We start from the raw sequence: 56,968 nt of genomic DNA, 5'->3' as shown, positions 1-56,968 counted from the left end.
GAAGCCGCATGAGCGGTGCTACCACCACCAATACGGAAGTCGTTATTCCCGAATTCAAGCAGATCATGGGTCACCCCGCTCCGCTGTGGATGTTGTTCATGACCGAGTTCTGGGAGCGTTTCGCGTTCTACGGCATACGTTGGGCCCTGGTGCTCTACGTCGTCGCCCAGTTCTACAACGGCGATGCCACCGGTGAGGCCCCTGCCAACCTGATTTACGGCTCCTACCTGGCGCTGGTCTATGCCGCCGCGCTGTTCGGCGGCTACGTGGCCGACCGCGTGCTCGGCTACCAGCGCTCGATCCTGATCGGCGCCACCTTCATGTCGGCCGGCTTGTTCATGATCGCCTTCCCCGACCAGACGGTGTTCCAGTTCGGCCTGGCCACCATCATCGTCGGCAACGGCATGTTCAAGCCGAACATCTCGACCATGGTCGGCAAGCTGTATGGCGCCGCCGACACCCGCCGCGATTCCGGCTTCACCATCTTCTACATGGGTATCAACTCCGGCGCGCTGGTCGCACCGGTGCTGACCGAGTGGCTGGCTGCGACCATCTTCGGCACCAACGGCATGCCTGCTTACAAAGTGGTGTTCATGTCCGCCGGCGTCGGCATGCTGATCTCCCTGGTGTGGTTCTTCATTGGCCGCCGCAATCTGAAAGGCATCGGCGCGCCAGACGCATCGAACGCCGATCCGAAGCGCATGATCTACGTGGTACTTGGCTCGCTGTGCGTGATCCCGATGGTGTACTTCCTGCTGGCCGCCGGCGCGAACAAGCTGCAAATGGTGCTGTCCGCGCTGTTCGTCCTGCTGTCGGTGATGCTGCTGATCGAAGGTATCAAGAACGGCAAGGTCGCCCGCGACAAGGTCATCGCCATGCTGCTGATCTTCTTCTTCAATATCATGTTCTGGATGTTCTTCGAACAGGCAGGCAGCTCGTTCACCTTCCTGGCCGATAAGATCGTCGACCGCCAGATGTTCAACTGGACCTTCCCTGTGGCCTGGTTCCAGATCTTTAACTCGCTGGCCATCATCGGCTTCGCGCCGATCATCGCCTTCATCTGGGTCGCCATGCGCAGTAAGAATCCATCGATTCCGCGTAAATTCGGCCTGGGCCTGCTGTTCAATGGCGCCGCCTTCGCGCTGCTGATGTTCGCGCTGTCGATGCTGGTCAATGCCGACAACAAGATCCCGTTCTGGCCTCTGGTCATGGTCTACACGCTGCAATCGGTCGGTGAGCTCTGCCTGTCGCCGATCGGCCTGTCGATGGTGACCAAGCTGGCGCCTACCCGCCTGGTTGGCCTGGGCATGGGTGGCTGGTTCCTGTCCACCGGCATCGGCAACAACCTGTCGGGCATCTTCGCTTCGGCGGTCAGCGGCGAAACCGGCATGTCGGTGTCGTCCGCGCTGGTCGGCTACAGCTACGGCTTCTACGCCCTGGCCGCCGCCGGCGTGCTGCTGTTCCTGATCGCACCGTTGATCCAGAAGCTGATGCACGGCGTGAAGTAAGCGCTTTCCGCAGCAATCAAAAAACCACCTGCCAGAGCGCGCTCTGTGCAGGTGGTTTTTTTATGCCGCTTGCTTGTACTGGAACGGGTGCGCCGCCAGCCAGGCTTGCAGCTGGTCGCCGGTGTCCGGCGGCAGGTGCAGGCCAAGCTTGGAGCGCCGCCACAGGATGTCCTGCGCGGTGCGTGCCCATTCGTAGCGGCGCAGGTACTCCACCTCCGCCGCGTACAGGCCCGGCGCGATCTCTTCGCCCATCGCGGCCACGCCCTCCTTCTGGCCCAGCAGCGTGTGGATGCGGGTGCCGTAGGCGCGGGCGTAGCGCGCCACCAGCAGCGGCGGCAGCCAGCTGTAGCGGCCTTGCACGTTGCGCACCCAGGTGTCGAATTCCAACACCGAACGGTTCTGCGGCTCGGCGCCAAACAGGTCGCCGCCCGGCAGGCAGGCGTTGTGGGTCCAGGCACCGTGGCGGTTGTCCAGCGACTTGGCGATCAGGTCGACCGCCTCCTCCGCCAGTTTGCGGAAGGTGGTGATCTTTCCGCCGAAGACGCTCAGCATCGGCGGGCCGTCGCTGTCGACCTCCAGCCGGTAGTCGCGCGTGACGGCCTTGGCGTCGGCGCCGTCTTCCACCAGCGGCCGCACGCCCGAATAGGTCCACACCACGTCGGCCGGAGCTATGGGCTGGACGAAGTACTGGCTGGCCAGCTCGCACAGGTAGCTGATCTCGTCCTCGCTGATGGCGACCTGGTTGGCGTCGCCGCGGTAATCGAGGTCCGTGGTGCCGATCAACGTGAAGTCGCGCTCATACGGAATCGCGAACACGATGCGGCCGTCCGGGTGCTGGAAGATATAGGCATTGTCATGCTCGAAGATGCGCTTGACGATGATATGGCTGCCTTTGATCAGGCGCAGGTTGCCGCCGCCCTCTTTCGGCAGCGTCGCATGCAGCAGGCTGGCGGTCCAGGGCCCCGCCGCGTTGACCACGTAGCGCGCGTTGACACGGACATCGCCGCAACCGCTCTTGTGCAAATCCGCCGCCCAGCCGTCCGCCTGGCGCGTCAAGCCATTGCACACGGTCTGGGTCAGGATGGTGGCGCCCTTTTCGCAGGCGTCGATGGCGTTCAGCACCACCAACCTGGCGTCGTCCACCCAGCCGTCGGAATAGATAAAGCCGCGCTGGAACTCGGGCTTGAGCGGCTTGCCCGCAGCATGCGTGCGCAGGTTGATGCCGGCCGACGCCGGCAGCAGCTCGCGCTTGGCCAGCAGGTCGTACAGCATCAAGCCGGCCCGTATCATCAGCGCCGGGCGCTGGCCGGGCGCGTGCGGCATCACGAAGCGCAGCGGCCACATGATGTGCGGCGCGGCGCGCAGCAGCACCTCGCGCTCGATCAGCGCCTTGCGCACCAGGTTGAACTCGTAATACTCCAGATAGCGCAGGCCGCCGTGGATCAGCTTGGTGGAAGCCGACGAGGTGTGCGAGGCCAGGTCGTCCTTTTCGCACAGCACCACAGACAAGCCCCGCCCCGCCGCGTCGCGCGCGATGCCGGCGCCGTTGATGCCGCCTCCTACGATCAGGATGTCGCAATCAAGAGTGTGCTGCGGTTCCGCCATGTCTTCCCCGGTTGTAAAGCGAAAATTATTCAGATAACTGTTACGTTACGACAAAATCACCAATAGTCATAGGGGTGAGCGACCATATTTGCATAAAAAGCCACTTTTCGTTTAAGTGTGCCCAAATTTTGTTGGTCTATAATCGCGCCTACTGCTGCTACCGTGAGACTACGCCTTGACTGCTTCCCCCATCAACCTGTCCAAATGGCTGACCCGCCGCAACGCCATCCGCGGCTTTATTGTGGCCGGCGTCGCCGCGCTGATCGCCGGCGGCCTGCTGCTGGCCTACATGCTGCTGTATGTGGCGCCCAACCTGCCGTCGCTGGAGGTCATCACCGATTACCGGCCCAAGATCCCGCTGCGCATCTACACCGCCGACAACGCCCTGATCGGCGAATTCGGCGAGGAGCACCGCGACTTCGTGCCGATCAAGGACATCCCGGAGATGATGAAGAAGTCCGTGCTGGCGATCGAGGACAAGCGCTTCTACGAGCATAACGGCATCGACTGGCGCCGCGCGCTGGGCGCCGCGCGCGCCAACCTGGGCGGCGCCATGCGCCAGGGCGGTTCCACCATCACGATGCAGGTGGCGCGTAACTTCTTCCTCACCCGCGAAAAATTCTACGGCCGCAAACTCAATGAGGTCATGCTGGCGTTTAAGATCGAGGCGGCGCTCAGCAAGGAGCAGATCCTCGAACTGTATATGAACCAGATCTACCTCGGCCAGCGCTCGTTCGGCTTCGGCGCGGCCTCGCAGGTCTACTTCGGCAAGCCGCTGAAGAACCTGGACATCGCCGAGATGGCGATGCTGGCAGGCCTGCCGCAGAACCCGGCCCGCCACAACCCGGCGGTCAACCCCAAGCGCGCCAAGCAACGCCAGCGCGTGGTGCTCAAGTCGATGCGGGACCTGGACTACATCACCGAAGACCAGTACCAGAAGGCGCTGCACGAAACGCTGCACGTCAGCCATCGCGGCCAGGAGTTCGACACCCACGCCGAGTACGTGGCCGAACTGGCGCGCCAGGTGGTGTACGCCCAGTTCAAGGAGGACTCGTACACCAAGGGCATCAGCGTCTACACCACCATCCTCAAGGCCGACCAGAACGCGGCCTACGAATCGGTGCGCCGCAATGTGCTGAACTACGACCAGCGCCACGGCTACCGCGGCCCGGAAGCCTTCGTCACGCTGCCGGCAGGCGAGGATGAGCGCGACGACGTCATCGAAGAGACGCTGCAGCGCCGCCCGGGCAGCGACCGCCTGATCCCGGCCGTGGTGCTGGAAGTCGGCGCCAAGTCGGTCAAGGTGCAGAACCCGTTCGGCGAAGAGATCACCATCAGCGGCGACGGCCTGCGCCTGGCCGCCAGCGCCATGACCGACAAGGCCAAGGACACGGTGCGCCTGCGCCCCGGCGCGGTGATCCGCATCATGCAGGAGAAGAACGGCTGGAGCATCACGCAGGTGCCGCAGGTGTCGGCGGCGTTCGTGTCCATCGACTCGGTCAGCGGCGGCTATCACGCCATGGTCGGCGGCTTTGACTACAACCTGCAGAAGTTCAACCACGTCACGCAGGCCTGGCGCCAGCCGGGTTCCTCGATCAAGCCGTTCGTGTATTCGGCGGCGCTGGAAAAAGGCTTCTCGCCGGCGACCCTGATCAACGACGTGCCGCTGGACCTGACCGGCGCCGAAACCGGCAACGAAGCGTGGAGTCCTAAGAACGACGACAATAAATTCGACGGCCCGATCACCATGCGCACCGCGCTGGCCGAATCGAAGAACGTGGCCTCGGTGCGCATCCTGCGCTCGATTACGGTGCCTTACGCGCACAACTACCTCGGCAAGTTCGGCTTCGACCTGGCCAAGCATCCGAAGAATCTGACCATGGCGCTGGGCACCGGCTCGGTCACGCCGGCGCAACTGGTGGGCGCGTACTCGGTGTTCGCCAACGGCGGTTACACGGTCGAGCCCTATCTGATCGCCAAGATCGTCGACGGCAGCGGCAAGGTCATTTCCGAAGCCACGCCGCGCACCACGTTGCCGGACGACGCCCGCGTCATCGATCCGCGCAACGCCTTCGTCACCGACAGCATGCTGCGCCAGGTCACGCGCACCGGCACCGGCGCCGCCGTGGCCCGCCTGGGCCGCCCTGACCTGGCCGGCAAGACCGGCACCTCCAGCGACGCGGTCGACGGCTGGTTCGCCGGCTACGGCGGCGGCATCGTGGCGGTATCGTGGATGGGTTACGACGACTCGAAATCGTTGGGCGGCAAGGAGTTCGGCTCCAGCGTGGCGCTGCCGATCTGGATCGACTACATGAAGGTGGCGTTGCAAAACCGCCCTGCGCTGGATCGCCAGGTACCGGCCGGATTGACGCAGGTCGATGGCGAGTGGCTGTACGACGAGTTCACCGGCGACGCCGCGCGCCACACGCTGGACATGGACGACGTGGCGCCGGGCGCGGAGAACGTGGCGCCGCAGCCTGCCGGTACCACGCCTCCGCCACCGAACAACTAAATTTAAACACCATGCCCCTACGCCATTGGAAGAAATTAAGCGACTCAGCGCGATCCCTGTTCAGCTCAAACGCTGCGCCGGGACAGGCCGACGCCGAGTTGAATCTGCAGGTTGCCCAAAACTTGTTTGGCCAGGCAGTAAGGCTAGGACAAGGAGGAAAGATCGATGACGAAATATCCATCTACGACGACCTGATACGCCGCTTCGGCGACAGTGCGGAGCATCGCCTGCTTGACGTGGTGGCCCGCAGCTTGTGTAACAAGGAGGCCTTGCTGGGCAACCTGGGGCGGTTCGACCAGCAATTGGCAATGTTCGACGACATAGCGCGGCGCTTTGCGCGCTTTCCGCTAGCGTCGCCCTTCGGTGAAATGGCGGCAAAAAACCTGCTGAGGAAATGCCAGACGCTCAGGCACCTGGGCCGCTTCAACGACGAAGTCGCCGTCCTGGTCGAATTTGATCAGCTTTATGGCCGGGAACCCTACCCTGCGGTACGCCACCTGGTGGCGGCCTGCCTGCTGGACAAGGCCGTCGCCTTTGGGCGCCTGGTCCAATTTGAAGACGAATTGGCCAGTTATGATGAATTCGCCGCGCGCTACGGCCAGGATCCTTCGCTGGAGATCCGCAAACTGTTGTGCAATGTGCTCAACAACAAAAGCCTGCGCCTGGAGGCCTTGGCGCGGCCGGAGGCCCAGATCGCCCATTGCGACCAGATAGTCCAGCGCCACTGGAATGACGCCTCCACAATGGAAAATGAACTGGTGGCATTCTGCCTGCTCAGAAAGGCGTACAGCCAGCAGGCACTGCAGCAAATCGATGCCGCCATCGCCACCTTGGGCGAAATCGCGCAGCGTTTCAGCGCAAGTGAAACGGCGACCTTACGCGAGCTGGTCGCAAAAGCGCTGCACCAGCAGGGCCTGTTGCTTGTCAATGCGGGGAAATTCGATGAAGCGGTAGTCGCTTCGGAAGACATTGCGCGCTATGCCGGCCCACAGGCCGCCATCGGATTGCGGGTAACAATAGCGAGCGGCCTGATCGGCAAAGGCAGCAAGCTGACGGCCGTGGGCCAGACTGCCGAAGGACTCGCCGTCTATGATGAAATAATCAGGCGATTCGGCGACGACCCGGCGCCGGCAGTGCGTAAAAAATTAGCACGGACACTGTTCAATCGCGGATTATTGTTTTCTCACCTGGAGCATGCCACAGAGGCGATCGCTTCCAACGATGATCTGTACCGTCGCTTTGTTGACGATCCCTCGCCCGCACTGCGCGAAATCGTCGCCATGGATCTATTGAACAAAACCGCCAATCTGCTCAAGCTGGGACAAGCGGAGCAGGCCCTTACCGTCTTTGCAGAAATAGACCAGCGCTACGGACAGGATGAAGACCCCAAGCTGCGCGTGCATGTCGCCTCCAGCGTGTTCAAAAAAGGTCAGCTATGGGGTTACCTGGCCCGGGAGGACCAAGCCATGCAGGCATATGCCGATCTTGAACAGCGCTACGCGCACGACAACGTAGAGCAAATACGGTACATGGTCGCCGACAGCAGCGTTACGCGCGCCAAGCTACTGGCGGCCCGCGGGATGGACACGGAAGTCCAGGCGATTTACCAGACGATCATTCAGCGCTACGCGCACGACCCGGCGCCCGCCATGCGGCAATTGGTGGCATGGGTCAAGGCACAGCCGCCGGCGCCGGCCAGCGGCGCCTGAATCAGGAAGCCAGGTAGCCGCGCATCATGCGCACGGCGCTATCTGCAAACTGGTCCGGGCTGACATCGGCAGCCCGGTACTTCCAGCGTTTCACATACCAGTCCTGGAACATCGCCATGATGTGGGCGGCCTGCAGCTCCGGGCTGCCGGCCGGACGGTGCGGCAGCTGCGCGATCACGCCGGCGAACAAGGCCTGCACGTGCAGCTCCGACTCCTTGGCCGTGGTGCGCTGCGCCGATTGCAGCACGCGCGAATCCATGAACACAAAATAAAACCACGGCTGCAAAATCTCGGACACGTAGATCGAGGCGCGCATCAGCGCTTCCAGCTGGTCGAGCGGCTCGGTGATGTCGTCGAACAGGCGCGGCATCTCCTGGGTAGCGTAACGCACCACGTCCTCGATCATCTCCGCCAGCTGGTCCTTGTTGCTGATGTAGCCGTACAGGCCGCCCATCGACAGGCCGGTCTCCTGGCACAGGTCGCGCAGGTTCATGGCGCGGAAGCCGACCTCGTTGGCCAGCTTGAAGGTGGCGCGGAAGATACGCTCCAGGTTTTCCAGCGCCGGCTTGCGGCGCTTGACGGTGATGCGTTCCGCGTTGTGGTCGAGCAGATATGCCCAGATATTGACGCCGTCCAGCGGCGTCATCCCCTGAAATTGTTGGAAGTCGAATCGCGACGGCAAAGTAGTCTCTTTATTTGAGTTTTGGTCTCGATTATAGCGCAGGAAAACAACTGGGATCAGAGCCCCATCAGATTGGCTCCCAGGGCCTAGCGTGCGGACTGCAAGGCCGGCGGCACGATGCTACATTTTGCTGACCGGGGAAATACCCGGACTTCAAAAATACACTCGGAGACTTCAATGAAAAAACGCGTCTGGAAGTACCTCGCACTCTGCCTGATCGCCCTGACCTCCCTGCCCGCGCCGTCCTGGGCGAGCGGCTACACGCAAACCAAATATCCGATCGTACTGGTGCACGGCCTGTTCGGCTTCGACAACATCGGCCCGGTCGACTACTTTTACGGCATCGCGTCGGGGTTGCGCAGCGGCGGCGCCAACGTGTATGTGACGTCGGTGTCGGCCGCCAACAGCACCGAGGTGCGCGGCGAGCAGTTGCTGGTGCAGGTCAAGCAGATCCTGGCCGCGACCGGCGCTTCCAAGGTCAACTTGATCGGCCATAGCCACGGCGGCCCCACCGCGCGCTATGTGGCGTCGGTGCGGCCGGACCTGGTGGCGTCGGTCAGCAGCGTCGGTGGCGTCAACAAGGGTTCCAGGGTGGCCGATGTGCTGATCGGCGCGGTGCCGGACGTGACCTACAGCCTGGCCAACGCGGTATCCGGTTTTATCAGCTTCCTGTCCGGCAGCCCGACCTTGCCGCAGAACGCGCGCGCGGCGGCCACCTCGCTGAGCACCGCCGGCACGCTGGCCTTCAACAGCAGCCATCCCGAAGGCGTGCCGACGTCGGCCTGCGGCGAGGGCGACTACCAGGTGCGCGGCGTGTACTACTTCTCGTGGAGCGGCGCCCAGCCCTACACCAATCTGCTGGACGTCAGCGATCCGGTGCTGGCCCTGACGGCGATCGCCTTCAACGGCGCCAAGAACGATGGCCTGGTCAGCAGCTGCTCCAGCCACCTGGGCCGCGTGATCCGCGACGACTACGCGATGAACCATCTGGACGAAGTCAATCAGCTGGTGGGCATCACCAACCTGTTCGAGACCAGCCCGGTGACCATCTTCCGCCAGCAGGCAAATCGCCTGCAGGGACTGGGGCTGTAAGGAGCGCATGATGAGCACAAACGCAAAACTGCTGCGCTTCGGCGCGCTGGCCGCCGTGGTCGGCGTCGGGCTGTATCTGGCGCTGCCGCGCAGCGAGGCGCCGCGGGCCCGTGCCGCCGATCCCGACTATTTTGCGTTTGTGCCGTCGATGATCGGCACGCGCCCCGACGGCGATGTGCGCCAGACCACAGCGGACAAGCTGACCGTCAACGCGGAGCTGGCCTACCTGTTCGACTACTACCTGGCGGGACTGGGCGAGAAACCGCTGGAGGCGATCCGCATGGAGATCGGCCGCGAGCTGGATCGCCGCCTGAGCACCGCGCCGGCGGCGCAGGCCAAGCGCCTATTGGACGCCTACCTGGCCTACAAGCGCGCGCTGGTCGACGAGGAACGCGCCTTGCCGGCCACGCTGGATGTGGCGCAGGGTGCGCGTCAGCGGCTGGAGGCCATGCAGCGCTTGCGCCGCTCGTACTTCACCGAAGCCGAGGCCGAGGGACTGTTCAGCGCCAGCGACGCTTACGATCTGGATGCAGTGGCGCGGCTGGAGATCAACGCCGACAAGCGCTTGACCGATGCGCAGCGCAAGGACCGCATCGCCGCGTTGGATGCGCGCATGCCGCAACAGGCGCGCGACGAGCGCGACGCGCCGACCAAAGTGCTGAGGCTGGAGGAAGCTGTGGCGAAGGCGCGCGCACAAGGCATGGGCGACAACGAGATCTACCGCCTGCGTTCCGCCGCGTTGTCGCCGGAAGCGGCGGCCCGTCTGGCCGATGTCGACATCGAGGAAGCCGACTGGCGTCACCGCATCGCCGTCTATCTGGCGCAGCGCCAGCAGCTGCCTGCGAGCGCGGACCCGGCCTCGCTGCAGAAACTGCGTGATTCCATTTTCTCCGCCGACGAGCAGAAGCGCCTGGGCGCCTATGAGCAGACTAGTGCACGTAGCGAGCAATAAAATATACGCCAGCTACCAACAGCGATGCAAAGCCATAGATTTTCCACGCCAGACTTTGAAGAATCTTATGCAGTTCGATCTCCTGCTGAGCGAATGAAGCGTTGAATTCGTCGCGCTGCTTGCTCAACGCCGCGTTGAATTCGTCGCGCTGCTTGTTCAACGCCGCGTTGAATTCGTCACGCTGCTTGCTCAACGCCGCGTTGAATTCGTCGCGCAGCTTGCTCAACGCCACACTGAGCTCTTCGCGCTGTTTGATCAACGCCACACTGAGCTCCTCACGTTGCTTGATCAACGCCACACTGAATTCTTCGTGCAGCTGTCCCAATGCAGCGTTGAAATCGACGCGCTGATTCGACAGCGCTGTCCCGACCTCATCGCGCAACTTGCCGATTGCGGCGTAGACCTCAAGCTTGTGGTCGTTAAATGCGGCAGTGACACGATCAAAGCCCGCGTGCATTTCGGCTCTTAAAGCTTGCAAGTCATCACGCGTGGCAAAATTGTTTTGCATAACAGCCACTTCCGTCTCCAGCGCCGCGAGGCGCACCTCAATTTTTTCATCATAGGCACGATACGGCGTGTTTTCAACTTGAGTTCCTTCAATGTTAGCTGGCATGGCAGCCTCTCGAATATCTTGAAAACCCCCACGCTAGCGCCTGCACGCCATCCGCGTTTTGCGATGCATCATAAATAAAAAAAGCGGCCCGAAGGCCGCCTGACTTTGCTGCTGCGCCAGATAGTGGCTTACTTTATTGTTAGAACTCTTCCCAGTCGTCGCCCGCCACGGTGGCCGCCTGACGCGCCGGGGCCTTGGCTGCCGCGGCCTTCAACGCCGGACGCGCGACCGGCGCCGCGACGGCAACCCGCGCCGGCACTGCGGCCACGCGGATCTGCCGCCGCGCCATCGCCTGCGGACGCGGCGCCGCTGCCTGGTCCAGCCTGAACACGCTGACCACTTCCGCCAATGCCGCCGCCTGCTCCTGCAACGAGGCCGCCGCCGCTGCCGCTTCTTCCACCAGCGCCGCGTTCTGCTGCGTCACCGTGTCCATCTGGCCCACCGCCATGTTGATCTGATCGATGCCCACGCTCTGCTCCTGCGTCGCTAGCGTGATCTCGCCCATGATGTCGGTCACACGCTGCACGCTGGAGACGATTTCGCTCATCGTCGAACCGGCCTCCGCCACCAGCTTGCTGCCGGCGCCGACCTTGTCGACCGAATCGCCGATCAATTCCTTGATCTCCTTGGCGGCCGTGGCGGAACGCTGCGCCAGGTTGCGCACTTCCGACGCCACCACCGCAAAGCCGCGTCCCTGCTCGCCCGCCCGCGCCGCCTCCACCGCCGCGTTCAGCGCCAGGATGTTGGTCTGGAACGCGATCCCGTCGATCACGCTGATGATGTCGACAATCTTGGACGACGAGGCGTTGATCGACTCCATCGTGTCCACCACGCGCGCCACCACATCGCCGCCGCGCACCGCCACGCCGGACGCCGACGCCGCCAGCTGGTTGGCCTGGCGCGCGTTGTCCGCATTCTGCCGCACGGTCGACGTCAGCTCCTCCATCGACGACGCGGTCTCCTCCAGCGAACTGGCCTGCTCCTCGGTGCGCGAGGACAGATCCAGGTTGCCGCTGGCGATCTGCGTCGACGCCGCCGCTATCGTCTCGGTCCCGCCGCGCACCTGGCCGACGATGCGTATCAGGCTGGTGTTCATGTCCTTCAGCGCCTGCAGCAGCTGGCCGGTTTCCTCGGTGGTCCCGACCTCGATCCGGCTGGTCAAGTCGCCCGACGCCACCGTCTGCGCCACCCGCACCGCCTCATTGATCGGCGTGGTGATCGCCGCCGTGATGTAGGCCGCGCAGCCGATCGCCACCAGCGCCGCGATCACGCCCGACGCCACCATCGCCCATTCGGCGCGCGAGATCGCCGCCGCGCCCTCTTCCACACTGGTGGCCGCGATGTCTTCGTTGAGTTTTTCTATCTTCATCAGCGTCGCCTCGGCCGTCAGGAACAAGGGCCGCGACAGCTGGTACTGCGCATAGAAATCGACAAACAAATCCTTCTGCTTTTGCTCGTCCTTGTTGCCGGCCATGGCGCCGACGATGGCGCCGATCTTGTCGTCCACCGTTTTCCACGCCGCCCATTCGCCGGTGAACTGCTTCCACAGCACCGCTTCCTCGGCCGTTTGCGGCAGCGGCTCGTAGCGCTTCCAGCCGGTATCGATATTGGCCCAGGCTTTCTTGCGCAGCTCCTGCGCTTCGCTGAATTTATCCTGCGAGTGATAGTCGTTTTCGTAGACCGCCGTGTACAGCGTGGCCGCCGCCACCGCCGTCTGGCCCTCGCTCATCGTCAGCAAGCCCTGGACCGACGGCAGCCGCACCACACCGATTTCATTGACGGCGTCGCCCACCTTGACGATGCCGGCGTAGCCCGCCGCGCCCACCACCAACAGCGCCAGCATCATGATCGCCACCAGCACGGCGAGCTTCCACTTGATGAGTAAATTCTTGAACATCCAGTACCTCTTGAGCTCGTTAAATCGGCGAGAGAACGTTTAACAATTCCCCAAGGCACAATATGCTGCCCGGCCATGGCAGCGTCAACCAGATTCGTCCAGTGTGTGGTGCCATGCTCACAGATGTAGGTTAAGCTTGCGGTTTTTACACCACCTCAAGCAAACATGGAACCACTAGACATCGTCGACACCCAGAACGACACCCCCGCCAGCGGCCGCAAGCTCAATGCCGCCGTTGCCATCACCGTCGCACTGCTGGCCACCTTCATGGGCATCTGCAAGGTCAAGGACGACAACATCAACCAGAGCATGCAGCAGGCGCAGGCCAACCGGGTCGATCACTGGGCCTTCTACCAGGCCCGCAACGTGCGCGAGGAGGTCGCCAAGTCGACCGTGGTGCAACTGCGCCTTGCCGCGGCGGGCAAGCCGGCGGCCGAGCAGGCTGCCTACCAGGAAGCGATCAAACAGTACGAGAAGGTGGCCCAGGACCAGGACAGCAAGAAGGCCGAAGCCAAGGCCCAGGCCGAGCTGGACCAGAAAACCTACGACGCCGCCAATTTCAAGGACGATCAGTTCGACCTGTCGGACGCGCTGCTGGCCATCGCCATCTCGCTGCTGGCCGTCACCGCGCTGACCCAGTTGTGGGCGCTGTACTTCACGGCGTTGGTGCCGACCGCGTTTGGCGTGCTGATGGGGCTATCGGGCCTGGCCGGCTGGGGCCTGCACCCGGATGCGCTGATCGCGCTGTTGTCCTGACGCCGGCGGCCGGCGTTCAACCGCCGATCACGCGGTTGCGGCCGGTGCGCTTGGCTTCGTACATGGCGGCGTCGCCGGCGGAAATCAGGGCGATCAAGTCATAGCCGTGCTCGTCCGACGAGACCACGCCGACGCTGGCCGTGTAGCGCACCGACAGCGCATCGATCTCCACCAGTTCCAGCTCGATGCGCGCGCGCAGGCGCTCGGCCACCTTGACCGCGGCCGCAAGATCGGAGCCGTCCAGCACCAGCACGAACTCCTCGCCGCCGAAGCGCGCCAGCAAGTCGTAGGGCCGCAGTTCCAGCTTCAGGATCCCCGCCAGATGGCGCAGCACCTCGTCGCCGACCGGATGGCCGTAGGTATCGTTGATGGTCTTGAAGAAGTCGACGTCGATCATGATCACGGCCAGACTGCGGCGCCCGCGCTGCGCGCGCAGGGCCACCCGTTTGCCATGGATTTCCAGGCCGGCCCGGTTCAGCGCCCCGGTCAGCGCATCGAGCGTCGACAGGCGCCGCAGCCGTTCGGCGTAGCGCCACATCACCATCAGGATCAGGCCGAACGCGATGCAGACTTGGGCCAGCGGGATCACCAGCATGCTCGCCCCCATCACCAGTGAACTCGGCACGTCGGCCGGATCGCCATGGAACAGCATGTGCACGCCGCGCAGGAACAGCGCCAGACCCAGCACGGTAAATCCGATGACGCTGATGATCATGCCGCGCCAGCCGCCGTGGCGCGCGATGGTGACGGCGCACAGCCAGTTCAGCAACGCAAAATAGAAACCGCTGAAGCACAGCCGCGCCCGCAAGCTGGGCACGATCAGGCTGAAGTAGGATGAGACCAGCAGCGCCAGCACCGTGATGACGGCCACGCCGCGCCAGCTCAGCGTATCGGAACAATGCACGCGCAGGCCGCGCAGCACCAGCCCCAGGCCGAAGGCGATCACGCCGTAGCCGACCACCATATTCAGGATGACCGGCAGGCCATCGAGGTTGGTCATGGCCAGGCCGACCGACACCAGCAGATTGCCCAGCGCCCACCAGCGCAACTCGGGCGGGCTGCCGGTGTAGCAGGCGGAGGCGACCAGCAGCGCCGTCGTCAACAGCGTGACGCAGACCTGTACCAACAATAGAGTGTCGAGATTGAGCACGCCGGATTCCGCCTGGTGGATGCCTCAATGTATCCCAGCGCAAGGCCAGTGGCAATCGCACATGCAAAAAAGAAACAAAAAAAGCTGCCGAGGCAGCTTTTTTCGCGACGCCGGCCGCTATCAGGCCTTGCGGCGGCGTGCCACCACGCCCATCAGCGCCAGGCCGCCCAGCAGCATGGCATAGGTTTCCGGTTCCGGCACCGGGGTGGCGACGTAGCCCTTGAACGGTTCATAGCCGATCTCGACCGCGCTGACCAGCGCCCTGGCCACCACGCTGCCCTCCAGGTGACCGGCGCCGGACAGCACGCCGTTGTTGGCCAGCACCGAACCCCAGACAAAAGTGTTGATCTTGACGTCGGTGGCATTGTTCAGGTTGAACAGCACGTTGGCGCGCAGGTGCTCCAGCTGGCCGTCCTGGCCGCCGCCGAAGACCACGTCGCCCGTGCCGGTGACATTGATGAGCACGGTGGCGCCGTCTTTCACGTTGCTCAGCGTCAAGTTGGTCAGGTCACGGGTGTTGACGTTGAACACTTGCAGGCCGGTCGTATTGTTGCCCACCAGTTCGATGCCACCGTTGGCGAAGTTGACCGTGCCATTGGCGGCCTGGCTGTTCAGCGTGCTCGACAAGGCGGTCAGCTGGGTCTTGGCCGCGCCAAAGTCGGTGTAGGTCGAAATATCGGCCTTCTGCAGATTCAGGTAGGACGACGACGCGTTAATGCTGCCGTACACGCCGTAGCCATTGTAGTTCTTGGTGTATTCGGTAATCGGGCCGATGGAGGCGTTGGTGTCCACATTGGTCAGCGGCGCGGCGTAAATGTCGCCGCCATTGAGCCGGACGTAGCTGCCCACGACCAGGCTGGGCGCGGTCACGCCGAACGGCGTGCGGTAGCCTATCGATGCGCCCGAGGTGATGGCGTAGCCGCCGACGGCCATGCGGCCTTCGATATCGGTGAAGTTGGTGGCGTTGCCGTAGAAATAGGCGCTAAAGTCCGACGCCGGACCCAGGTTGAAACTTGGCGCCGCGGCTTGGGCGCTGCACAGGGCGGCTGCGCCCAGCACCAGCGGCAAAATACGGTGCATCAAAGTGGAAATGGTCATGGTATGTAATTGGTATGTTCGTTAAGAAACGGAGGAACCCCGCAAGCAAGGGCTGAATTATATCTCATTAACAACAAAAATAACATAATTGATAATGAAAATATTCATACAATATGACCAATACAGTACCAATAATATGCCGCACGCTATACGGGCGTATCGGTTAAAGTGATGCATATAGCAACCTTCAGCAACCCAACGACAAGACCATGGCCTATCCTATCGAGCACAAACTGGTGATCGGCATCGCCTCCAGCGCGCTGTTTGACCTGACCGAATCGCACAAGATCTACCTGGAAGGCGGCGCCGAGGAGTACCGCAAGTACCAGGAACAGCATATCGACGTCATCCTCGGCAAGGGCGTGGCCTTCCCCTTCATCCGCCGCTTCCTCAACATCAACAAGCACTACGCCCAGTCGGCGCCGGTGGAAGTGGTGCTGATGTCGCGCAATTCGCCGGAAACCGGGTTGCGGGTGATGAATTCCATCGCCCACTACGGGCTGGACATCTCGCGCGCTTGCTTCGTCACGGGCAAATCGCCGTACAGCTACCTGCCGGCCTTCAATACCTCTTTGTTCCTGAGCGCCAACGAGGAGGATGTCCGCAACGCGCTGGAGGCCAATTATCCGGCCGGCCTGGTGCTGCCCTCGCGCACCGAGGACGATGACGACGAGGAATTGCGGGTCGCCTTCGACTTCGACGGCGTGATCGCCGACGACGAATCGGAGACCGTCTTCAAGCGCAACAACGACGTCGACGAGTTCCACGCGCACGAGCGCGAACGGGTCGCCATCCCCCATCAGCCCGGCCCGCTGGCCGACCTGTTCCAGAAGCTGTCGCTGATGCAGCGGCTGGAGGAGCGCGCCCAGCGCCGCGATCCGTCGTACAAGCGCATTCTGCGCATCGCCATCATCACGGCCCGCAGCGCGCCGTCGCACGAGCGCGTGGTCACCACGCTGAAGAGCTGGGGCGTGTCCGCCAACGAGACGTTTTTCCTGGGCGGCATGGAGAAAGCACGGGTGCTGGGCATCTTCAAGCCGCATATCTTCTTCGACGACCAGCTCAGCCACCTGAAGTCGGCCGGCGGCAATATACCGATGGTCCATGTGCCGTTCGGCATAGCCAACCGGGTGCCCAAGCCGGAGTGAGCGGAGTTGGGGGCAGACCGGCGGGCGGGCGGTGCTTCGTCTATAATGTCGGCAGCGGCATTGCCCCTCTGGCGGTGCGCCTTAACCGTTGAATGTGTGTTGTGTCCCTGGTCTTAAAAAACTCCCTACCAAAACCCGGCACCCGCTTCGCCCTGCCTGCGCTGCACGGCTCGTCGGACGCCTACGCATTGGCGCTTGCCGCGCTCGAACTCAAATCCCAGGGCCAGATGCTGGCCGTGATCGTCGCCAACGCCAGCGACGGCCAACGCCTGCTGGACGAGATCCCGTGGTTCGGCGGCGACCAGCTGCGCTGCCATCTGCTGCCGGACTGGGAAACCCTGCCCTACGACGCCTTCTCGCCGCACCAGGACCTGGTGTCCGAGCGCCTGGCCACGCTGCACGAAATCTCCAGCGGCCAGTGCGACGTGATGCTGGTGCCGGCCACCACCGCGCTGGTGCGCATGGCGCCGCCGTCCTTCCTGGCGGCCTACACATTCTTCTTCAAAAAAGGCGAGTCGCTCGATGAAGCGCGCCTGAAGGCGCAGCTGACGCTGGCCGGCTACACCCACGTGGCGCAGGTGATGTCGCCCGGCGAATACTCGGTGCGCGGCGGTTTGATCGACCTGTTCCCGATGGGTTCCGCCCTGCCCTACCGGCTCGACCTGTTCGGCGACACCATCGAAACCATCCGCACCTTCGACGCCGACACCCAGCGTTCGCTGTACCCGGTCAACGAGGTACGGCTGCTGCCCGGCCGCGAGTTCCCGATGGACGAAGCGGCGCGCACCACCTTCCGCAACCGCTGGCGCGAGCAATTCGAGGGCGATCCTTCGCGCTCGGTGGTGTACAAGGATATCAAGAGCGGCATCGCCTCGGCCGGTATCGAGTACTACCTGCCGCTGTTCTTCGAAGAGACGGCCACGCTGTTCGACTACCTGCCGCAAGGCGCGGCGCTGGCCCTGGTGGGCGACATCGACGCCGCCATCAAGCGCTTCTGGACCGACACCGGCTCGCGCTACCGCTTCCTGAAGTCGGACCGCGATCGCCCCATCATGGCGCCGGAAGCCTTGTTCCTGTCGGACGAACAGTTCTTCACGCTGGCCAAGCCCTACGGCCGCCTGGTCATCTCGAAGGACGCCAAGGATGACAAGCTCGGCGCCTCCGAGCTGTCGGCGCCGGTGCCCAACATCGCCGTCAACCGCCACAGCGAAGACCCGCTGACCAATCTGCGCGCCTACCTGCTGCCGGCCGGCCGCCGCGTGATGATCTGCGCCGAAACCAACGGCCGCCGCGAAACGCTGCAGCAGTACTTCACCGAATACGACCTGACGCTGACGCCGGTCGAAGGCTACGAAGGCTTCGCCACCTCCAGTGCGAAGCTGATGCTGGGCGTGGCGCCGCTGCACGCCGGCTTCGAGCTGTCGACGCCGGACGAGAATCTAATTTTCATCACCGAGACCGAGCTGTATGCCGGCTCCGGCCGCCGCGTCGGCAAGAAGAAGCAGGAAGCCGTCACCCAGGTCGAATCGATGGTGCGCGACCTGTCGGAGCTGAAGATCGGCGATCCGGTGGTGCACATCAACCACGGCATCGGGCGCTACATGGGCCTGACCAGCATGGACCTGGGCGAAGGCGAAACCGAATTCCTGCACCTGGAATACGCCAAGGACACCAAGCTGTATGTGCCGGTGTCGCAGCTGCACGTGATCTCGCGCTACTCCGGCGCCTCGCCGGAAGACGCGCCGCTGCATGCGCTGGGTTCGGGCGCATGGGAGAAAGCCAAGCGCCGCGCCGCCGAACAGGTGCGCGACACCGCCGCCGAGCTCTTGAACCTGTACGCCCGCCGCGCGCTGCGCCAGGGCCACGCCTTCGAATATTCGGCGCACGACTACGAGCGCTTCGCCGACAGCTTCGGCTTCGACGAAACACCGGACCAGCAGGAAGCGATCAACAACGTCATTAAGGATATGACCTCGGGCAAACCGATGGACCGGCTGGTGTGCGGCGACGTCGGCTTCGGCAAGACCGAAGTGGCGCTGCGCGCCGCCTTCATCGCCGTCATGGGTGGCAAGCAGGTGGCGATCCTGGCGCCGACCACGCTGCTGGCCGAGCAGCACGCGCAGACCTTCGCCGACCGCTTCGCCGACTGGCCGGTGCGCATCGCCGAAATGTCGCGCTTCCGCACCGGCAAAGAGATCACGCAGGCGATCAAGGGCATGGCCGACGGCACGCTGGACATCGTCATCGGCACCCACAAGCTGCTGTCGGACGACGTCAAGTTCACCCGCCTTGGCCTGGTCATCATCGACGAGGAACACCGCTTCGGCGTGCGCCAGAAGGAAACCCTGAAATCGCTGCGCGCCGAAGTCGACGTGCTGACGCTGACCGCCACGCCTATCCCGCGCACGCTGGGCATGGCGCTGGAAGGCCTGCGCGACTTCTCCGTCATCGCCACCGCGCCGCAAAAGCGCCTGGCGATCAAGACCTTCGTGCGCAGCGAGGGTGAATCCATCATCCGCGAAGCCTGCCTGCGCGAATTGAAGCGCGGCGGCCAGGTCTACTTCCTGCACAACGAGGTCGAGACCATCCAGAACCGCATGGCGATGCTGACCGAGCTGCTGCCGGAGGCACGCATCGCCGTGGCGCACGGCCAGATGCACGAACGAGACCTGGAAAAAGTGATGCGCGACTTCGTGGCCCAGCGCTACAACATCCTGCTGTGCACCACGATTATCGAAACCGGCATCGATGTGCCGACGGCGAACACCATCATCATGCACCGCGCCGACAAGTTCGGCCTGGCGCAGCTGCACCAGCTGCGCGGCCGGGTCGGCCGTTCGCACCACCAGGCCTACGCCTACCTGCTGGTGACCGACGTGCAGTCGCTGACCAAACAGGCGCAGCGCCGCCTGGACGCGATCCAGCAGATGGAAGAACTGGGCAGCGGCTTCTATCTGGCGATGCACGACCTGGAGATCCGCGGCGCCGGCGAAGTCCTGGGCGACAACCAGTCCGGCGAGATGACCGAGATCGGCTTCCAGCTGTACTCGGACATGCTCAACGAGGCGGTGCGTTCGCTCAAGGCCGGCAAGGAGCCGGACCTGGCGGCGCCGCTGGCCACCACCACCGAGATCAACCTGCATGTGCCGGCGCTGCTGCCGGCCGATTTCTGCGGCGATGTGCACGAACGGCTATCTATTTACAAGCGCATGGCCAACTGCAGCGTCCAGGACAAGATCGACGACATGCAGGAAGAGATGATCGACCGTTTCGGCAAGCTGCCGGACCCCGTCAAGGCCCTGATCGAAACCCACCGCTTGCGCATCGCCGCCAAGACCGTGGGCATCGTCAAGATCGACGCCCATGGCGAAGCGGCCACCTTGCAGTTCATGGCCAAGCCGCCGATCGACCCGATGCGCATTATCGAGTTGATACAGAAGAACCGCCAGATCAAGCTCAATGGCCAGGACAAACTGAAGATCACCGCCGCCATGCCCGACCTGGCGGCGCGTGTCGCCCAGATCAAAGGTGCGATCAAACAGTTGACCGCTTGAGCCTAAACACGTAACTTGGGCGCTTAGCCCAAAAAACGCTATACGCATTTATGAAGACTGCAAAAAATACTATGAATCTTGTGCTGCAAGGGTTGGACGACTGCAAGGCCAGACTGGAACGCATCGCGGCGCTGACGGCGCCGAAAAACATCACCTGGTTGAACGAACGCGCATTGCGCTGCGAAGGCATCAGCTTCTCGCCGGCGCTGCGCCAGACCATCGAAGTGGCGGCGCAAGCGGCCCAGCTGGACGCCACCTATTCCATCGGCATGCACAAGATGAGCGAATTCAAGCTCGTCGCGATGGACATGGATTCAACACTGATCACCATCGAATGCATCGACGAAATCGCCGACATGCAGGGCCTCAAGCCACAGGTCTCCGAGATCACCGAGGCGGCGATGCGTGGCGAGCTCGATTTCTCAGAGAGCCTGAAGCGCCGCGTGGCGTTGCTGGAGGGCCTGGAGGCGTCGGCGCTGGAGCGCGTGTATGACGAGCGCCTGCAGCTGTCGCCGGGCGCGGAGACCATGCTCAAGGCGGTGCAGCAGGCTGGATTGAAAACGCTGCTGGTGTCGGGCGGCTTCACCTTCTTCACTTCGCGATTGAAAGAGCGCCTGGGCCTGGACTACACCCACGCCAACGAGCTGGAAATCGTCGACGGCCGCCTGACCGGCCGCGTGGTCGGCGGCATCGTCGATGCGGAAGAAAAGAAGCGCACCGTGGAACGCGTGTGCGCGGAGCTGGGCATCGAGCCATCGCAAGCCATCGTCATGGGCGACGGCGCCAATGATTTGAAGATGATGAGCATCTCCGGCATGTCGGTGGCGTTCCGCGCCAAGCCGGTGGTGCGCGAGCAGGCCAACGTGGCGCTCAACTTCGTCGGCCTGGACGGCATCCTTCCGCTGCTGACCTGACAGGCAGGCGCCGGCTCAATCCTGCCGGCGCGCCACCTGCTCCGGCCCCCGCAGGCGAACGCCGGCGACGTTGCCATTGTCGCGCTGATCGAACTCCACGCGCAGCCCGCCCCAGCGGGTGATGAATACGCTCTTGCCGGCCGGCTCCAGTTCGACCTCCGGACCGTTGTTCATCTGCACAAACAGTTTCTTGCGGTGCTGGGTGACCGTCAAGGTCCGGCCGTCGGCCAGATCGTACTGCCCCTTAAATTCTTGCAAGTCAGTCTCCTGCAACGGCTTCTCGGCCGCGCCCGCGACGCCGGGAATGCAGCAGCCCAGCAGCAATGCCCACACAAAAGTACGCATGATATTTCCCATCCAGGTAGATATCGCCATCGCTCACAATGTGGATGGCAATGCCTGCACTCTAGACAAAATAACCAGCTTTTGCGCGGGACATCAGATAAACGGCGGCTACCGCCGGACGAACGGTTGTTATGCGGGGATGAAGGGTCAGGCGACGGCGGCCAGGTGGGCGCGCAAACGGCGCCTACCCGACGGAATCCCCGTCGATCCGCACGATGTCGATGCCAAAACGCGTGGATGAATAAATGATTTTTCCGATTCTTTCGTAGAACGGCCGGCTCTCATCCGGCTCATCGTCGCGCACCGTTTTCAGCTCGATGCGTTCGATCTGGTGCGCAGCCAAGAAGTCCAGCAGCTCGTCGGCGGTCTCCAGGCGCGCGCCCAGGACTTCGATCACCCGGGCTCCCACAACCACCAGCGTTGCGGGCGCCGAGGCCGCCCCTGCCTTGTCATTTTTTGTCATATCGTCGAGGTTAAATACAAAAGTCAGCGACGATGGCGGCGCCGCCATGCCAGTCGAAACCCATCGCCGTCAACCTTCCAACTTTTTGGTCAGCGCATAGCGCGCCCCGCCGGGCGGGAAATCGGCGAGGCGGCTGAACACGGTGTAGCCCAGCTTTTCATAGAACGGCAGGGCCTGGAAGCTGAGCGTCTCGACGAAGGCATTCTGCACGCCGCGCCGCAAGCCTTCCCGTTCGGCGATCGCCATCAACTCGCTGCCGTAGCCCAGGCCGCGCACACTGTCGTCCAGCCACACCACCTGGATTTGCAGCCATCCAAGATAGGTGGCGCCCAGCAGGCCGCCAACCAGCTTGCCGTCGTCGTCCTTGACGGTGGCGACCAGGTAGTTGGGCGTTTCCCCATTGGCCTGCTCGGCGTTGTATGCGGTCAGGCCTTTGACCAGCGCCTGCATGTCGCCGCCATCGGGCGACTCTTCCAGTTTGATGATATGTGCGCTCATGGCCTGGTCATTGAGGTTTGGTGGGACGAATGCCGGTGTACTGCGCCGAAGCGAGCTTCCACTTGCCGCCCTCGTTCACGGCGACGTAGCCGGCGCGCAGCGCGAAGTTGCGCTTCTCCGCATTCACGGTCACGCTGCCGGACAGCTTGACGACCACGGTGCCGGTGTTGCCGAACATCTGGATCGCCGGCTCGGACACTTCCATCGTCGGCGCTTCACGCTTGTTGGCGGGCAGGTAGAAGCCCAGCACCTTCTCGCGCGGGTCCACCTCGCCGAGCGGCGACACCTCATAAAAGTCGCGGGTGACGATGGCGTCGATCTTCGATGGTTCGAAATCGCGCTGCGCCTCGGTATAGCTTTGCACCAGTTTGAGCAGCTGCTGCGGCGCGCTTTCCTGCGCATGCAGCTGCGCCGCAGCGAGCGCGATCGTCGCCAGCAAAACAGATTTGAAGTTCATACGGTCTCCTTATTGGCCGGCGGCCGGACTGTCATCGGCGGGCGCCGCTTCGTCCACGCGCGGCAGGCGCATATTGCGACCGCCTTGCAGCAGCGTTACCGCATCCACCTTGCCGGCCGCATCGCGATGCAGCTCAAGCTGCGCATCGACCTTGCGCAGGAATAGCTTGTCCGTCGACTCGGCATAAATCGGCAGCGACGCCTGGCCTTGCAACTGGGTCGTCATGCCGCCGTTGCTGGTGCGCAGCCACAGGCGGCGGCCGTCCGCCATTGTGTAGGTGCCAGCGATGGCGGCCATCTGCTCGGCCGACAGGACGATGTCCTTGCGCTCCGCCGGCAGCACGTAGTTGCCGCCGTGCGCGGTGGCGGTCAACGCGGCGGTCAGCGATTCCAGCTGGCTGCCTTCGACATTACTGAGCACGATCACACTGACCTTGTCGGCCATGCGGTAGCGCACCTCGGTGGCGAAACCTTCGATGCCGCCGCCGTGGCCCACTTCCTTGCCGCCGTCCTTCTGCTGGATGCCCAGGCCGAAACCATAGCCGGAGTGGTAAGGGGTGGTCATCGCCTCCAGCGACGCCGGCGACAGCAGCTTGCCTTCATACAGGCCGCGCTGCCAGCGCAGCAGGTCGCCGGTGGTCGAGTACAGCGCGCCGGCGGCGTGCGGGATGCTCATGTTGATAAAGCCGGCGTTTCTCATGCCGTCCTTGCCGCGCGCATAACCGGCGGCGCGGTTCGGCAGCACGTTGGCGTTCCAGTCGTAGCCGCTGTCCTTCATGCCGAGGGGTTCAAAAATATTCTGGCGCACGAAGGCGTCGTAGGTCTGGCCGCTGACCTTTTCGATCAATGCGCCCAGCAGCACATAGCCGGTATTGCTGTAGTTGAAGCGGGAGCCGGATTCAAACTCCAGCGGCTTGTCGCGCACCAGCGCCACGGATTCCTCCGGCTTCTTGGTGAACGGCTCGATCGTCTGGTATTCCTTGGTCGACGTGAAATTGGCGATGCCCGAGGTATGGTTCAGCAGTTGGAAGATCGTCACCTTGCTCCACGCGGCAGGCAGGCCGCCGAGGTATTTGCTGACCGGATCGGAGACGGCGAGCTTGCCGCGCTCCTGCAACAGCAGCACGCTGGCCGCCGTGAACTGCTTGGTCACGGAGCCGAGGCGGAACTTGGTGCTCGGCGAATTGGGGATATTCCATTCCAGGTTGGCGGCGCCGTAGCCCTTGTCCAGCAAGACCTGGTCCCCCTTGGCCACCAGCACCGCACCGGAAAAATGATCCTGGGCGACGGCCTTGTCGACCAGCGTTTCGAGACGTTTCAGATCCTGCGCCTGCACGGCGCCCCCCAGCAGCACGGCCGTAGCCAAGCCCATGGACAGCATCCACTTGCGATGTTGCGACATATTTTTATCTCCCGATGCGGATCGCTCTCAATTGGCGATCAACCGGCGTATGCTGCCATCATCTTATTTTTTTCGCAATCGCTTTATTTCCCGCTCAGCGCGGCGATCAGGCCATCGGAGGCGTCTTCGATATAGTCCAGCACCATGTCGAAACCGCGGCCGCCGCCGTAGTACGGATCGGGCACCACCTCGGATGCGCTGCGGCGCGCGTGCGCCATGAACAGCCCCAGTTTATGCCGGTGCTGCGGCGGACAGGCCGCCTCCAGCAGCCGCAGATTATCGTGGTCCATCGCCAGCACATAATCGAAGGTTTCGAAATCGCTGGCCGCCACCTTGCGCGAACGCTGCGCCGACAAATCGTAGCCGCGGTTGGCGGCATGTTCCATCGAGCGCGCATCGGGCGGTTCGCCGACATGGTAGCCGTGGGTGCCGGCGGAATCGATGAGGAAGCGCTCGGCCAGGCCGGCCGCCGCGACGCGATGGCGAAACACGCCCTCCGCCGTCGGCGAGCGGCAGATATTGCCCATGCAGACAAACAGCACCGAAGTTTTTGCGGTCACGCCCACTCCTTATATAATCAACATGGTTGTATCTTATAGATTTTAAACCAAATGAGCCTCCCCAACGACCAGTCCCCGCGCGCCGAGTATGCGCGGCGCATGAACCGCGTGTTGAACTACATCGACACCCATCTGGACCAGCCGTTGGAACTGGCCCAGTTGGCCGACGTCGCCAACTTCTCGCGCTTCCACTTTCACCGCATCTTCCAGTCGTGGATGGGCGAAACCCTGGGCGACTACGCGCGCCGCCGGCGGCTGGAAAAAGCCGCGTTCCGCCTGAGCTGCACGCCACCCGTATCGGTGCTGGAAACGGCGCTGGCCACCGGCTTCGGCTCAGGCGAGGCCTTTGCGCGCGCCTTCAAGCTCAGGTTCGGCTGCACGCCGACCCAGTGGCGGCGCGACACCCGGCAGCGGCTGGCCTCGCAAGCGCTGGGCGGCAACCGCCGCGCTCAGAGCAATCTGGATCAGGTGTTGAGCAACTACGATCAGACGCCGCAAACCGGCATCGGCGACGATGACATCTCCAACCACGAATCAGGAGATTTCAAGATGGACGTTAAAGTGATTGATTTGCCCGCCGCGCGAGTCGCCTATCATCGCCACATCGGCCCTTACGGTCCCGGCATCGGCGCCTTCTGGCGCGGCACGGTGGCGCCATGGATACAGTCGCATGGCCTGGACCAGCAAGTGTGCTACGGTGTCAGCTACGACGACCCGAGCATCACGCCATCCGACAAGTGCCGCTACGACGCCTGCGTCACAGTGGCGGAGAACTTCACCGCCACCGGCTCAGCCGACATCGCCACCCTGCCCGGCGGCCGCTACGCCGTCGCCCATTTCGAAGGACAACCCGCCGAGATCAGCGACGCCTGGACCTGGATGACGCGCAACTGGCTGCCCTCCAGCGGCTTGCAGTGCGACGACCGCCCTTGCTTCGAAATGTTCAGGCCTGACCTGGCGATGGCCCCCAAGTCCTGCGCGATGGTACTGGACATCTGCATACCCGTTCGACCGCTATAAGGAGCAAGGCATGGTTCAGGTATGTGGCTGTCGCCTGGTCGACATTGACGACGCAGTACAGGGCGCGTTGCTGCCGTTGGCGCTGCTCTATCCCGCCGACGGCGTCGAAACGGCCGAACACTTCGGCCCCTATGCGGTGAACCTCGCCAGGGATGCGCCGCCGGCCGACGGCGCGCATCCGCTGGTGCTGATCTCGCACGGCAATGCCGGCACCCCGTGGGCCTACCGGCAAATGGCCAGGCACCTGGTGCAGGCCGGCTTTGTGGTGGCGCTGCCCGCGCATACCGGCAATACGCGCAACGACAACAGCCTGGCCGGCACCGCCGCCAACCTTGCCAACCGGCCGCGCCACATCACACTCGCCATCGATGCGGCGCTGGCCGACCCTGTCCTCAAACCCCATATCGCCGCAGACCGCGTGGCCGTCATCGGCCATTCGATCGGCGGCTATACGGCGCTGGCGGTGGCCGGCGGCCAGCCCTGGTTCGGCCCGCACGAAAGCAGGGACGGCCAGCCGCAGCCGGTGCCGGTGCAGGCCGACGCACGCGTGCGGGCACTGGTGCTGCTCAATCCCGCCACGTTCTGGTTCGTCGCCGGCTCGCTGCAAAGCGTGCGCGTGCCGATCCTGATGCGCACCGGCGAAAAGGACGACATCACGCCGGCTGAACATGCGCAGAAAATCATCGGCGGCGTGCCGGATGCGGCGCTGGTCGAGCACCGCGAGATAGCAGGCGCCGGCCACTTCGCTTTCATGAGCAAGTTCCCGCCGGAGATGACGCGGCCAAACTTCAAGCCGTCGCAAGACCCGCCAGGCTTCGACCGCGACGCCGTCCAGCCGGCGCTGTTCGCCGACATCACGGAATTCTTGCGGCGGACGCTGACCGCCAGCGGCGAAGTGTGATATTTTTCACATTATCCAATGTACGAGCGAGGGAACCACATGCAGCAAGAACTGAATTTTCCGCAGTTTGGCCGTGGCGGCAGCTCACGTCGTTCCAGCCTGGCGCTGATCGTCGCGCTGCATTTGCTGGTTGCCTGGTTCATGCTGCAAAAGGCCGGCAAGATCAGCCTCTTCGTCGTCGAAGCGCCCAGCCGGATCACGCAAGTCTCGATGTTCAGTTCCGGCGCGGGCTCCAGCACCGCAGCCGCCGTCGACATTCCGGTCAAGCCCATGCCAACACCGGCCTTACCCCGCTTGGACTTTGGACCAAGCTTCGCCGTCAAAGCGGAAGCCACCACGGAAGACGCAGCGGCGGTACACGCCAGCCCCACCTCGCAATCGAAATCCCAGGATGAGGCGCAAGGGTATGGCGTATCGACGGTTTCGGGCGCAGGTGCTGGCGCCGGTGCGGCACAAGGTAAAGGCGCAGGCAGCTCGGCAGGACCGGATGATTTCGAATCGTTGCCGGCGGCGGTGCTGGCGGTCGAATGCGACACGCCGAATTATCCGCTCGATGCCAGGAACAGAGGCCAGGAGGGCATGGCCCGCATGGCCTTGCGGATCGACGCGCAAGGCCACGTTGCCGAGTCGCGCATCATGAAATCAAGCCGTTCACTGGCGCTGGACCGCGCATCGCGCAACGCCATCGCCCTGTGCCGCTTCGTGCCACCGATGCAAAATGGCGTAGCGGTGGGCGGCTGGGTGTCGCTCAATTACATCTGGAAGCTGCGCGCAACCATAGGCGTCTTCCGCGACTCACCTTGACCCGGACGCCGGCTGCCATTCCCGCTTAACGCAACAGTCACTCCGTCGCCAGTATCACCCTCAGGGCATCGACCAGCTTCGCGCATTCCTCGTCCGTGCCGATGGAGATGCGCAGGAACTGGTCGATACGCGCTTGTTTGAAGTGGCGCACCAGGATCGCCCGCTCACGCAGGCCCGCCGCCAGCTGTGCCGCGTCGTGGCCGGGGTGGCGGGTGAAGATGAAATTGGCCGCCGACGGCAACACCTCGAAGCCCAGCGCCTGCATCTGCGCGGCCAGCCACCCGCGCGTGGCGATGATGGCTTGCGAGGTCCGCTCCATGTGGGGCAGATCGTCGAGCGCCGCCACCGCGCCGGCCTGCGCCACCTGCCCCAACGGGTAGCAGTTAAAGCTGTTCTTTACGCGCTCCAGGCCCGCGATCAGGTCGGGATGGCCGACGGCATAACCGACCCGCAATCCGGCCAGCGAACGCGATTTGGACAACGTCTGGATCACCAGCAGATTGTCATAGCGGTCCAGCAGCGCGATGGCGCTTTGGCCGCCGAAGTCGACATAGGCTTCGTCGATCACCACCACCTGCTCTGGATGGTCCGCCAGCAGCGCTTCGATCCGCTCCAGCGGTAGCGCAATGCCGGTCGGCGCGTTCGGATTGGCGATGATGATGGCGCCGCACGGCCGGCGATAATCCTCGACGTCGATTTCGAAGCGTTCGTTCAGCGGCACCTGCACTGCCGTGATGCCGTACAAGCTGCAATAGGTCGGATAAAAACTGTAGCTGATGTCCGGGCAGAGCAGCGGCAGCTCGTGCTTGAGCAAGGCGTGGAAGGTGTGCGCCAGCACCTCGTCCGAGCTGTTGCCGATGAAGACCTGCTCGCGCGCCAGGCCGAAGCGGCGCGCCACGGCATCCTTCACGACGGCGTTGCCGGGATCGGAGTACTTGCGCAGCTGGTCGCCGACGGCGGCCTGCATCGCCGCTATCACCTTGGGCGACGGGCCGTAGGGGTTCTCGTTGGTGTTGAGCTTGACCAGGCCAGGCATCTGCACCTGTTCGCCCGGCGTGTACGGCGTCAGTCCGTGGACCACATCGCTCCAGAAGCGGCTCATTGCAGTGCTCCCAGCGCGCGTTCGATATCCGCGATCAAATCGTTGACGTCCTCCAGGCCCACGTTGAAGCGCACCAGGATGCCCTGGTCCTGCCAGTCCTTGCGCATGTGCTGGATACGGTAAGGCATCACCAGGCTGTTGGCGCCGCCCCAGCTGTAGCCGATCTTGAAAAACTTGAGCGCGTCGATGAAGCGGTCGGTCTGCTCCTCGGTATAGCGCTCGTCGAACAGCACGGAGAACAGGCCGCCGGCGCCGCTGAAGTCGCGCTTCCAGATCTCGTGGCCGGGACAATCGGTGAAGGCCGGATGCAGCACCTTGGTGATTTCCGGGCGCGCCTGCAACCACGCGGCCAGCTTGCGCGCCGCCGCGTCGTGCGCGTCGAAGCGCAGACGCATGGTCGGCAGGCCGCGCGAGACCAGGTAGGCGTCGTCCGCGCCGACGCCCATGCCGAGCCGCATATGCGAGAGGCTGAGCTTTTCGTGCAATGCTGGATCGCGCGTGATGACGGCGCCCATCAGCACATCCGAGCCGCCGGACTGGTACTTGGTCAGCGCCTGCATGATGATGTCGACGCCCAGCTCGAAGCCGCGCAGCGCCAGGCCGGCCGACCAGGTGTTATCCAATGCGACCACCACGCCGCGCTCATGCGCCGCCTTGCAGATGGCCGGCAAGTCCGGCACTTCCATCGACACCGAACCCGGCGCCTCGGTCCAGATCAGCTTTGTGTTCGGCTGGATCAGCGCGGCGATGCCCTCGCCGATCAGCGGATCGTAGTAGCGCGCGGTGATGCCGTAATCGGCCGACAGCCAGCGCCCCAGCTCTCGGTTGGGGTTGTAGACGTTATCGGGCAACAGCACGTCGTCGCCGGCTTTGAGCAGCGCGAAGTCGACCATCGCGATGGCCGCCAGGCCGCTTGGCGCCAGCAGGCAGTACTTGCCGTCCTCGATCTCGGCCAGGCGCGCTTCCAGCGTAAAGGTGGTCGGCGTGCCGTGCAGGCCGTAGGTATAGGCGTTCTTCTCTTTCCAGTCGCCCGAACGCATGGCCGCCACGTTCTTGAACAGCACCGTCGAGGCGTGGTGGATGGCGCCGGGGAAAGCGGCAAAGCCTTCCGGGGCCTGGTAGTCGGTATGTACGAGTGCGGTCTGCGGGGATTTTTTGATAGTCATGACCTGATTATAAACGCTTTGCGCGATCAGATTTTACGCTGGCCGCGCCGCCCCCTGGCGCGCATCAGGTGCCAGCTGGGGTCAACAGCATTTGCTCCACTGCCGCCAACAGCTCGTCGTTCTCGAACGGCTTGCGTATCACGCCATGCGCCCCCAGCGTCAGCGCCGCCCGCAGGCGCTCCTCGGTGTCGGCGGACACCACTAGTGTCTTCGTCGGTGCTAAAAGCTCGGTGCGTTGCAGAAAACGCAGGACGTCCAGGCCATCCAGGCCGGGCATGCATAAATCCAAGGTCATCACCGACGGCTTAAATGTCGACAGCATGGCGCCCGCTTCGAATCCATTGGACGCGATCGCTGTTTCAAAGCCCGCTCCGCGCAGCACACGCTCGATCGCGCGCGCCATCGCCGGTTCGTCATCGGCGATCAGCACGCGCCTGGGCACGGCGTCCGCACGCGAACGGTCGGGGATGCCGTTTTCGCGCATGAAGCGATGCAGCTCGTCTGGCAGGACCCGGCGATCGCCTCTGCCCGGCAGTTTATACGCCTGCAATAAGCCGCGGTCTATCCAACGCAGTACGGTTCGAAAATTGACCCCGCAAATGCGTGCGGCCTCTCCTGTGGTCAATACGTCTTCCATGTGTCCATCCTATCTTTTACGTCATGTAAGTTCTTTTTCGCAGGATAGTCAGTTTGGTCGAAATTGGCAATCTGCATCACCGTCAGTCGACGGCAAGCATGTCGGGCATGATGCTCTCCAGTTGCAAGCGGAGTTCGAGGTGGCGCGGCTGGCCGGGCGCCATCCGGTCGATCAACGCCAGCACCTCGGCCGCCTCAGCCAACAGCCCCGGCTCGTAACCGCGCTTTTGTACATGCGAAATCAGTATCTGCGCGGTATTGAGCAAAACGCGCAGATTTCCCGGCAACTTCAGGCGCGCGGCGCGCATCCACTCAACCGCGTCTTCCAGCTTATCGGTCTTCCACAACAGCACCCCGCGATTCATGATGTCGGTCGCCTCCTTGCGCGCATTTTCGATCAGTTCGAGACCCTCCTCGCCCATCTGCGCGCACGCGAAGACCTTCTCCACCGCGTCGCGCACGCTCTTGTCGTCATCGTTGTTCTGGATGATGTGGCACAGCAGCTTGACCGCAGCGTCCTTGATGCCCACTTCGAGCAGCAAGGTAGCGATATCCATGCAGATATTGGGGGACGGCAGATCCGCCGCGGTCGCCGTGGACAGCATCGCTTCGAACTCTTCGGCGATCAGCATCGCGGCGCGTTGATCCTGATTATCCAGGTACACCAGTCCTTCGGTGATTCTGGCGCGCAGCTCGCTGGCGGCGCCGGCGAACTTTTTCTGTACCGTGGCGAGGATCTGCAACGCCTCCTTGGGCGCCTTCTTGATACCGCATACCCGCGCCAATGCAAAATAGGGATCCGCGGTTCTGCTGATCGAGTGCTCGCCGACGCTGATGCATTTGCGGAAAGCCTTCTCCGCCGCTGCGACGTTGCCCAGCCCTAGGGAAACCTCGCCCAGCGACTTTTGCCGCGTCACGGAATTGGGCGACAATTTGGCGGCCCGCTCCAGCACTGTGCCGGCCTGGTCGTGCTGCCCCAGCTGTTTGTGCGCAGCGGCAAGCTGATCGTAGGCTTCCAGGTACAGGCTGTTGCCGTCGATAACGCGTTGCAGCATTTGGCAGGCCCCGGCATAGTCGCCGTCCTGCAAATGAAGCTTGGCCAGCCCGGCCTTGGCCCAGGTGCAATCGTGTTGGCATAATATCGTTTCATAGATGGCGCGCGCCTTGTCGCGTTCTCCACATTTAAGCAACAGATTGGCCTTCATGCGCAGCAAGTCGTTTTCATGCAACTTGTTACCGGCGATCTGCATGTCGCACAGCGCGGCCGCGCCGGCATAGTCTTTGCGCGCGTAGGCCAGGTCAATCCGCTTGAACACCTGCTTCTTTTGCCAAATGCGATTCAGGCGGGTATTTAACATGCCCTCGGTGATCGGTTTGATCAGATAGGCATCGGGATGATATTCCGCCGTACCCATCACGGAATCGGCGCCTTTCTCGGCCGACACCATGACGAATATGCAACTTGGATTGAGCAAACTGCTGCTGCGCGCCTCTTCCAGGATTTGCTGGCCGTTACGCCCGCCGTCCAGGTGGTAGTCGCACAAAATGACGTCGTAGCGCTTGTTGCTGATGAGGGCGATCGCTTCGGCGCCATCCATCGCCTGGTCGATGGATTTCGCGCCCATGTTGCGCAGGCTCTCGCGCAGCAACTGACGGATGCTCGCGCAGTCATCGACCACCAGATAGTGCTTGTCGCCCCAATTGACCGATTTTGCGGTGGCATCCGGCGCCTTGCTGGCAAACATTTGGTTCATGGCAATTCCTTTCGGCGGAGACATTGCCAATCGGCAATCCCATGATTCCAATGTAGACCATCGTGACTATCCTGTCAAACGAGACTTTCAGGCTTATCGATCAATCAACACTCCCTCCAGGCACCCATCCCTGCGCAAAAAAAAAGCAGACCACGTTTCCGCAGTCTGCTTTTCATGCCAACGGCAACTGGCTTATTGAGCCTCGCCCCACAGGTCGTGGGCGTCGGAGGTGGTGATCTTGACGTCGAAGAACTGGCCGACGGCCAGCTTCTTGTGCGGCTCATACGGCGGCTTGACGTACACCACGCCGTCGATTTCCGGCGCGTCGGCGCTGGAGCGGCCGACGCCGCCGCTGCGGTTGACTTCATCGATCAGCACGCGCACGGTGGTGCCGACCTTGGCCTTCAGGCGCGCTTTCGAGATCTCTTCCTGCAACAGCATCACGCGGCCGCGGCGCTCTTCGCGCAGCTCTTCCGGCACCGGATTGGCCAGTTCGTTGGCGGTGGCGCCTTCGACCGGCGAATAGGCGAAGCAACCCAGGCGGTCGATCTGCGCTTCCTTCAGGAAGTCCAGCAGGTATTCGAATTCGGCCTCGGTCTCGCCAGGGAAGCCGGCGATGAAGGTCGAGCGGATGGTCAGGTTCGGATTCATCGCGCGCCAGGCCAGGATGCGGTCCAGGTTCTTCTCGCCGCTGGCCGGACGCTTCATGCGCTTGAGTACATCGGGATGCGCGTGCTGCATCGGGATGTCCAGGTAAGGCAGGATATGCTCGCCCATCATCGGGATGACCTGGTCGACGTGCGGGTATGGGTACACGTAGTGCATGCGCACCCAGGCGCCGTAGGACTTGGCCAGCTCGCCCAGCGCTTCCATCAACTGCGTCATGTGGGTCTTGATCGGGCGACCGTTCCAGAAACCAGTGCGGAACTTGACGTCGACGCCGTAGGCCGAGGTGTCCTGCGAAATCACCAGCAGTTCCTTGACGCCGGACTTGAACAGGTTCTCCGCTTCCAGCATCAACTCGCCGATCGGACGCGAGACCAGGTCGCCGCGCATCGAAGGAATGATGCAGAACGAGCAGCGGTGGTTGCAGCCTTCGGAAATCTTCAGGTAGGCGTAGTGCTTCGGCGTCAGCTTGACGCCCTGCGGCGGGATCAGGTCCAGGAAAGGCTCGTGCGGTTTAGGCAGGTGCAGGTGGACAGAGTCCATCACTTCGGCCAGCGCGTGCGGGCCGGTCACGGCCAGCACCTTCGGGTGCACCTTCATGATGATGTCGTCGCCGGCGGCGTCTTTTTTCGCGCCCAGGCAACCGGTCACGATCACGCGGCCGTTTTCGGCCAGCGCTTCGCCGATGGCGTCCAGCGATTCCTGCACCGCGGCGTCGATGAAGCCGCAGGTGTTGACGATGACCAGATCGGCGCCGTCGTAGGACTTGGCAGTCTCGTAGCCTTCGGCACGCAGCTGGGTCAGGATCTGTTCGGAGTCGACCAGCGCTTTAGGGCAGCCGAGCGAGACGAAGCCGACTTTAGGCGCAGGTGCGCCGGTTGCGGGCTTGGGGAGACGGGAGAGTGGTTGCGATTGCATGATAGGTTGCTTTATACGCCATGAAAATTACGAGCAATCGAACATTATACCCCATTGGCCATAGGGAGATCATGATAGGATAGAGGCTAACCCAGTGGCCCGCATCGGCGCGGCTTCCATCACCCAGTTCAGGAGAATTCGTGGCAACGCTGAAAGACGTCGCAGTGCTCGCCGGTGTAGGCATGTCGACAGCATCGCGCGCCATTTCCGGCGCCGGTCCGGTGTCGGCCGAGGCGATGAAAAAGGTCCAGGCCGCGATCGAACAGCTCAACTTCCGTCCCTCGTCCATCGGCCGCTCGCTGTCGGCGCAGTCGCTGGGCATGATCGGCATCTTCACGCCCTCCTTCTTCGGCGCCTACTATGGCACCATCCTCAAACAGACCGACGTCGAATTGCGTGCCATGCGCCGGCACGTGGTCGTGGCCACCGGCTGCGGCGACGGCTCGCCGCGCGACGAGGCGGTGGAAGCGGTCAAGTTCCTGATCGGCCGCGATTGCGACGGCATCGTGGTGCTGGGTCATGACCTGTATGACGAGGACCTGATCTCGCTGCAGAAAATGCATCCGAAGATGGCCTTCCTTAATCGCCGCAGCCCGCAACTGCCGGACGCCTCGTTCTGCCCTGATCATTATCGCGGCGGCGAACTGGCGGCGCAGACCTTGCTGCAGGTGGGGCACCGCGAACTGGCGGTGATTTCCGGTCCGGCCTCCACGTCGGACAACAAGGAGCGCCTGGACGGCTTCTTCGCCGAGCTGCAACGCAGCGGCATCGAGCGTTCGGCTGTACGGTTGATCGAGTCGGACTTTTCGCGCGAGGGTGGCTTCGGCGCCACGCAGCAGTTGATCAACGAAGGCCTCAAGTTCACAGGGCTGTTCTGCGCCAATGATGAAATGGCGGTTGGCGCCCTGTCCTGCTTCCACCGCGCCGGCATCAACGTGCCGGACCAGGTTTCCGTGATCGGTTATGACGATGACTACTCGGCCGAGTATTCGTCGCCGGGCCTGACGTCGGTGCATATCCCGATGCAGCAGTTGACGCAGAACGCCGTGCGCTGGCTGCTCAACCTGTGCTACGGGACCCAGCACGAAATCGTCCGCGACTTCCCTGTCACGGTGACGATGCGCGGCTCGGTCGCTCCGCGCAAATGGTAAAAAGGCCGGCATCGCTGCCGGCCTTCCTCTTAGAACTTCATCGAAACGCGCCCGCCGAAAGTGCGCGGGTTGTTGTAGTACGCCGCCCAGATCTGCTGCGTCGGCTGGCATGGCGCGCCGACCTGCGTGCAGACTTCGATGGCGTCATACTTCACGGCCTTGTCGGTCGCGTTGTTGACGAACAGCTCCGCCGTGTAAGCCTTGTTCAGCGGCTCGTAGCGCACGCTCAGGTCCAGCGTGGTGTAGGCCTTCTGCTGCTTGACACCCGGATGGCCCGGCACATCGGTATTGAACGCTCCCGAACCGACAAACGATTCCGCCTCATAGTGCGCCGAGGCGCGCGGCGTGATGCGGCCCTTGGCGGTGTCGAAGTCATGCTCATACATCAGCGTCGCCGCAAACGTCGGCGCATGCTTCAACACGGCGCCACCGACATTGACGGTCGGTGCGGTAGTGCCGCAAGCCTTCCGCTTCGATCCCCTTCACCGAGGCGCCGGCCGCGTTGAAGTTTTGCAGCGTGTTGTTGACCACCTGCGATTCCAGCTTGTCCTTGTACTTCATCCAGAACGCGTCCAGGTTCAGCGACAGCTTGCGGTCGAACAGGTCCGACTTGAAGCCCACTTCGTAGCTGGTCAGCTTCTCTGGCTTGGTGGTGGCGCCGCCGTCGCCGATGGCCGGCGAGTGGAAGCCGGTGGTCACCGAGGCGAAGGTCAGGATGTCCTTGGTGGGCTTGTACTCGACGCGGCCCAACCACGTGGACTGGCCGTATTTCAGGTCGGCCGTGTTGTCGCCGTAGGTATTGCCGCAGGTCTGCTGGTTCACCACGCCACCGGGGCCGATGTTGTGGGTGTTGATGGTGCCCACGCCCGGCGTGACCAGTTGCGCGATCTGGTTCGGGGTCAGGTTGACGGTGCCGCGCGGCGCGTTGTCCGGCCAGTTCGGGCAGGCCCAGTTCTGGCCACCGATGTCGAACTTGTGGTCCTTGGTGTAGCGCGCGCCGCCGGTGACCTTCCACAGCGGATCGATGTCGTAGCTGGCCTGCGCGAACACGGCTTTCGAATGCAGCTCGCGGTCGCCCTGGATGAAGGACATCGCCGATGCGTACTGGCCGACCGTAGGCTGCACGAAGATCACGCTGCCGTTGGCGATATCCTGGTCGAGCATCGCCTGCGAAATCTGGCTGCGGTCGATGTCGAAACGGATCTTGTTCTTCTCGCGGAAGAAGAACAGGCCGCCCACCCATTGAAGCGGCGATTCCGAATCGGAGCGCAGCTGGATCTCGTTGGAGACGCTGTCGAACTGGCTCCACTCGGTGCGGTTCTCGGCCTTGAAGCCGGGGTAGAAACCGGCGTCGGCATCGCTGCCGTTGGTGCGCTTCAAACGGCTCCACGCGCCCAGGTACTGCGTCGCCAGGCCGTCCATTGGACGCCATTCAACCTTGGCCTTGGCGGTGATGATGGACTGGTCCAGCGTGCCCGGCGTGTCGATCAGCGCCGAGCGCAGGTCCTGGCCCGGCTTCGGTTCGGCCGACAGGTAGATGTTGCCGGCGCCGGTGTCGCTGTAATAATCGCCGATGAAGGTTGCCTTCAGGTCGGGCGAGAACTTCCACAGCAGCGAGGCGCGCGCGCCCTGCTGGTCGCCGGCGCCGTACTTCTTGGTGCCCGGCTGGACGTTCGAGCCTTTGAGGAAGTCGACGTAGCCGTCGTGCTGGTCCTTGATGGCGGCGATGCGCAACGCGATGTCCTCGCTGAGCGGGATGTTCATCATGGCCTGGGCCTGGATATGATGGTAGTCGCCCAGCGTGATGCTGGCCGAGCCGAAAGTCTTGGTGGTGTTCGGCGCGCCGGACACCAGGTTGACCGCGCCGGCCGTGGAGTTACGGCCGTTCAGCGTACCTTGCGGGCCGCGCGCGACTTCGACGTGGTTCAGGTCATACATCAGCGCCGTCGCGCCTTGTGGACGCGGCACGTAGATGCCGTCGACGTAGAACGCCACGGCAGGGTCACCCAATTCGGTATGGTTGGCCGAGCCGACGCCGCGCATGTAGACGTGCACGCCGCCCGAATCGCTGTGCGGCTCCACCACCAGGCTAGGCACCATGGCGGTCATCGTCGCCAGATCCTTGACCTGATTGTTGGCCAGCGTGTCCTGCGTGTAGGCGGTGATCGCCAGCGGCGTGTCCTGCACCAGCGTGTCGCGGCGGGTAGCCGTGACGATGATCTTTTCCACTTCGCCGCCCGCTTGCGCCACCGGCGCGGCCTGCTGCGCCAGGGCGCCGCCGGCAAACGCGAACTGCGCGATCTGCGCAATACTCAAGGCTAAAATCGTTTTCTTCATTTTGTCTATCCTCGCTTCTTCCATCAATTAAGTTGGCGTGCCCTGTTCTCTATGACAGTTTATACACGAGTGGAACCGGTACCACCGCAAGACGCACCGACGCGGCGGGCCATGCCGTGGCGGCCCGGCACTATTCGTTGGGGGTCAGTTCCGGCATCGTGCCACGCGTGGCACGATGCCGGAACTGACCCCCAACGGTTTTCTGACCCCCAACGGTTTTAGAGCCGCTGTTCGCTGGCCCCGTCGAAAAGTGAAATGCGCTTGGTGCGGATCGAGAAGCTGATGTCCCTCTCGGTTTCGAGATGCTGCTGGTCCTGCACGATGCCCGCGACCTGGGTGCCGTGAAAGTCCAGCCACAACACGCGGTGCGCGCCCATCGCCTCGATCAGCGAGACCGATGCGCACACCACGTTTTCAGCGCCGTCGCAATTGCCGACGTCGATGTCTTCAGGCCGCACGCCCAGCACGCATTCGTGCCGGACGTGCTGAGTGGCCGGCTGCTGCTTGAATGGATAATCCGTCACATCGACGGACATGTGAGCGTTGCGGAACACGGTGCGTCTGCCCTCCTGTTCCAGGCTGCCCTTGAACAGGTTCATGCCCGGCGAACCGAGGAAGGTGGCGACGAACAGGTTGGCCGGCTCGCTGTAGATGTTGGCCGGGGTGTCGAACTGCTGCACCACGCCGCCCTTCATCACGGCCATGCGCTGCGCCAGCGTCATCGCCTCGACCTGATCGTGGGTCACGTAGATCATGGTGGCGCCCAGCTGCTTGTGCAGCTGCTTCAGTTCGCGCCGCAGTTCGGTGCGCAGCTTGGCGTCGAGGTTCGACAGCGGTTCGTCGAACAGCATCACGTCCGCTTCGCGCACGATGGCGCGGCCAATCGCCACGCGCTGACGCTGGCCGCCGGACAGGTTGGCCGGCTTGCGCTTCAACAGCGGCCCCAGTTGCAGCATGTCCGAAGCGCGCGCGACGCGGCGGGCGATCTCCGCTTTCGGCGTGCCGTTGATGCGCAGGCCGAAGGACATATTGGCCTCCACGTTCATGGTCGGATACAGCGCGTACGACTGGAACACCAGCGCGATGCCGCGATCCTTGGGGTCGGCCCAGGTCATGTCCTTGCCGCCGATTTCGATCTGGCCGGAGGTGGTGTCGATCAGGCCCGCGATGGAATGCAGCAGCGTTGATTTTCCGCAGCCCGATGGGCCCAGCAGCACCACGAACTCCCCTGCTTTCACGTCCAGGTTCAACGACTCGATGACCTTGTTGCCGCCCAGCTGAATCTGCAAATTACGAATAGCTACGTTAGACATGTTTAACCCTGAGTTAACCTTTAACCGCGCCGGAGGCGATGCCGCGCACAAACCAGCGGCCGGAAATGAAATAGAGAGCCAGCGGCACGACCGACGTCAGGATGGTCGCAGCCATGTTGACGTTGTACAGGCGCTCGCCGGTGGTGGTGTTGATGATGTTGTTCAGCTGGACCGTCATCGGCAAATGCTCGGAACCCGCGAACACCAGGCCAAGCAGGAAGTCGTTCCAGATGCCGGTGACCTGCATGATGACGGCGACCACGATCACCGGCGTCGACATCGGCAGCATCAGCTGCAGGAAGATGCGCCAGAATCCGCCGCCGTCGATACGGGCGGCCTTGAACAATTCCATCGGCAGCGCCGCGTAGTAATTACGGAACAGCAGCGTCATCACCGGCATGCCGAAGATGGTGTGGATCAGCACAATGCCCGGCAAAGAGCTGAACAGATTGACCGCAGCCAGCACGCGAACCAGCGGATACACCATCACCTGCACCGGAATGAAGGCGCCCATCATCAGGATGGCGAACAACAGGCCCGCACCGCGCGGCCGCCAGAACGACAGCGCATAACCGTTCACTGCGCCGATGGCGATCGACAGGATGGTGCTCGGCACCACGATGGCGACCGAGTTCCAGAAGCCGCCGCGGATGCCGTTGCATTCCAGTCCTGTACAGGCGGACTGCCACGCCTGCAGCCACGGCTCCAAGGTCGCATGCATCGGCAGCGCGAACAGCGTGCCGAGACGGATCTCTTCCATCGGCTTGACCGACGTCACCAGCATCACGTACAGCGGCAGCAGGAAGAACAGCGCCGCCACGATCAGGAAGCCGTAGACGCCGATGCGGGCCGGCGTCCACGCCAGCTTGCGGCGCGGCTTGATGGCCGGCGGCGCGCCGGCCGTGCTGTCGTTGGCGGCGACGCCCGGCGCCAGCCCTGCTGCTTTGTCCATTCCTGCCTTATCGAGTTTGACGACCTGCCCCATCATGCCCCCTTGGCCGCGCGGCGGTTGCGCACATAGTACAGCGGCGCGACGATGGCCAGCACCGTGGACAGCAGTACGATCGACGCGGCCGAAGCGAGGCCGATGTTGGCGCGGCCGAACAGGTAATCCATGATGAACTTGGCCGGCACTTCGCTGGCCGTGCCCGGGCCGCCCTGCGTCATCGCGACCACCGAGTCGAACACCTTCACCACCATGACGAACAGCAGCACGAAGGCGGTGGAGACGGACGCCCCGAGCATCGGCAGCACGATGCTGACGTAGACGCGCCAGCGCGGGATGCCGTCGATGCGGGCGGCCTTCCACAATTCCTCGTCCACGCCGCGCAAGCCGGACAGCATCAACGCCATCACCAGGCCGGAAGCCTGCCACACGGTGGCGATGACGATGGTGTAGATCGCCATGTCCTGGTCGACGATCCAATCGAACCTGGCGTCGGCGAAGCCCAGCTTGTGCAGCACTTCCTGGATGCCCAGTTCGGGATTGAGTATCCACTGCCAGATCAGGCCCGTGGCCACAAACGACATCGCATACGGATACAGGAAAATGGTGCGCAGCGCGCCTTCGGCCATCACCTTCTGGTCGATGAACACCGCCAGCAGGAAGCCGATGACCAGGCAGGCGGCGATGAATAGCACGCCATACACGGCGACGTTTTGCAGCGACAGCAGCCAGCGCTCGTTGTTAAACAAACGGATGTACTGCGAGGCGCCGACAAAGTCGCTGGCCGGGAAGGTGCGCGAGCTGCTGACCGACACGCGGGCGGTCCACAGTATCGTGCCCAGGTAGGCCAGCAGCACCGTCAAGGCCATCGGGATCATGGCGATGTAGGCGGCGATGGAAACGCTTTGACGCTTCTTGGCCATGGCTTATTGGTCCTTCAGCGCGCGGGCAAAGGCTTTTTGCGCGTCGTCCGGCGACTGGTTCTTGTTCCAGTAGCTGGTCAGCACATCCTGCAAGGCGCCAGTGGTGTCCGGGGTCGCCAGCATTTCGGCGTTCGGCAGCTGGCGGCTCTTGTCCTTGATGATGGCCAGGCCCTGCCTGGCGCAGATGTCCAGCGTCGATTCATCGACGTCGCCACGGATCGGGATCGCACCCTTGCGCGAGTTGAAGGCCACCTGCGCGGCCGGAGAAGTGACCACCGTCGCCAGCAGCTTCTGCGCCTTGATGGCGTTGGCGTCCGTGGTTTTCGGGAACACGAAGGCGTCGCCGGCGACGATATACGGCGCCTTGGGTCCGAAGCCGGGGAAGCAGCCGAAATCCTTGCCAGCCACCTGCTTGGCCGACGAGAACTCGCCCTTGGCCCAGTCGCCCATGATCTGTACGCCGGCCTTGCCGCTGACGACCATCGCCGTCGCGTCGTTCCAGTTGCGGCCCGGCGAGCCGGCATCCACAAAGGCTTTCAGCTTTTTGAAGTCGACCAGCACCTGCCTGAAGGCCGGGGACATCACGGCCTTCTGGTCGCGGTCGCGGTACACCTTGAGGTACAAGTCGGCGCCGCCGACCATCGCGAAGATGGCGTCGAAGGTGATCTTCTCCTGCCAGACCTGGCCGCCGAAGGCCAGCGGCACCAGGCCTGCGGCCTTCAGCTTGGCCAGCTGCCCCAGGAACTCGTCCCAGGTTTGCGGCTCGTTGGTGATGCCGGCTTTTTTATACGCGGCCTTGGAGTAGAAGAACCAGGCCGGCATATGAATGTCCACCGGCGCGGCGTAGAAGTGGCCGTTGATCTTGATCGCGGCCAGTATCGACGGTGGCATGATCTGGTCCCACTTGCCGGCGGCGGCCACGTCGTCGACGTTGTTCAGCAAGCCCTGCTCGACGAAATCGCGAAACTGCTTGGAGGTGTTGAACTGCGCGGCCGTCGGCGCATTGCCGCCGACGATGCGGTTGATGGTGGTGGCGCGCGACTGGTCGGCGCCAGCGATGGCGTTGTCGATCCACAGGCCGCCGGCCTTGTTGTACGCATCCGCGAACTGCTTGACCGCCTGGGATTCGCCGCCCGACGTCCACCAGTGGATCACCGTCGCTTTCAACGGTGCTTGTGCATGGGCTGCGCCGCATGCCGCCACGGCAAGCGCGATGGCGCCCGCCAGTTTTGATGCCTTGAACATTCTGTCTCCCAGTGGGCGTCGTGCGCCCATTTTATTCGGATAGCTTTGCCGGATGTCTAACTTTTTGCGGATCTCTCGGCCAAAAATTGCGCCACCAGCTTGGCGCTGCGTTTCAGCGTGCGCTTTTGCGTGGCGTAGTCGACGTGGATGATACCGAACCGGCGTTCGTATCCGAAGGCCCATTCAAAATTGTCCAGCAGCGACCAGATAAAGTAGCCGCGCACATCGACGCCGGCCTTCACCGCTTGATTGACCGCTTCCAGATGGCGGTTCAGGAACGAGATGCGCTGACGGTCGTCCACTTCGCCGTCCACCACCTCATCGTCGGTGGCCATGCCGTTTTCGGTGATGTAGATCGGCGGCAGGTTCGGGTAGTCGCGGCGGAAGCCGACCAGCAGATGGCGCAGGCCGTCCGGGTAGACTTCCCAGCCCATCTGGGTGCGCTCCACGCCCTCCAGGTCCACTTCGTGATAACCGTGCTTGCCGTCGCTGACGACGTTGGTGCGGAAGTAGTAATTGATGCCCAGGAAATCGAGCGTGCTGCCGATGATGTCCATGTCGCCGGCCAGCATCAGCGGCTCGGCGCCCGGCCACAGTTCCCACAGCGCCGACGGATAGGACTTCTTCAGCAGCGGGTCCAGCACCCAGTTGTTGTGCTGCAGCTCGAACAGCCAGGCCGCGCGCTGGTCGACGTCGCTGCCGCCGGTGCTGGTGCCGCGGCCGACATTGGCGACGATGCCCACTTGCGCCACCGGATCGTTGGCGCGCAGATGCGCCACTGCCAGGCCGTGGCCCAGCAACAGATGGTGCATGGCCTGCGTGGCGAAGACCACGTCCTGCCTGCCCGGCGCGTGGTGGCCGGTGCCGTAGCCGTGCATCGCCGAGCACCACGGCTCGTTCAGCGTGGCCCACGCGTCCACCAGGCCGGCCAGCTCCTTGCTGATCATGTCGGCGTATTCGGCGAAGCGATAGGCGGTGTCGCGGTTGACCCAGCCGCCCTGGTCTTCCAGGTGCTGCGGCAGGTCCCAGTGGTAGAGCGTGACGTAGGTCTTCAAACCCTTGGCGCGCAGCGCCGCCAGCAGCTTGCGGTAGAAGGCGATGCCCTGTTGATTCGGCTGGCCGTCCGACGTCATCACGCGCGGCCAGGAGATCGACAGGCGGTAGGCGCCGACATTCAGGCTGGCCAGCAGTTCGATATCCTCAGGCCAGCGGTGATAATGGTCGCAGGCGACGGCGCCGGTGTCGCCGGCCAGTGTCTTGCCCGGCGTGGCCGAGAAGGTGTCCCAGATCGAGGGGATGCGGCCGTCTTCGGCGACGGCGCCTTCGATCTGGTAGGCCGCCGTGGCGGCGCCCAGCAGAAAATCCCTGTTCCACAGGACCGAATCGGCCGGCGGCGAGAACGTCTCTTCCAGTGCAACTGATGCATCAACTACCACAGCAACTCCTTCGTCTATTCGCGGAGTGGAAACGCTTCCACCGATGATGTCGATAGTACTACTGAAGAAATTCTGGGGTCAACGAAATTCTGGATTTTTTGTAACTTACCTACAAAAACGGCACAGCGACCGAAGTGGCTGTGCCGTTTTCAAGGTGAAGGACCGTGAAGGATTACTTCTTGTCGGTCGGCGGCACGCCCGGAACGAAGGGGAAGGTGCCGAAGATGTTCTTGCTCTGGCTTTGCATCTGTTCTTGCATCTGCACGAACAGGCTCTTGCTCTGGTCGATGTAGTTGTTCATCATGCCCTGCATCATCGGGCCCTGGACGTTCATGAACTGGGTCCACATTTCCGGGCTGAATGGCTTGCCTTCCAGGCCGCCGGCGGTGGTGCCGGTGAACTTGCGCTGGATGTCGGTAAAGGCTTGCACGTTCTTTTCCAGGTAGGAGCCCATCATGCCCTGCATGGCGTGGCCGTAGAAGCGGATGATCTGGGCCAGCACGTCGCTGGAGAACATCGGCGCGCCGCTGGCCTCTTCTTCCAGGATGATCTGCAGCAGGATGCTGCGGCTCAGGTCTTCATTGCTCTTGGCGTCGACCACGGTGAATTCTTCGTTGTCCAACACCAGCTGCTTGACGTCCGTCAGCGTGATGTAGGAACTGGTCTGCGTGTCGTACAGACGGCGATTCGGGTATTTCTTAATCAGACGTTCAGCATTTTTTTTCGCACTACTCATCACAAGTCCACTTATTGCGCCGCAGCGCGTACTCTAACAATTCGAAAAAAAAGCGAACTTCGGTCCGCTTTCCCACTAGCCTACTTTTTCTATTATAGAGGGGAAAAAGCATGTCTTGCACAATCTGATATAACTTTGGGGTTTTATTGCAACGCAACCAAATTTACAGATAGACAATAGTATGCTTTTTCCCTGCTGAAATTAATCTGCACGTACCTTCACATAGCGGCCGGGGGCCGGTTCGATGGCCTGGTAGCGGGCATTGCCGGGCTTGGCTTTAGGCTTGACGTCCTTGCCACCGTGCTCGGCCAGGAACTTGGCCCATTCCGGCCACCAGCTGCCGGGGTTTTCCGTCGCGCCGGCCATCCATGCTTCGCCGTCCTGCGGCTTGGCGGCGGCACGGCCCAAGGGCTTGTCGTTGGTCCAGTAGCTGCGCTTGTTCTTCGCGACCGAGTTGATCACGCCAGCGATGTGGCCGGATGCGCCCAGCACGAAGCGGTTGGCCTTGACCTTGCCCGGATTGAGGATGTTCATCGAGCTGAAGGCCGACATCCACGGCACGATGTGGTCTTCCCGCGAGCCGTAAATGAAGGCCGGCGCTTCGATGCTGCTCAGGTCGACCTTCTGGCCCGCCACTTTCAGCTTGCCGGTCTTGAGCTTGTTCTCCAGGTAGGTGTTGCGCAGATACCAGCAGAACATCGGGCCCGGCAAATTGGTGCTGTCCGAGTTCCAGTACAGCAGGTCGAACGGCGGCGGTTCATTGCCCTTCAGGTAGTTGGACTGCACGTAATTCCACACCAGGTCGTTTGGACGCAGGCTGGAGAAAGTGCTGGCCAGGTCGCGGCCCGGCATCAGGCCGCCGCCTTTCAGCTGTTGCTCGCGCATAGCCACCTGGGCTTCGTCGACAAACACGTCCAGCACGCCGGTATCGCTGAAGTCGAGGAAGGTGGTCAGCAGGGTCAAGCTGGAGGCCGGCTTTTCGCCGCGCGCCGCCAGCACCGCCAGCGCGGTCGACACCAGCGTGCCGCCGACGCAGAAGCCCAGCATATTCATCTGGTCCTGGCCGCTGATGTCCTGCACCACATGGATCGCCTCGATCACGCCCTGGTCGACATAATCGTCCCAGGTGGTGCCGGCCAGCGACTGGTCGGGATTGCTCCACGAGATCAGGAACACGCTGTTGCCCTGCTCCACCGCGTAGCGCACCAGCGAGTTTTCCGGTTGCAAATCGAGGATGTAGAACTTGTTGATGCAAGGCGGCACCATCAGCAGCGGGCGCTGGTGCACCGTGGCCGTGACCGGCTTGTACTGGATCAGCTGGAACAGCGGATTTTCATACACCACCGTGCCCTCGGTGGTGGCCAGGTTGCGGCCGACCTCGAACGCCGATTCGTCGGACAGCGAGATATGGCCCTTGTTCATGTCGGCCAGCATATTGGCCAGGCCCTTGGTCAGGCTCTCGCCCTTGGTGTCGATCAGCTTTTGCTGCGCCTCGGGATTGGTGGCCAGGAAGTTGGCCGGCGACATGGCGTCGATGATCTGCTGCACGGCAAAGCGGATCTTCTGCTTTTGCTGGCCCGAGGTGTCGACCGTGTCGACCATGGCATTCAGGAATTTGGCGTTGAGCAGGTATGATGCCGCATTGAACGACGACATGGGATTGCCCTGCCAGGCGGACGACGTGAAGCGGCGGTCGGCCACGTCGGGCGACTTGCCGGACAAAAACTCCTGCCATAAATCGCCAAAATCTTGCAGATACTGGTTTTTCAGCTGCTCCATGGCCTCTGGTTTCACCGAGGCGCCCACATCCTGCATCATGGCGGCCAGCGGATTGGCGTCCGTGGTGGGCGCCATATTGAACCAGGATTGCCACTGTCCGGGGTCGCTCATCTGCGACATCCAGGCGTTGGCAATGGCTTGAGGATCTGGCAAATTCATGTTTGATTCCCTAAAAATAGTTTAAATATCTTTAACTGGGCTGCTGATGCTGATTGTTGCTATTGCTTGGATCTACGTGGTCGGACTGATGGCTCTGACCGAGCCTACCGTCGTTGCGGGAATTGTAACGTTTTTGTTCTACTGCGTGCTGCCCTTGGGCACTTTGATCTACATCTCGGGCACCGGCAAGCGTAAAGCAAGGCGCCGCGCGGCCGAATTGGCGGCGCACCAGGCCCGCCAGGCCGCGGCCCAAACCGAAGCCGAAGACTAAGCCAGCCCCGGCTTGATTCATTTGATCCAGATCAATGCCGCCTGCCGGCCGGTGACGCCATCGCGCCGATAGGAGTAAAAGCGGCCGGAATTGGACACGGTGCAGAACTCGCCGCCATGCACCTGCATCACCCCAACCCGGTGCAGCACGTAGCGCGCCAGCGCGTAGATATCGGCCAGATACTTGCCCGGTTTGCCGTCGATGGGCGTAAACGCCGCTTCCACGTGGCGCACGCCGGACGCGTCGAGCGCGCCGTTCAGGAAAGCCTGCTTCACTTCATTCCCGACCTCGAACTGGTAGGCGCCGATCGCCGGGCCCATCCAGGCCATCAGCTCGCCTGCGCCAGCCGCGCGCATCGCATTGACGGTGTTTTCCAGCACCCCGGCGGCCAGTCCGCGCCAGCCCGCGTGCGCGGCCGCCACGGTCTTGCCTTCGACATCGCAGAACAGCACCGGCAGGCAGTCGGCCGTCATGATGACGCAGGGCTTGCCCGGCGCGGCGGAAAAGCTGGCATCCGCCTCCGGCACGTCCTGCGGCCCGATCCGGGCCACATCGACCACCGCCGTGCCGTGCACCTGCGACAGCCAGGCCGGCGTTCCCGGCAACAGGGCGCGCAGGATCTCGCGGTTGCGCGCCACATTGTGCGGCTGGTCGCCGACGTGGGTGCCCAGGTTCAGGCCGCCGCCGCCCATGCCGTCGTCATACGGCGCCGGGCTGACGCCGCCGCGCCGCGTGGTCGACAACACCCCCACATTGCCTGGCAAGCCAGGCCAATGCGGGATCAGCCAATGTGACGGGGTCGACATCAGATACCTTCCGGTACCTCGATGCTGGCGCGCGCCAGCAACTCGGCAAAATCGTCGGCCAGCGGCACGGTCCACTCGCATTGCTCGCCGGTGGCCGGATGCACCAGCCCCAGGCGACGCGCCTGCAGCGCCTGGCGCGGGAAGTAATCGGCCAGGTGCTGCTTGCCGTAGGTGGTGTCGCCCACCAGCGGGAAGCCGATCGACATCATGTGGACGCGAATCTGGTGGGTGCGGCCGGTCTCCAGGCGGCACTGCACCAGGGTCACGGGACGGCCTTCGCCCAGCTTGCCGCCGCCCAGCACCTGGTAGTGGGTGATGGCCGGCTTGGAGCCCATGCCGGTCGACACCGCCATCTTGATGCGGTCCTTCGGGTGGCGGCCCATCGACGAGTCGATCGTACCGCTGATGCGCGGCATGCCCCAGACGATGGCGAAATACTCGCGCTTGACGGTGCGCGCGGCCAGCTGGCGCACCAGGTCGGTCTGGGCCGGCAGCGTCTTGCCGACCACCATCAGGCCGCTGGTGTCCTTGTCCAGGCGGTGGACGATGCCGGCGCGCGGCACGCCCGACAGCTGCGGGCAGTGGTGCAGCAGGCCGTTCAACAGCGTGCCGGACCAGTTGCCGGCGCCCGGATGGACCACCAGGCCGGCCGGTTTGTTGATGACCATCAGGTGCTCGTCTTCGTAAACGATGTTAAGTTCCATCGCTTCCGGTTTAAAAGCCTCGTCTTCCGGCGCCGGTTGGGGCAGAATGACGATCTTCTCGTCGCCGTAGACGGTGTCCTTGGTGCTTTTGGCCGGTTTGCCGTCGACAGTGACGAAGCCGTCGGTGATCCACATTTGCAGGCGGCCGCGCGAGAATTGCGGCACCAGGTGGGAAATCACCTTGTCCAGGCGTTGGCCGCAGACTTCGGGGGTCAGTTCCAGTTGGATCGGAGCCAGACCGTCATCTTCGCCAAAATCACCGTCTTGCTCGACCAGAAGGTCGGCGTCGGATTCGTGATCGGAGGAAGATTCGGCCAAATTCGGCTTTGGAGTTAATATCACAGCATTCCCATCGGCTATAATCAGCCTATTGTAAAACTTTGGTTAAACAGCTTCTTGCAAAACATATGCAAAAAAAATTGAAAGTAGTCGCAGCAACGTTGGTTCTGCTTAGTTTGTCCGCTTGCGGTTTGTTCTCGGAGAAAATCGACGAGACTAAAGGTTGGAGCGCTACGAAATTATACTCGGAGGCGAGCGAAGAGCTGGATGGCCAGCACTACGAACGCGCAATTCAGTTGTACGAGAAGCTGGAATCGAGCTATCCGTTCGGCACTTACGCCCAACAGGCGCAGATGCAGATCGCTTACGCCTACTACAAATCCCAGGACCAGGCACAGGCGCTGGCAGCCGTGGAGCGCTTCATCAAGCTGCATCCCAACCACGCCAACGTCGACTACATGTACTACCTGCGCGGCCTGATCAACTTCAACGACCAGATCGGCTTCCTGAACTTCATCTACGAGCAGGACGCCACCGAACGCGACCCGAAAGCCACGCGCGAAGCCTACGCGGCCTTCAAACAGCTGGTGGACAAGTTCCCAAACAGCAAGTATACGCCGGATTCGCTGGATCGTATGCGTTATCTGATCAATGCGATGGCTTCGTATGAAGTTCACGTGGCGCGCTACTACTACCGCCGCGGCGCCTACCTGGCAGCGGCCAACCGCGCCATGGGCATCATGAACGACTACCGCGACTCGCCGGCGATCGAAGAAGCGCTGTTCATCATGATCCGCAGCTACGACAAGCTGGGCATGACCGAACTGCGCGACGACACCATGCGCGTGTTCAAGCTGAACTACCCTGCCAGCAAGTTCCTGGACGAAGGCAAAAAAGCCGAACGTCACTGGTGGAAGCTGTGGAATTAAGTTAAAAACTAGCAAAAACCGGGACCCAGGTCCCGGTTTTTTATTATTTACCCCGTTTTACGCTTCGACCCGGCGGCGGAAAATCCAGGTTTTATCGTCCGAGTCTTTCTTGTCGAACGCATAACCGTCGACATTGAATTTCTTCAGTTTCTGCGGGTCGGTGATGCCTTTGACGGCGGCGAAACGCGCCATCAGGCCGCGCGCGCGCTTGGCGTAGAACGAAATGATCTTGTATTTGCCGTTTTTCCAGTCTTCGAACTGCGGCGTGATCACCGGCACGTCCAGCAGCTTGGGCTTGACCGACTTGAAGTATTCCTCGGACGCCAGATTGACCAGCGTCTCGGCGCCCTGCTCGGCAGCGGTCTGGTTGAGCGCCTGGGTGATGGTCTCGCCCCAGAAGGCGTACAGGTCCTTGCCGCGCGGGTTGGCCAGGCGGGTGCCCATTTCCAGCCGGTGCGGGTGGATCAGATCCAGCGGCCGCAACATGCCGTACAGGCCGGACAGGATGCGGATGCGCGCTTGCGCATAATCGAGCTGGGCCGGCTTGAGGCTGCGCGCGTCCAGGCCGCCGTAGACGTCGCCGTTGAAGGCCATCACGGCCTGGCGGCCTTCGGCGGTGTCGTGGGTCCAGCTGGCGTAGCGGGCAACGTTGAGCGCCGACAGGTTGTCGGACAGATCCATCAGCTCGCCGATCTGCACCGGCGAAAATTCGCGCAGACGGGCTATCAGCTGGGCCGAGTGGTCGAGAAAATCAGGTTGGGAGTGCAACTTGGTGGTCGGAGGGGTCTCGAGGTCGAGACTTTTTGCAGGCGAAAGCACTATCAGCATAAGATTCCAGATAAACATTTTTACGAACTAAGCACATGATACCTGTTCCAGAGAAACTCACACCGACGCGCATCGTTATCGATACCAACGTCTGCCTCGACCTGTTCGTGTTCAAGGACCCGCGCTGGGCCGCGCTGCTGGCCGCGCTGGAAGACGGCACGGTCGAAGCCATCACCCGCTCCGACTGCCGCGACGAGTACAACATCGTGCTGCACTACAAGCACCTGCCGCTGGACGACGACTCCCGCCCGCTGGCGGCCGCCCGCTTTGACGAGCTGATCACGGTGGTCGCCCCGCCCGAATCCGGCATCCGCCTGCCGGTCTGCACCGACAAGGACGACCAGAAGTTCCTCGAAGTGGCGCGCGACGCCCACGCCGCCATCCTCATCACCAAGGACAAGGCGCTGCTGAAACTGGCCCGCCGTCTGGCCAAGGCCGGCATGTTCAAGGTCATGGTGCCAGAGGCGTGGAGCCCGGAAAGTTAAGGTTTTTTCACCACACCAAACCCGGCGCGCTGAGCTAGAATAGGCTATCTGTCCACTATACAGCCGCCATGAATAGCCGCAATAATCTGCCGAACAGCACGCCGACCACGCCGACCTTGACCAGCCGCCTGCCGGCCGTCGGCACCACCGTGTTCACCCGCATGTCCATGCTGGCCGCGCAAGCGAACGCCGTCAACCTGGGCCAGGGTTTCCCGGACTTTTCCTGCGAGCGCAGCCTGCTGCGAGCCGTCAACGACGCCATGCAGGCCGATTTCAACCAGTATCCGATGATGACCGGGGCGCCGGTGCTGCGGCACGCCGTCGTCGACAAGATCGCCGCCATCTACGGCCACCAGTACGACGTCAACACCGACATCACCGTCACCGCCGGCGCCACCCAGGCGCTGACCACCGCCATCCTGTGCTGCGTGCATCCGGGCGACGAAGTCATCGTCATCGAACCAAGCTACGACAGCTATGTGCCGGCCATTACGCTGGCCGGCGGCGTACCGGTGCTGGTGCAGATGCAGTCCGGCGCCGACGGCTACAGCGTGCCATGGTCCGCTGTCGCGGCCGCGGTCAACGGCAAGACCCGCCTGATCGTCATCAACTCCCCGCACAACCCGACCGGCAGCGTGCTGCGCGCCGCCGACCTGGAAGCGCTGGCCGACATCGTGCGCGGCACGGACGTGCTGATCCTGTCGGACGAAGTCTACGAACACATGGTCTACGACGGCCAGCGCCACGAATCGGTGTGCCGCCATCCGGAACTGGCGGCGCGCGCCTTCGTCGTCTCCAGCTTCGGCAAGACTTACCACGTCACCGGTTGGAAGATCGGCTATGTGGCCGCGCCGCCCGCATTGTCGGCGGAGTTCCGCAAGGTGCACCAGTACAACGTCTTCAGCGTCAACACGCCCATGCAGCACGGCATCGCCAGCTACATGGCCGATCCCAAGCCCTACCTGGATCTGCCGGCCTTCTACCAGCGCAAGCGCGACCTGTTCCGCGCAGGCCTGAAGGGCTCGCGCTTCGAACTGCTGCCGGCCGACGGCACGTATTTCCAGTGCGTGCGCTACGACAAAATTTCAACGCAAACGGAAGCGCAGTTTGCGGAGTGGCTGACCACCGAGATCAAGGTGGCGGCGATACCGGTATCGGCGTTTTACCAGCAGGGCAAGGAAACGGGCATCGTCCGCTTCTGCTTTGCCAAAAAAGATGAGACCCTGGCACTCGCGTTGGAGCGACTGGGCAAAGTTTAATTCGGGGACAAGAATCATGGCCGATACCAACCAGGCGGACGCGCCCCTCATCGCGGGCGAGTTCGCGGAACAAGAGCCGCCGCCGTCGGTGCTGCACCTGCTCAACCAGTCCAACCGCCGGCTGGAGCGTCTGCTGCAAAACCTGCGCAACGAGCACAACGCCGAAAGCGAATTGCGCGACATCGCGCGCGACGTGATCCACGCGGTCGACCTCAATCCCGATATCGCGCTGGCCTGCATCTTCCTATGCCAGATCGCCGGCAGCTACGCGGTGCGCCATTGCATCGAGACGGCCGTGGTGGTGGTGGTGATCGCCCGCAGCCTCAACAAGAACGCCACCGAAACGCTGACCGTGACGGCGGCCGCGCTGACGATGAACGTCGGCATGCTGCGCCATAACGACACCTTCCAGAACAAGAACACCCCGCTGACCAGCGAGGAAATGTCCATCGTCCGCCGCCATCCGGAGGAAAGCGTGGACCTGCTCAAATGCGCCGGCATCCAGGACGACGAGTGGATATCCTGCGTGCTGCTGCACCATGAGAACGACGAAGGCAGCGGTTATCCGGCCGGTGTCGCCAGCCCCGAGGTGACGCAGAACGCCAAGCTGCTGAGCCTGGCCGATCGTTATTGCGCGCAGGTGTCGGCCCGCAATTACCGCCGCTCCATCCTGCCCAACCTGGCCTTGCGCAACCTGATCGAAGACAAGGTGGCGCCGGTCGACGCCATGCTGGCGCAGGTGTTCCAGCGCGAGCTGGGCGATTTCCCGCCGGGCTCGCTGGTGCGTTTGCAAAGCGGGGAGATCGGCGTGATCAGTCGCCGTCCGGGTGGCGCCGGTGGTGTGCTGATCCATTGCCTGCGCGATCCGTCGGGGGCGGTGCTGTCGCCGGCCCCGCTGCGCAGCGCCGCCGACGAGGCCGGTACGATAGCCGAAGCCTTGAGCGAAGACGAGGCGTCGATCCGCTTCAGCATGAAGCAGATCTGGGGCCAGCAGGCCAGCCTCTAGTTCACTAGCGCGACAGGGATTCGATCTTGCGGTCGATGAAGGCTTGCAGCTCCGGCGACAGGCCGTTCGACGCGCGGGCGCGGCGGTAGGCTTCGCGCGCTTCCGGCAGATGCATGTCCGCTTGCAGCGAGATGCCCAGACCCATCCACCACACGCCGTTGCGCGGCGCCAGCTTCAGCGCCTCGCGATAGTATTGCGCCGCCTCGGTGTGGCGCTGCTCGCGCTGCAGCACACCGGCCAGGAAAGCCTGGTACTCGGCACTGCTGCCGGCGTACGGCAAGGTCGTCATCAAGGTTTCCAGCGCCGGACCGCCCTTCTCCAATTGCAGGCGCGCCAGCACCATCGCCAGGCCGGGCTGGCGTGGATCGATGCCCAGCGCCAGGCGCAACTGGCGCACGGCGTCCTCATTGCGCTTCTGTTCCAGCAGCAGGCTGATGTTGGTCTGGCGCGCCGCTTCGTTGCGCGGGTCGATTTCCAGCGCGCGGTCGAGGTCGGCCAAGGCGGCGCTGATGCGGCCTTCCTGCAAGGCCACCAGCGCGCGGCGATAGGTGTTTTCCGCCATCTGCTGCGGGCTGATGTCGTGGGTGATCGTGCCGACGCCGGCCGTGTCGTCGGCGTCGCGCGGGGCCGCCTGGCGGGCTGGCTTGCGTTCGGCCGGTGTTGCGGCGGGCTTGCGCGGCGCAACTTCAGCCGGCGCCGCTTCCGGCATCGCGGCGACCTTGACAGCGGGCGAAACGTGCTCGGCGACAGGCGCTGGCGCGCTTGCCTGAACCGGCGCGACTAGGGACGCGGGCGCGGGAGCCGCTGGCGGTGCCTTGGCCGGCGCGGCAGCAACGACAAGCGGCGGCGCCGCCGCCGCGCGATGGGCCTGCCAGTACTCCCAGCCATACCAGCCGCCGCCCGCCACCACCATCGTCGCCAACACCAGCACGCCGCCGATCACCAATGGCCGCTTGTCGCGCACCTGTCCGCTCACCGCTTGCAACTGCTGCTGGCGCAAAGCGCCATCGCCCGCCCCGCCGCGCGCATCCAGGTCCTGCAACATTTTATTAATCAAACTCATTTCGTCAACGCCCAAGTCAGGCCGCACGCGGCGATCAGCAAACTGACGCCGGCCATCAGCCATTGCCACGGCAAGCCCGTCCTAGACGGCACGGTATCGACCGCCGCCATATCGACATGGCGGCGCGTCACCTGCTGCTTGCCTTCGCCGAAGCATAGCATCAACGACTTGTTTGCCATAATGTTCACAAGCCGCGGTATGCCGCCGCTGGCCTTGAACAGGCGGCCGATGGCGCTGCGGCTGAACAGACGGCTGCCGGTATAGCCCGCCACGCGCAGCCGATGGGCCAGGTAATATTCCAGGTCGTCGCGGCTGAGCGGCCCCAGGTGGTAATGGAAGGTGATGCGCTGCGCCAGCTGGCGGATCGAGTTGGTCTGCAAATGCTGGTTCAGTTCCGGCTGTCCGAACAGCACGATCTGCAACAGCTTGCGCTTCTCGGTTTCCAGGTTGGTCAGCAGGCGCAAGGCTTCCAGGCTCTCCAGCGGGATCGCCTGCGCCTCGTCCAGGCACATCACCACCTGCTTGTCCTCGCGCGCCAGGTCCATCAGCCGCAAGGTCAGCGACTTGAGCAACTGATGCTGGTCGACGTCGCGCTCCAACGGCAGCTCCAGTTCATCGGCCAGCGCCAGCATCAGCGTGCGCGGCTCCAGGTAGGGATTGGGGATATAGGCCGTGACAAAACCCGGCCCCAGGGTCGCCATGAATTTGCGGCACAACAGCGTCTTGCCGGTGCCGACCTCGCCGGTGATCTTGATGAAGCCCTCGCCACTGCGCGCCGCCACCAGCAGCGTGTTGAGCGCCTGCTGCGAATGCGGGCTGGTGAAGAAGAAGCTGGTGTCAGGCGTGATCCCGAACGGCATCTCGCCCAAGCCGAAATGGGCCTGGTACATTTATTTGCGTCCTCCCGCAGGCGGCGCCAGTTGCTGGACCCGGCGGCTGGCGTCGTCGAGGTCCTGCGCATAACTGGCCGCGCCATCAACGATGGTGGGCTTGATCAACACCACCAGCTCGCGTTTCTGCGTGCTGCGTTCGGTGTTGCGGAACAAGGCGCCCAGCACCGGCACACTTCCAATGCCGGGCGCCTGGCTGTTGTCGTCGATGCTGGACTGGCGCATCAGGCCGCCGATGGCGACGATGCGTCCGTCCTGGCCGCGCACCATGCTGTCCATCTCCGACGTGCTCGACGCCGCCAGCGGCAGCTGCAGCGAGCCGGCGCTGCCCAGGTTAACGATCTTGTTCACGGTCGACACCTGGCTCACCGACGGATGCACGTGCAGCATGATGTTGCCCTCGTCGTCGATCTGCGGCGTCACGTCCAGCACCACGCCGGAGAAGAACGGCTGCAAGGTCACGTTGGGACTGGTGGTGTTGCCGCTGACGTTGGAGTTGGTGGTGGTGCTGACCCCGGTCACATAGAACTCGTCGGTGCCGATCTTCAGCACGGCCTTCTGGTTGTTCATGGTCGCGATGCGCGGGCTGGACAGCACGTGCACCGAACCCTGCGACTCCAGGAAGGAAATCATGGCGGCGAAATTACTGGTCTGGAACGCCAGGCCGAACAGCGAGCCGGCGTTGTTGGCGGCGTTCACCAGCGCGGAACCGGTGATCGCCGAAATGCCCGCCGTGCCGCCGCTGGTGATCACCGCCGGCTGGCCGCCACCCGCCGGCAACGGCGCCAGGCCGGTGCCCGGCGCCAGGAAGCCGCCCGACAAACGATTGCTCCCGCCACCGCCGAACGAGGCAAAGCTGGCCCAGTTGATGCCGCTCTGGAAGCCGCTGTTCAGCTGGACTTCGAGGATCTTGGCCTCCAGGATCACCTGGCGTTCGACGGCCAGGCGGGTCGCCTTCAGATACTGGTCGACGCTGCGCAGCTGTTCCGGCAAGGCGCGCACCACCACCACGCCAGACTGCGGGCTGATCACCACGCTGCGGCCCTCGCCGACGCCGCCGACCAGGGCCACCAGCGCCTCCTTCAGTTCGCCCCAGAAATCGGTGGCCGACGAAGTCTTGACGTTGCTGGAGTCTTCCATCGCATATTGCTGGTTGCCCTGCCCCTGCTGCTGAGGCTGGTTGCCCTGGCCATTGCCGCCGCTACCACTGCCGCTGCCGCCGCTCTGGCCGGACACCACCGAACCCACCGTGTTGACCGACGTCGACGACACCCGCACATTGGAGGTGCCCTTGCGCGAAGCGCTCAGGTAGTTGACCTGGAAGATGCGGGTCTGCATCGTCAACGGCCGGATGTAGATGCGCGTGCCCTCCACCTTGTAGTCGTAGCCGTACATCTCGCGCACCGCGTCGAGCGCTTCGAACAGCGTCACGTCTTTCAGGTTGGCGGTCACGGTGCCGCTGACGTCCGGGTGGATCAGCATGTTGTAGCGCGTACCGGCCACGATGGAATTGTAGAACTGCTGCACCGGCACCTGGTTGAAGGACACGTTGAAACGCTCCTCCATCACCGCCCGCGCCTTGGGCAACTCGGCCGCCATGGTCGCGGCCGGCGGCGGCAGCAGCGCCGCCTCCACCGCCGCCGAACTGGCGGACTGGGCGTGGGCATTGGCGGCGGCGTCGCGCACCTGCTGGGCTATGGTGTTGTAGGTGTCGCGCGGCGCCTCGGTCTGGCAGCCCGCCAGCGCGGCGGCCGCGCCCAGCATGCCGGCCCAGCGCAGCAGCGGGTGCAGGGATTGTTTACGTTTGCTCATTTGTTTTTCCCTGTCGGGTCAGCGGCCTCGGCCGGTTTGGGAAACAGGGTCAGGGTTTCCAGATGCTTGCCACGGCGGAGGACCACCGTATTGTCGTTGATGCGTTCGAGCACCGCGTCGCCCACCTTGGCGCCGGTGCGCACGGTGGCGCCGTCGATCACCGCCAGCCGCCGGCCGCCGGGCGCGCGGCCGATCAGGATCGATTGCAGCCGTGGTCCGGCCGCGACGGCGCCCTCCGCTGCGGCCTCGCTCTCGGGTGCGGCCATCATGGCCGGGGGACGGGTCGGGTCGGCCAGTTTCTGCGCGGACGCCGGCAGCGCCAGCAGCAGCGGCAGCAGCCATGTCAGCCGGCGGTTCAGAGTGCTATCCATTTCTGGTCCAGGCTCAGGGTGTACAGGGTCAGCGTCAGCCGGGCCTGCGGAAATTGTCCGGCATCGAGGGCGGCGGCGCCCCACAACAGCTGGGTCGGCATGGCCTCCAGCGCTTCGAGGTAATCGATCATCTCCAGGTAGCTGCCTTGCAGCACCAGTTGCACGCCATGGCGATACAGCAGCGGCGTGGGCGCGGCCGGCGCGGCGGCTGGCGCGCTGACGGCGGCGGCGCCGGCGGGCGGCTGTTTGGCCGTGGCCGCTGCCGCCTGCACGATGGCGGCCGGCGTCAGTTGCGGCGCGGTCGCCGGCCGCGCCGGCGCCGGCGCCGGCGCCGGGTCCAGTGCCTCCACCGCGTCGAA

General features: G+C 63.3%; 51 protein-coding genes and 1 pseudogene. 18 read left to right on the top strand and 34 right to left on the bottom strand.

Annotated elements, in window-relative coordinates; all coding sequences use genetic code 11:
• The first annotated feature begins 8 nt into the window (after positions 1-8).
• Positions 9-1,508, top strand: a complete 1,500-nt coding sequence (locus tag AC07OK_RS28985; protein ID WP_494693517.1) for a peptide MFS transporter — start codon at positions 9-11, stop codon at positions 1,506-1,508.
• A 60-nt stretch (positions 1,509-1,568) separates the two neighbouring features.
• Here AC07OK_RS28985 and glpD read toward each other — a convergent pair whose 3' ends face one another.
• Positions 1,569-3,113 carry a glycerol-3-phosphate dehydrogenase gene (glpD, locus tag AC07OK_RS28980; RefSeq protein ID WP_494693516.1) on the bottom strand — a complete coding sequence of 515 codons (1,545 nt, stop codon included), beginning with the start codon at positions 3,111-3,113 and terminating at the stop codon, positions 1,569-1,571.
• Between the two features lie 175 nt (positions 3,114-3,288).
• Here glpD and AC07OK_RS28975 point away from each other — a divergent pair, with 175 nt between their 5' ends.
• A complete protein-coding gene (locus tag AC07OK_RS28975) occupies positions 3,289-5,625 on the top strand; it encodes a penicillin-binding protein 1A (protein WP_494693515.1) in 2,337 nt (778 codons plus the stop codon).
• An 11-nt stretch (positions 5,626-5,636) separates the two neighbouring features.
• Positions 5,637-7,334 carry a tetratricopeptide repeat protein gene (locus AC07OK_RS28970; RefSeq protein WP_494693514.1) on the top strand — a complete coding sequence of 566 codons (1,698 nt, stop codon included), beginning with the start codon at positions 5,637-5,639 and terminating at the stop codon, positions 7,332-7,334.
• A 1-nt stretch (position 7,335) separates the two neighbouring features.
• On the opposite strand, the gene AC07OK_RS28965 is transcribed toward AC07OK_RS28970, so the two are convergent.
• On the bottom strand, positions 7,336-8,016 hold the full coding sequence (locus AC07OK_RS28965; protein ID WP_494693513.1) for a TetR/AcrR family transcriptional regulator: 681 nt from the start codon (positions 8,014-8,016) through the stop codon (positions 7,336-7,338).
• Between the two features lie 177 nt (positions 8,017-8,193).
• On the opposite strand from AC07OK_RS28965, the gene AC07OK_RS28960 reads away from it, so the two are divergent.
• Both AC07OK_RS28960 and AC07OK_RS28955 read left to right on the top strand, forming a co-directional pair.
• Positions 8,194-9,108: a lipase family alpha/beta hydrolase gene (locus tag AC07OK_RS28960; protein ID WP_494693512.1), complete on the top strand. Its 915-nt coding sequence runs from the start codon at positions 8,194-8,196 to the stop codon at positions 9,106-9,108.
• Between the two features lie 10 nt (positions 9,109-9,118).
• Positions 9,119-10,060, top strand: coding sequence for a lipase secretion chaperone (locus tag AC07OK_RS28955; protein WP_494693511.1), 942 nt, complete (start codon positions 9,119-9,121; stop codon positions 10,058-10,060).
• Here AC07OK_RS28955 and AC07OK_RS28950 read toward each other — a convergent pair.
• Together AC07OK_RS28950 and AC07OK_RS28945 are read right to left on the bottom strand one after the other, a co-directional pair.
• A complete protein-coding gene (locus AC07OK_RS28950; protein ID WP_494693510.1) occupies positions 10,038-10,673 on the bottom strand; it encodes a hypothetical protein in 636 nt (211 codons plus the stop codon). The two genes, AC07OK_RS28955 and AC07OK_RS28950, sit on opposite strands and share 23 nt — an antisense overlap.
• Before the next feature lie 139 nt (positions 10,674-10,812).
• Positions 10,813-12,570, bottom strand: a complete 1,758-nt coding sequence (locus tag AC07OK_RS28945) for a methyl-accepting chemotaxis protein (RefSeq protein ID WP_494693509.1) — start codon at positions 12,568-12,570, stop codon at positions 10,813-10,815.
• A 165-nt stretch (positions 12,571-12,735) separates the two neighbouring features.
• Between AC07OK_RS28945 and AC07OK_RS28940 the strand changes: the two genes are divergently transcribed.
• Positions 12,736-13,326 (top strand): DUF4337 domain-containing protein, encoded by a 591-nt coding sequence (locus tag AC07OK_RS28940; protein ID WP_494693508.1) that lies wholly within the window; start codon positions 12,736-12,738, stop codon positions 13,324-13,326.
• A 16-nt stretch (positions 13,327-13,342) separates the two neighbouring features.
• Here the strand turns inward: AC07OK_RS28940 and AC07OK_RS28935 are convergent, their stop codons facing one another.
• Positions 13,343-14,476, bottom strand: coding sequence for a GGDEF domain-containing protein (locus tag AC07OK_RS28935; RefSeq protein ID WP_494693507.1), 1,134 nt, complete (start codon positions 14,474-14,476; stop codon positions 13,343-13,345).
• Positions 14,477-14,596: 120 nt separating this feature from the next.
• Positions 14,597-15,574, bottom strand: coding sequence for a choice-of-anchor A family protein (locus AC07OK_RS28930; RefSeq protein ID WP_494693506.1), 978 nt, complete (start codon positions 15,572-15,574; stop codon positions 14,597-14,599).
• A gap of 209 nt (positions 15,575-15,783) precedes the next feature.
• Here AC07OK_RS28930 and AC07OK_RS28925 point away from each other — a divergent pair, with 209 nt between their 5' ends.
• The 3 genes from AC07OK_RS28925 to serB all read left to right on the top strand — a co-directional run bounded on the left by AC07OK_RS28925 (position 15,784) and on the right by serB (position 21,190).
• The gene (locus AC07OK_RS28925; protein ID WP_494693505.1) at positions 15,784-16,722 is read left to right on the top strand and encodes a 5'-nucleotidase; all 939 of its coding nucleotides are present in this window, start codon (positions 15,784-15,786) and stop codon (positions 16,720-16,722) included.
• Positions 16,723-16,814: 92 nt separating this feature from the next.
• Complete coding sequence (gene mfd, locus AC07OK_RS28920; protein ID WP_494693504.1) at positions 16,815-20,276, top strand: transcription-repair coupling factor; 3,462 nt, start codon at positions 16,815-16,817, stop codon at positions 20,274-20,276.
• A gap of 71 nt (positions 20,277-20,347) precedes the next feature.
• Complete coding sequence (gene serB / locus AC07OK_RS28915; protein ID WP_494693503.1) at positions 20,348-21,190, top strand: phosphoserine phosphatase SerB; 843 nt, start codon at positions 20,348-20,350, stop codon at positions 21,188-21,190.
• Between the two features lie 15 nt (positions 21,191-21,205).
• On the opposite strand, the gene AC07OK_RS28910 is transcribed toward serB, so the two are convergent.
• The 6 genes from AC07OK_RS28910 to AC07OK_RS28885 all read right to left on the bottom strand — a co-directional run bounded on the left by AC07OK_RS28910 (position 21,206) and on the right by AC07OK_RS28885 (position 24,920).
• Positions 21,206-21,535 carry a DUF3471 domain-containing protein gene (locus AC07OK_RS28910; RefSeq protein WP_494693502.1) on the bottom strand — a complete coding sequence of 110 codons (330 nt, stop codon included), beginning with the start codon at positions 21,533-21,535 and terminating at the stop codon, positions 21,206-21,208.
• Between the two features lie 184 nt (positions 21,536-21,719).
• The gene (locus AC07OK_RS28905; RefSeq protein ID WP_494693501.1) at positions 21,720-22,046 is read right to left on the bottom strand and encodes a hypothetical protein; all 327 of its coding nucleotides are present in this window, start codon (positions 22,044-22,046) and stop codon (positions 21,720-21,722) included.
• Positions 22,047-22,067: 21 nt separating this feature from the next.
• Entirely contained in the window at positions 22,068-22,496 is a 429-nt protein-coding gene (locus tag AC07OK_RS28900) for a GNAT family N-acetyltransferase (RefSeq protein WP_494693500.1), read from the bottom strand.
• A gap of 7 nt (positions 22,497-22,503) precedes the next feature.
• On the bottom strand, positions 22,504-22,953 hold the full coding sequence (locus tag AC07OK_RS28895; protein WP_494693499.1) for a nuclear transport factor 2 family protein: 450 nt from the start codon (positions 22,951-22,953) through the stop codon (positions 22,504-22,506).
• 9 nt (positions 22,954-22,962) lie between these two features.
• Positions 22,963-24,354, bottom strand: a complete 1,392-nt coding sequence (locus AC07OK_RS28890) for a serine hydrolase (protein WP_494693498.1) — start codon at positions 24,352-24,354, stop codon at positions 22,963-22,965.
• Between the two features lie 83 nt (positions 24,355-24,437).
• Positions 24,438-24,920 (bottom strand): low molecular weight protein-tyrosine-phosphatase, encoded by a 483-nt coding sequence (locus AC07OK_RS28885; protein WP_494693497.1) that lies wholly within the window; start codon positions 24,918-24,920, stop codon positions 24,438-24,440.
• Positions 24,921-24,965: 45 nt separating this feature from the next.
• On the opposite strand from AC07OK_RS28885, the gene AC07OK_RS28880 reads away from it, so the two are divergent.
• The 3 genes from AC07OK_RS28880 to AC07OK_RS28870 are packed head-to-tail and all read left to right on the top strand — an operon-like array spanning position 24,966 to position 27,639.
• Positions 24,966-25,934 (top strand): AraC family transcriptional regulator, encoded by a 969-nt coding sequence (locus AC07OK_RS28880; protein ID WP_494693496.1) that lies wholly within the window; start codon positions 24,966-24,968, stop codon positions 25,932-25,934.
• Between the two features lie 10 nt (positions 25,935-25,944).
• The gene (locus tag AC07OK_RS28875; protein ID WP_494693495.1) at positions 25,945-26,835 is read left to right on the top strand and encodes an alpha/beta hydrolase family protein; all 891 of its coding nucleotides are present in this window, start codon (positions 25,945-25,947) and stop codon (positions 26,833-26,835) included.
• 39 nt (positions 26,836-26,874) lie between these two features.
• Positions 26,875-27,639 (top strand): energy transducer TonB, encoded by a 765-nt coding sequence (locus AC07OK_RS28870; RefSeq protein WP_494693494.1) that lies wholly within the window; start codon positions 26,875-26,877, stop codon positions 27,637-27,639.
• Positions 27,640-27,676: 37 nt separating this feature from the next.
• Here AC07OK_RS28870 and hisC read toward each other — a convergent pair whose 3' ends face one another.
• The 5 genes from hisC to rimO all read right to left on the bottom strand — a co-directional run bounded on the left by hisC (position 27,677) and on the right by rimO (position 33,881).
• Entirely contained in the window at positions 27,677-28,741 is a 1,065-nt protein-coding gene (gene hisC, locus AC07OK_RS28865) for a histidinol-phosphate transaminase (RefSeq protein ID WP_494693493.1), read from the bottom strand.
• The gene (locus tag AC07OK_RS28860) at positions 28,738-29,907 is read right to left on the bottom strand and encodes a cystathionine beta-lyase (protein ID WP_494693492.1); all 1,170 of its coding nucleotides are present in this window, start codon (positions 29,905-29,907) and stop codon (positions 28,738-28,740) included. The genes hisC and AC07OK_RS28860 overlap by 4 nt, the downstream gene beginning before the upstream one ends.
• Before the next feature lie 64 nt (positions 29,908-29,971).
• Positions 29,972-30,544, bottom strand: coding sequence for a response regulator (locus AC07OK_RS28855; RefSeq protein ID WP_494693491.1), 573 nt, complete (start codon positions 30,542-30,544; stop codon positions 29,972-29,974).
• Positions 30,545-30,626: 82 nt separating this feature from the next.
• Positions 30,627-32,297, bottom strand: a complete 1,671-nt coding sequence (locus AC07OK_RS28850; protein ID WP_494693490.1) for a response regulator — start codon at positions 32,295-32,297, stop codon at positions 30,627-30,629.
• A gap of 192 nt (positions 32,298-32,489) precedes the next feature.
• A complete protein-coding gene (rimO, locus tag AC07OK_RS28845) occupies positions 32,490-33,881 on the bottom strand; it encodes a 30S ribosomal protein S12 methylthiotransferase RimO (RefSeq protein WP_492931885.1) in 1,392 nt (463 codons plus the stop codon).
• Positions 33,882-34,021: 140 nt separating this feature from the next.
• Between rimO and AC07OK_RS28840 the strand changes: the two genes are divergently transcribed.
• Complete coding sequence (locus AC07OK_RS28840) at positions 34,022-35,032, top strand: LacI family DNA-binding transcriptional regulator (RefSeq protein ID WP_494693489.1); 1,011 nt, start codon at positions 34,022-34,024, stop codon at positions 35,030-35,032.
• Positions 35,033-35,061: 29 nt separating this feature from the next.
• Here AC07OK_RS28840 and AC07OK_RS28835 read toward each other — a convergent pair whose 3' ends face one another.
• The 9 genes from AC07OK_RS28835 to phaC form a co-directional block, all read right to left on the bottom strand.
• A complete protein-coding gene (locus tag AC07OK_RS28835; RefSeq protein WP_494693488.1) occupies positions 35,062-35,418 on the bottom strand; it encodes a hypothetical protein in 357 nt (118 codons plus the stop codon).
• On the bottom strand, positions 35,411-37,369 hold the full coding sequence (locus tag AC07OK_RS28830; RefSeq protein ID WP_494693487.1) for a TonB-dependent receptor: 1,959 nt from the start codon (positions 37,367-37,369) through the stop codon (positions 35,411-35,413). The genes AC07OK_RS28835 and AC07OK_RS28830 overlap by 8 nt, the downstream gene beginning before the upstream one ends.
• Positions 37,370-37,587: 218 nt before the next feature.
• Positions 37,588-38,682, bottom strand: coding sequence for an ABC transporter ATP-binding protein (locus AC07OK_RS28825; RefSeq protein ID WP_494693486.1), 1,095 nt, complete (start codon positions 38,680-38,682; stop codon positions 37,588-37,590).
• Positions 38,683-38,695: 13 nt separating this feature from the next.
• On the bottom strand, positions 38,696-39,634 hold the full coding sequence (locus tag AC07OK_RS28820; protein WP_494693485.1) for a carbohydrate ABC transporter permease: 939 nt from the start codon (positions 39,632-39,634) through the stop codon (positions 38,696-38,698).
• Positions 39,635-39,666: 32 nt separating this feature from the next.
• A complete protein-coding gene (locus AC07OK_RS28815) occupies positions 39,667-40,551 on the bottom strand; it encodes a carbohydrate ABC transporter permease (RefSeq protein ID WP_494693484.1) in 885 nt (294 codons plus the stop codon).
• 3 nt (positions 40,552-40,554) lie between these two features.
• Positions 40,555-41,796 carry an ABC transporter substrate-binding protein gene (locus tag AC07OK_RS28810; protein WP_494693483.1) on the bottom strand — a complete coding sequence of 414 codons (1,242 nt, stop codon included), beginning with the start codon at positions 41,794-41,796 and terminating at the stop codon, positions 40,555-40,557.
• A 56-nt stretch (positions 41,797-41,852) separates the two neighbouring features.
• Positions 41,853-43,232 carry a GH1 family beta-glucosidase gene (locus tag AC07OK_RS28805; protein ID WP_494693482.1) on the bottom strand — a complete coding sequence of 460 codons (1,380 nt, stop codon included), beginning with the start codon at positions 43,230-43,232 and terminating at the stop codon, positions 41,853-41,855.
• Between the two features lie 172 nt (positions 43,233-43,404).
• Positions 43,405-43,968, bottom strand: a complete 564-nt coding sequence (gene phaR / locus AC07OK_RS28800) for a polyhydroxyalkanoate synthesis repressor PhaR (protein WP_020706485.1) — start codon at positions 43,966-43,968, stop codon at positions 43,405-43,407.
• Between the two features lie 201 nt (positions 43,969-44,169).
• Positions 44,170-45,906, bottom strand: a complete 1,737-nt coding sequence (phaC, locus tag AC07OK_RS28795; RefSeq protein WP_494693481.1) for a class I poly(R)-hydroxyalkanoic acid synthase — start codon at positions 45,904-45,906, stop codon at positions 44,170-44,172.
• 46 nt (positions 45,907-45,952) lie between these two features.
• On the opposite strand from phaC, the gene AC07OK_RS28790 reads away from it, so the two are divergent.
• Positions 45,953-46,177, top strand: a complete 225-nt coding sequence (locus AC07OK_RS28790) for a hypothetical protein (protein ID WP_332856109.1) — start codon at positions 45,953-45,955, stop codon at positions 46,175-46,177.
• A gap of 17 nt (positions 46,178-46,194) precedes the next feature.
• Here the strand turns inward: AC07OK_RS28790 and pgeF are convergent, their stop codons facing one another.
• Together pgeF and AC07OK_RS28780 are read right to left on the bottom strand one after the other, a co-directional pair.
• A complete protein-coding gene (gene pgeF / locus AC07OK_RS28785; RefSeq protein WP_494693480.1) occupies positions 46,195-46,983 on the bottom strand; it encodes a peptidoglycan editing factor PgeF in 789 nt (262 codons plus the stop codon).
• On the bottom strand, positions 46,983-48,029 hold the full coding sequence (locus AC07OK_RS28780) for an RluA family pseudouridine synthase (protein WP_492931905.1): 1,047 nt from the start codon (positions 48,027-48,029) through the stop codon (positions 46,983-46,985). The genes pgeF and AC07OK_RS28780 overlap by 1 nt, the downstream gene beginning before the upstream one ends.
• A gap of 65 nt (positions 48,030-48,094) precedes the next feature.
• On the opposite strand from AC07OK_RS28780, the gene AC07OK_RS28775 reads away from it, so the two are divergent.
• Positions 48,095-48,895: an outer membrane protein assembly factor BamD gene (locus tag AC07OK_RS28775; RefSeq protein ID WP_332856112.1), complete on the top strand. Its 801-nt coding sequence runs from the start codon at positions 48,095-48,097 to the stop codon at positions 48,893-48,895.
• Between the two features lie 57 nt (positions 48,896-48,952).
• Here the strand turns inward: AC07OK_RS28775 and yaaA are convergent, their stop codons facing one another.
• A complete protein-coding gene (yaaA, locus tag AC07OK_RS28770) occupies positions 48,953-49,723 on the bottom strand; it encodes a peroxide stress protein YaaA (protein WP_494693479.1) in 771 nt (256 codons plus the stop codon).
• Positions 49,724-49,758: 35 nt separating this feature from the next.
• Between yaaA and AC07OK_RS28765 the strand changes: the two genes are divergently transcribed.
• From AC07OK_RS28765 to AC07OK_RS28755, 3 genes are all read left to right on the top strand, one after another.
• Positions 49,759-50,208, top strand: coding sequence for a putative toxin-antitoxin system toxin component, PIN family (locus AC07OK_RS28765; RefSeq protein ID WP_494693478.1), 450 nt, complete (start codon positions 49,759-49,761; stop codon positions 50,206-50,208).
• A gap of 68 nt (positions 50,209-50,276) precedes the next feature.
• Positions 50,277-51,467 (top strand): pyridoxal phosphate-dependent aminotransferase, encoded by a 1,191-nt coding sequence (locus AC07OK_RS28760; protein WP_494693477.1) that lies wholly within the window; start codon positions 50,277-50,279, stop codon positions 51,465-51,467.
• 16 nt (positions 51,468-51,483) lie between these two features.
• Positions 51,484-52,473, top strand: a complete 990-nt coding sequence (locus tag AC07OK_RS28755) for an HD-GYP domain-containing protein (protein ID WP_494693476.1) — start codon at positions 51,484-51,486, stop codon at positions 52,471-52,473.
• A gap of 4 nt (positions 52,474-52,477) precedes the next feature.
• On the opposite strand, the gene AC07OK_RS28750 is transcribed toward AC07OK_RS28755, so the two are convergent.
• The 5 genes and pseudogenes from AC07OK_RS28750 to AC07OK_RS28730 form a co-directional block, all read right to left on the bottom strand.
• On the bottom strand, positions 52,478-53,536 hold the full coding sequence (locus AC07OK_RS28750) for a tetratricopeptide repeat protein (RefSeq protein WP_494693475.1): 1,059 nt from the start codon (positions 53,534-53,536) through the stop codon (positions 52,478-52,480).
• Positions 53,533-54,426 (bottom strand): ExeA family protein, encoded by an 894-nt coding sequence (locus AC07OK_RS28745; protein WP_494693474.1) that lies wholly within the window; start codon positions 54,424-54,426, stop codon positions 53,533-53,535. The genes AC07OK_RS28750 and AC07OK_RS28745 overlap by 4 nt, the downstream gene beginning before the upstream one ends.
• The gene (gene mshL, locus AC07OK_RS28740) at positions 54,427-56,238 is read right to left on the bottom strand and encodes a pilus (MSHA type) biogenesis protein MshL (RefSeq protein WP_494693473.1); all 1,812 of its coding nucleotides are present in this window, start codon (positions 56,236-56,238) and stop codon (positions 54,427-54,429) included.
• On the bottom strand, positions 56,235-56,609 hold the full coding sequence (locus AC07OK_RS28735; RefSeq protein ID WP_494693472.1) for an MSHA biogenesis protein MshK: 375 nt from the start codon (positions 56,607-56,609) through the stop codon (positions 56,235-56,237). Before AC07OK_RS28735 ends, mshL begins: the two co-directional genes overlap by 4 nt.
• Positions 56,594-56,968 (bottom strand): annotated as a pseudogene (locus AC07OK_RS28730) (type II secretion system protein GspM); the annotation flags it as partial. The gene AC07OK_RS28735 and the pseudogene AC07OK_RS28730, both read right to left, overlap by 16 nt.

It is taken from the genome of Duganella sp. GW821-FHT07G03, from assembly GCF_059418605.1.
This window is presented reverse-complemented; position numbering and strand designations above follow the sequence as displayed.

Bases quoted from the DNA above. Each gene is read 5' to 3' on its own strand.
- AC07OK_RS28985 (WP_494693517.1), top strand. From the start codon at position 9: ATGAGCGGTGCTACCACCACCAATACGGAAGTCGTTATTCCCGAATTC.
- glpD (WP_494693516.1), bottom strand. From the start codon at position 3,113: ATGGCGGAACCGCAGCACACTCTTGATTGCGACATCCTGATCGTAGGA.
- AC07OK_RS28970 (WP_494693514.1), top strand. From the start codon at position 5,637: ATGCCCCTACGCCATTGGAAGAAATTAAGCGACTCAGCGCGATCCCTG.
- AC07OK_RS28960 (WP_494693512.1), top strand. From the start codon at position 8,194: ATGAAAAAACGCGTCTGGAAGTACCTCGCACTCTGCCTGATCGCCCTG.
- AC07OK_RS28955 (WP_494693511.1), top strand. From the start codon at position 9,119: ATGAGCACAAACGCAAAACTGCTGCGCTTCGGCGCGCTGGCCGCCGTG.
- AC07OK_RS28950 (WP_494693510.1), bottom strand. From the start codon at position 10,673: ATGCCAGCTAACATTGAAGGAACTCAAGTTGAAAACACGCCGTATCGT.
- AC07OK_RS28945 (WP_494693509.1), bottom strand. From the start codon at position 12,570: ATGTTCAAGAATTTACTCATCAAGTGGAAGCTCGCCGTGCTGGTGGCG.
- AC07OK_RS28940 (WP_494693508.1), top strand. From the start codon at position 12,736: ATGGAACCACTAGACATCGTCGACACCCAGAACGACACCCCCGCCAGC.
- AC07OK_RS28930 (WP_494693506.1), bottom strand. From the start codon at position 15,574: ATGACCATTTCCACTTTGATGCACCGTATTTTGCCGCTGGTGCTGGGC.
- AC07OK_RS28925 (WP_494693505.1), top strand. From the start codon at position 15,784: ATGGCCTATCCTATCGAGCACAAACTGGTGATCGGCATCGCCTCCAGC.
- mfd (WP_494693504.1), top strand. From the start codon at position 16,815: ATGTGTGTTGTGTCCCTGGTCTTAAAAAACTCCCTACCAAAACCCGGC.
- serB (WP_494693503.1), top strand. From the start codon at position 20,348: ATGAATCTTGTGCTGCAAGGGTTGGACGACTGCAAGGCCAGACTGGAA.
- AC07OK_RS28910 (WP_494693502.1), bottom strand. From the start codon at position 21,535: ATGCGTACTTTTGTGTGGGCATTGCTGCTGGGCTGCTGCATTCCCGGC.
- AC07OK_RS28905 (WP_494693501.1), bottom strand. From the start codon at position 22,046: ATGGCGGCGCCGCCATCGTCGCTGACTTTTGTATTTAACCTCGACGAT.
- AC07OK_RS28900 (WP_494693500.1), bottom strand. From the start codon at position 22,496: ATGAGCGCACATATCATCAAACTGGAAGAGTCGCCCGATGGCGGCGAC.
- AC07OK_RS28895 (WP_494693499.1), bottom strand. From the start codon at position 22,953: ATGAACTTCAAATCTGTTTTGCTGGCGACGATCGCGCTCGCTGCGGCG.
- AC07OK_RS28890 (WP_494693498.1), bottom strand. From the start codon at position 24,354: ATGTCGCAACATCGCAAGTGGATGCTGTCCATGGGCTTGGCTACGGCC.
- AC07OK_RS28880 (WP_494693496.1), top strand. From the start codon at position 24,966: ATGAGCCTCCCCAACGACCAGTCCCCGCGCGCCGAGTATGCGCGGCGC.
- AC07OK_RS28875 (WP_494693495.1), top strand. From the start codon at position 25,945: ATGGTTCAGGTATGTGGCTGTCGCCTGGTCGACATTGACGACGCAGTA.
- AC07OK_RS28870 (WP_494693494.1), top strand. From the start codon at position 26,875: ATGCAGCAAGAACTGAATTTTCCGCAGTTTGGCCGTGGCGGCAGCTCA.
- hisC (WP_494693493.1), bottom strand. From the start codon at position 28,741: ATGAGCCGCTTCTGGAGCGATGTGGTCCACGGACTGACGCCGTACACG.
- AC07OK_RS28860 (WP_494693492.1), bottom strand. From the start codon at position 29,907: ATGACTATCAAAAAATCCCCGCAGACCGCACTCGTACATACCGACTAC.
- AC07OK_RS28855 (WP_494693491.1), bottom strand. From the start codon at position 30,544: ATGGAAGACGTATTGACCACAGGAGAGGCCGCACGCATTTGCGGGGTC.
- AC07OK_RS28850 (WP_494693490.1), bottom strand. From the start codon at position 32,297: ATGAACCAAATGTTTGCCAGCAAGGCGCCGGATGCCACCGCAAAATCG.
- rimO (WP_492931885.1), bottom strand. From the start codon at position 33,881: ATGCAATCGCAACCACTCTCCCGTCTCCCCAAGCCCGCAACCGGCGCA.
- AC07OK_RS28835 (WP_494693488.1), bottom strand. From the start codon at position 35,418: ATGTATGAGCATGACTTCGACACCGCCAAGGGCCGCATCACGCCGCGC.
- AC07OK_RS28830 (WP_494693487.1), bottom strand. From the start codon at position 37,369: ATGAAGAAAACGATTTTAGCCTTGAGTATTGCGCAGATCGCGCAGTTC.
- AC07OK_RS28825 (WP_494693486.1), bottom strand. From the start codon at position 38,682: ATGTCTAACGTAGCTATTCGTAATTTGCAGATTCAGCTGGGCGGCAAC.
- AC07OK_RS28820 (WP_494693485.1), bottom strand. From the start codon at position 39,634: ATGGACAAAGCAGCAGGGCTGGCGCCGGGCGTCGCCGCCAACGACAGC.
- AC07OK_RS28815 (WP_494693484.1), bottom strand. From the start codon at position 40,551: ATGGCCAAGAAGCGTCAAAGCGTTTCCATCGCCGCCTACATCGCCATG.
- AC07OK_RS28810 (WP_494693483.1), bottom strand. From the start codon at position 41,796: ATGTTCAAGGCATCAAAACTGGCGGGCGCCATCGCGCTTGCCGTGGCG.
- phaR (WP_020706485.1), bottom strand. From the start codon at position 43,968: ATGAGTAGTGCGAAAAAAAATGCTGAACGTCTGATTAAGAAATACCCG.
- phaC (WP_494693481.1), bottom strand. From the start codon at position 45,906: ATGAATTTGCCAGATCCTCAAGCCATTGCCAACGCCTGGATGTCGCAG.
- AC07OK_RS28790 (WP_332856109.1), top strand. From the start codon at position 45,953: ATGCTGATTGTTGCTATTGCTTGGATCTACGTGGTCGGACTGATGGCT.
- pgeF (WP_494693480.1), bottom strand. From the start codon at position 46,983: ATGTCGACCCCGTCACATTGGCTGATCCCGCATTGGCCTGGCTTGCCA.
- AC07OK_RS28775 (WP_332856112.1), top strand. From the start codon at position 48,095: ATGCAAAAAAAATTGAAAGTAGTCGCAGCAACGTTGGTTCTGCTTAGT.
- yaaA (WP_494693479.1), bottom strand. From the start codon at position 49,723: ATGCTGATAGTGCTTTCGCCTGCAAAAAGTCTCGACCTCGAGACCCCT.
- AC07OK_RS28765 (WP_494693478.1), top strand. From the start codon at position 49,759: ATGATACCTGTTCCAGAGAAACTCACACCGACGCGCATCGTTATCGAT.
- AC07OK_RS28760 (WP_494693477.1), top strand. From the start codon at position 50,277: ATGAATAGCCGCAATAATCTGCCGAACAGCACGCCGACCACGCCGACC.
- AC07OK_RS28755 (WP_494693476.1), top strand. From the start codon at position 51,484: ATGGCCGATACCAACCAGGCGGACGCGCCCCTCATCGCGGGCGAGTTC.
- AC07OK_RS28750 (WP_494693475.1), bottom strand. From the start codon at position 53,536: ATGAGTTTGATTAATAAAATGTTGCAGGACCTGGATGCGCGCGGCGGG.
- AC07OK_RS28745 (WP_494693474.1), bottom strand. From the start codon at position 54,426: ATGTACCAGGCCCATTTCGGCTTGGGCGAGATGCCGTTCGGGATCACG.
- mshL (WP_494693473.1), bottom strand. From the start codon at position 56,238: ATGAGCAAACGTAAACAATCCCTGCACCCGCTGCTGCGCTGGGCCGGC.
- AC07OK_RS28735 (WP_494693472.1), bottom strand. From the start codon at position 56,609: ATGGATAGCACTCTGAACCGCCGGCTGACATGGCTGCTGCCGCTGCTG.